51 protein-coding genes (1 of these 51 running past the window's edge) are annotated in these 57,671 nt (G+C 38.6%); 20 read left to right on the top strand and 31 right to left on the bottom strand.

Annotated features, from left to right (window positions below):
• The 7 genes from J8L71_RS16135 to J8L71_RS16105 all read right to left on the bottom strand — a co-directional run.
• Positions 1 to 1,431 carry the 5' portion of a glycogen/starch synthase gene (locus J8L71_RS16135; protein WP_211001429.1) on the bottom strand. Its footprint begins 105 nt before the window's first position, so the window shows 1,431 of its 1,536 coding nt (coding positions 1-1,431); its start codon is at positions 1,429 to 1,431; its stop codon lies beyond the left edge, outside the window.
• A 78-nt stretch (positions 1,432 to 1,509) separates the two neighbouring features.
• Positions 1,510 to 2,811, bottom strand: a complete 1,302-nt coding sequence (glgC, locus tag J8L71_RS16130) for a glucose-1-phosphate adenylyltransferase (protein WP_211001428.1) — start codon at positions 2,809 to 2,811, stop codon at positions 1,510 to 1,512.
• A gap of 14 nt (positions 2,812 to 2,825) precedes the next feature.
• Positions 2,826 to 5,363 carry a glycogen/starch/alpha-glucan phosphorylase gene (locus tag J8L71_RS16125; RefSeq protein WP_211001427.1) on the bottom strand — a complete coding sequence of 846 codons (2,538 nt, stop codon included), beginning with the start codon at positions 5,361 to 5,363 and terminating at the stop codon, positions 2,826 to 2,828.
• Positions 5,356 to 7,419 carry a glycogen debranching protein GlgX gene (gene glgX, locus J8L71_RS16120; protein ID WP_211001426.1) on the bottom strand — a complete coding sequence of 688 codons (2,064 nt, stop codon included), beginning with the start codon at positions 7,417 to 7,419 and terminating at the stop codon, positions 5,356 to 5,358. Before glgX ends, J8L71_RS16125 begins: the two co-directional genes overlap by 8 nt.
• Entirely contained in the window at positions 7,412 to 9,637 is a 2,226-nt protein-coding gene (glgB, locus tag J8L71_RS16115) for a 1,4-alpha-glucan branching protein GlgB (RefSeq protein WP_211001425.1), read from the bottom strand. The genes glgX and glgB overlap by 8 nt, the downstream gene beginning before the upstream one ends.
• Positions 9,638 to 11,632, bottom strand: a complete 1,995-nt coding sequence (gene malQ, locus J8L71_RS16110) for a 4-alpha-glucanotransferase (RefSeq protein ID WP_211001424.1) — start codon at positions 11,630 to 11,632, stop codon at positions 9,638 to 9,640. It lies immediately after the preceding gene.
• 9 nt (positions 11,633 to 11,641) lie between these two features.
• On the bottom strand, positions 11,642 to 11,944 hold the full coding sequence (locus tag J8L71_RS16105) for an isoamylase early set domain-containing protein (RefSeq protein WP_211001423.1): 303 nt from the start codon (positions 11,942 to 11,944) through the stop codon (positions 11,642 to 11,644).
• Positions 11,945 to 12,315: 371 nt separating this feature from the next.
• On the opposite strand from J8L71_RS16105, the gene J8L71_RS16100 reads away from it, so the two are divergent.
• Entirely contained in the window at positions 12,316 to 13,248 is a 933-nt protein-coding gene (locus J8L71_RS16100; RefSeq protein ID WP_211001422.1) for a hypothetical protein, read from the top strand.
• A 25-nt stretch (positions 13,249 to 13,273) separates the two neighbouring features.
• Here the strand turns inward: J8L71_RS16100 and J8L71_RS16095 are convergent, their stop codons facing one another.
• The 3 genes from J8L71_RS16095 to J8L71_RS16085 all read right to left on the bottom strand — a co-directional run bounded on the left by J8L71_RS16095 (position 13,274) and on the right by J8L71_RS16085 (position 15,630).
• Positions 13,274 to 14,443: a cellulose-binding family II protein gene (locus J8L71_RS16095; protein ID WP_211001421.1), complete on the bottom strand. Its 1,170-nt coding sequence runs from the start codon at positions 14,441 to 14,443 to the stop codon at positions 13,274 to 13,276.
• A gap of 89 nt (positions 14,444 to 14,532) precedes the next feature.
• Positions 14,533 to 14,901 carry a hypothetical protein gene (locus J8L71_RS16090; RefSeq protein ID WP_211001420.1) on the bottom strand — a complete coding sequence of 123 codons (369 nt, stop codon included), beginning with the start codon at positions 14,899 to 14,901 and terminating at the stop codon, positions 14,533 to 14,535.
• Positions 14,902 to 15,201: 300 nt separating this feature from the next.
• Entirely contained in the window at positions 15,202 to 15,630 is a 429-nt protein-coding gene (locus J8L71_RS16085; RefSeq protein ID WP_058550238.1) for an Lrp/AsnC family transcriptional regulator, read from the bottom strand.
• A gap of 182 nt (positions 15,631 to 15,812) precedes the next feature.
• Here J8L71_RS16085 and J8L71_RS16080 point away from each other — a divergent pair, with 182 nt between their 5' ends.
• The 13 genes from J8L71_RS16080 to J8L71_RS16020 all read left to right on the top strand — a co-directional run bounded on the left by J8L71_RS16080 (position 15,813) and on the right by J8L71_RS16020 (position 29,846).
• Positions 15,813 to 17,018 carry an aspartate aminotransferase family protein gene (locus J8L71_RS16080; RefSeq protein ID WP_211001419.1) on the top strand — a complete coding sequence of 402 codons (1,206 nt, stop codon included), beginning with the start codon at positions 15,813 to 15,815 and terminating at the stop codon, positions 17,016 to 17,018.
• Between the two features lie 45 nt (positions 17,019 to 17,063).
• Entirely contained in the window at positions 17,064 to 18,098 is a 1,035-nt protein-coding gene (gene astA, locus J8L71_RS16075) for an arginine N-succinyltransferase (RefSeq protein ID WP_211001418.1), read from the top strand.
• A gap of 6 nt (positions 18,099 to 18,104) precedes the next feature.
• Positions 18,105 to 19,571 carry a succinylglutamate-semialdehyde dehydrogenase gene (astD, locus tag J8L71_RS16070; protein ID WP_211001417.1) on the top strand — a complete coding sequence of 489 codons (1,467 nt, stop codon included), beginning with the start codon at positions 18,105 to 18,107 and terminating at the stop codon, positions 19,569 to 19,571.
• Positions 19,572 to 19,593: 22 nt separating this feature from the next.
• Complete coding sequence (locus J8L71_RS16065; protein WP_211001416.1) at positions 19,594 to 20,397, top strand: DUF1338 domain-containing protein; 804 nt, start codon at positions 19,594 to 19,596, stop codon at positions 20,395 to 20,397.
• A gap of 55 nt (positions 20,398 to 20,452) precedes the next feature.
• Entirely contained in the window at positions 20,453 to 21,304 is an 852-nt protein-coding gene (locus J8L71_RS16060) for a transporter substrate-binding domain-containing protein (RefSeq protein ID WP_211001415.1), read from the top strand.
• Positions 21,305 to 21,601: 297 nt separating this feature from the next.
• Positions 21,602 to 22,825 (top strand): type III PLP-dependent enzyme, encoded by a 1,224-nt coding sequence (locus tag J8L71_RS16055; RefSeq protein WP_211001414.1) that lies wholly within the window; start codon positions 21,602 to 21,604, stop codon positions 22,823 to 22,825.
• A gap of 248 nt (positions 22,826 to 23,073) precedes the next feature.
• The gene (locus J8L71_RS16050; protein WP_211001413.1) at positions 23,074 to 23,331 is read left to right on the top strand and encodes a DUF3081 domain-containing protein; all 258 of its coding nucleotides are present in this window, start codon (positions 23,074 to 23,076) and stop codon (positions 23,329 to 23,331) included.
• Positions 23,331 to 23,636 (top strand): hypothetical protein, encoded by a 306-nt coding sequence (locus tag J8L71_RS16045; RefSeq protein ID WP_211001412.1) that lies wholly within the window; start codon positions 23,331 to 23,333, stop codon positions 23,634 to 23,636. Before J8L71_RS16050 ends, J8L71_RS16045 begins: the two co-directional genes overlap by 1 nt.
• Before the next feature lie 413 nt (positions 23,637 to 24,049).
• Positions 24,050 to 24,625 (top strand): transcriptional regulator BetI, encoded by a 576-nt coding sequence (gene betI / locus J8L71_RS16040; RefSeq protein WP_211001465.1) that lies wholly within the window; start codon positions 24,050 to 24,052, stop codon positions 24,623 to 24,625.
• A 1-nt stretch (position 24,626) separates the two neighbouring features.
• Positions 24,627 to 26,090: a betaine-aldehyde dehydrogenase gene (gene betB / locus J8L71_RS16035; RefSeq protein WP_211001411.1), complete on the top strand. Its 1,464-nt coding sequence runs from the start codon at positions 24,627 to 24,629 to the stop codon at positions 26,088 to 26,090.
• Between the two features lie 11 nt (positions 26,091 to 26,101).
• Positions 26,102 to 27,769, top strand: a complete 1,668-nt coding sequence (betA, locus tag J8L71_RS16030) for a choline dehydrogenase (RefSeq protein ID WP_211001410.1) — start codon at positions 26,102 to 26,104, stop codon at positions 27,767 to 27,769.
• Positions 27,770 to 27,915: 146 nt separating this feature from the next.
• Complete coding sequence (locus tag J8L71_RS16025) at positions 27,916 to 29,133, top strand: BCCT family transporter (RefSeq protein ID WP_211001409.1); 1,218 nt, start codon at positions 27,916 to 27,918, stop codon at positions 29,131 to 29,133.
• An 11-nt stretch (positions 29,134 to 29,144) separates the two neighbouring features.
• A complete protein-coding gene (locus J8L71_RS16020) occupies positions 29,145 to 29,846 on the top strand; it encodes a TorF family putative porin (RefSeq protein WP_211001408.1) in 702 nt (233 codons plus the stop codon).
• Between the two features lie 253 nt (positions 29,847 to 30,099).
• Here the strand turns inward: J8L71_RS16020 and J8L71_RS18650 are convergent, their stop codons facing one another.
• The 3 genes from J8L71_RS18650 to fdxA all read right to left on the bottom strand — a co-directional run bounded on the left by J8L71_RS18650 (position 30,100) and on the right by fdxA (position 33,671).
• Complete coding sequence (locus J8L71_RS18650; protein WP_348771818.1) at positions 30,100 to 30,246, bottom strand: hypothetical protein; 147 nt, start codon at positions 30,244 to 30,246, stop codon at positions 30,100 to 30,102.
• A 713-nt stretch (positions 30,247 to 30,959) separates the two neighbouring features.
• Complete coding sequence (locus J8L71_RS16010; RefSeq protein ID WP_211001407.1) at positions 30,960 to 33,206, bottom strand: carbohydrate binding family 9 domain-containing protein; 2,247 nt, start codon at positions 33,204 to 33,206, stop codon at positions 30,960 to 30,962.
• Between the two features lie 141 nt (positions 33,207 to 33,347).
• On the bottom strand, positions 33,348 to 33,671 hold the full coding sequence (gene fdxA, locus J8L71_RS16005; protein WP_211001406.1) for a ferredoxin FdxA: 324 nt from the start codon (positions 33,669 to 33,671) through the stop codon (positions 33,348 to 33,350).
• A gap of 192 nt (positions 33,672 to 33,863) precedes the next feature.
• Between fdxA and J8L71_RS16000 the strand changes: the two genes are divergently transcribed.
• Both J8L71_RS16000 and J8L71_RS15995 read left to right on the top strand, forming a co-directional pair.
• Positions 33,864 to 35,471 (top strand): NAD(P)/FAD-dependent oxidoreductase, encoded by a 1,608-nt coding sequence (locus J8L71_RS16000; RefSeq protein ID WP_211001405.1) that lies wholly within the window; start codon positions 33,864 to 33,866, stop codon positions 35,469 to 35,471.
• 95 nt (positions 35,472 to 35,566) lie between these two features.
• Positions 35,567 to 37,066: an amidase family protein gene (locus tag J8L71_RS15995; RefSeq protein ID WP_211001404.1), complete on the top strand. Its 1,500-nt coding sequence runs from the start codon at positions 35,567 to 35,569 to the stop codon at positions 37,064 to 37,066.
• 35 nt (positions 37,067 to 37,101) lie between these two features.
• Here the strand turns inward: J8L71_RS15995 and J8L71_RS15990 are convergent, their stop codons facing one another.
• Entirely contained in the window at positions 37,102 to 38,403 is a 1,302-nt protein-coding gene (locus tag J8L71_RS15990) for a DEAD/DEAH box helicase (protein WP_211001403.1), read from the bottom strand.
• A 92-nt stretch (positions 38,404 to 38,495) separates the two neighbouring features.
• On the bottom strand, positions 38,496 to 39,413 hold the full coding sequence (dapA, locus tag J8L71_RS15985; RefSeq protein ID WP_211001402.1) for a 4-hydroxy-tetrahydrodipicolinate synthase: 918 nt from the start codon (positions 39,411 to 39,413) through the stop codon (positions 38,496 to 38,498).
• Between the two features lie 172 nt (positions 39,414 to 39,585).
• On the opposite strand from dapA, the gene J8L71_RS15980 reads away from it, so the two are divergent.
• Positions 39,586 to 40,239, top strand: a complete 654-nt coding sequence (locus tag J8L71_RS15980) for a DUF6058 family natural product biosynthesis protein (protein ID WP_211001401.1) — start codon at positions 39,586 to 39,588, stop codon at positions 40,237 to 40,239.
• A 100-nt stretch (positions 40,240 to 40,339) separates the two neighbouring features.
• Here the strand turns inward: J8L71_RS15980 and J8L71_RS15975 are convergent, their stop codons facing one another.
• From J8L71_RS15975 to J8L71_RS15965, 3 genes are all read right to left on the bottom strand, one after another.
• Positions 40,340 to 40,627, bottom strand: a complete 288-nt coding sequence (locus J8L71_RS15975; protein WP_211001400.1) for a putative quinol monooxygenase — start codon at positions 40,625 to 40,627, stop codon at positions 40,340 to 40,342.
• 65 nt (positions 40,628 to 40,692) lie between these two features.
• A complete protein-coding gene (gene dkgB, locus J8L71_RS15970; protein ID WP_211001399.1) occupies positions 40,693 to 41,508 on the bottom strand; it encodes a 2,5-didehydrogluconate reductase DkgB in 816 nt (271 codons plus the stop codon).
• Positions 41,509 to 41,665: 157 nt separating this feature from the next.
• On the bottom strand, positions 41,666 to 42,838 hold the full coding sequence (locus tag J8L71_RS15965; protein ID WP_211001398.1) for an MFS transporter: 1,173 nt from the start codon (positions 42,836 to 42,838) through the stop codon (positions 41,666 to 41,668).
• 114 nt (positions 42,839 to 42,952) lie between these two features.
• Here J8L71_RS15965 and J8L71_RS15960 point away from each other — a divergent pair, with 114 nt between their 5' ends.
• Together J8L71_RS15960 and J8L71_RS15955 are read left to right on the top strand one after the other, a co-directional pair.
• Positions 42,953 to 43,840, top strand: a complete 888-nt coding sequence (locus J8L71_RS15960) for a LysR family transcriptional regulator (protein ID WP_211001397.1) — start codon at positions 42,953 to 42,955, stop codon at positions 43,838 to 43,840.
• Between the two features lie 57 nt (positions 43,841 to 43,897).
• Positions 43,898 to 44,932 carry a metal-dependent hydrolase gene (locus J8L71_RS15955; RefSeq protein ID WP_211001396.1) on the top strand — a complete coding sequence of 345 codons (1,035 nt, stop codon included), beginning with the start codon at positions 43,898 to 43,900 and terminating at the stop codon, positions 44,930 to 44,932.
• A gap of 51 nt (positions 44,933 to 44,983) precedes the next feature.
• On the opposite strand, the gene J8L71_RS15950 is transcribed toward J8L71_RS15955, so the two are convergent.
• A complete protein-coding gene (locus J8L71_RS15950) occupies positions 44,984 to 45,943 on the bottom strand; it encodes a sensor domain-containing diguanylate cyclase (RefSeq protein WP_211001395.1) in 960 nt (319 codons plus the stop codon).
• Between the two features lie 124 nt (positions 45,944 to 46,067).
• Positions 46,068 to 46,334 (bottom strand): hypothetical protein, encoded by a 267-nt coding sequence (locus J8L71_RS15945; RefSeq protein ID WP_211001394.1) that lies wholly within the window; start codon positions 46,332 to 46,334, stop codon positions 46,068 to 46,070.
• A 226-nt stretch (positions 46,335 to 46,560) separates the two neighbouring features.
• Between J8L71_RS15945 and J8L71_RS15940 the strand changes: the two genes are divergently transcribed.
• The gene (locus J8L71_RS15940; protein WP_211001393.1) at positions 46,561 to 46,824 is read left to right on the top strand and encodes a type B 50S ribosomal protein L31; all 264 of its coding nucleotides are present in this window, start codon (positions 46,561 to 46,563) and stop codon (positions 46,822 to 46,824) included.
• A 173-nt stretch (positions 46,825 to 46,997) separates the two neighbouring features.
• Here the strand turns inward: J8L71_RS15940 and J8L71_RS15935 are convergent, their stop codons facing one another.
• From J8L71_RS15935 to J8L71_RS15885, 11 genes are all read right to left on the bottom strand, one after another.
• A complete protein-coding gene (locus J8L71_RS15935; protein ID WP_211001392.1) occupies positions 46,998 to 47,384 on the bottom strand; it encodes an OsmC family protein in 387 nt (128 codons plus the stop codon).
• A 28-nt stretch (positions 47,385 to 47,412) separates the two neighbouring features.
• Positions 47,413 to 47,802 (bottom strand): cytochrome b562, encoded by a 390-nt coding sequence (locus J8L71_RS15930; protein WP_211001391.1) that lies wholly within the window; start codon positions 47,800 to 47,802, stop codon positions 47,413 to 47,415.
• Positions 47,803 to 47,976: 174 nt separating this feature from the next.
• The gene (locus J8L71_RS15925) at positions 47,977 to 49,755 is read right to left on the bottom strand and encodes a sugar phosphorylase (protein WP_211001390.1); all 1,779 of its coding nucleotides are present in this window, start codon (positions 49,753 to 49,755) and stop codon (positions 47,977 to 47,979) included.
• Positions 49,756 to 49,861: 106 nt separating this feature from the next.
• The gene (locus tag J8L71_RS15920) at positions 49,862 to 51,082 is read right to left on the bottom strand and encodes a glycosyl transferase (RefSeq protein ID WP_211001389.1); all 1,221 of its coding nucleotides are present in this window, start codon (positions 51,080 to 51,082) and stop codon (positions 49,862 to 49,864) included.
• Positions 51,075 to 52,820, bottom strand: a complete 1,746-nt coding sequence (locus J8L71_RS15915) for an HAD-IIB family hydrolase (RefSeq protein WP_211001388.1) — start codon at positions 52,818 to 52,820, stop codon at positions 51,075 to 51,077. The genes J8L71_RS15920 and J8L71_RS15915 overlap by 8 nt, the downstream gene beginning before the upstream one ends.
• 142 nt (positions 52,821 to 52,962) lie before the next feature.
• Entirely contained in the window at positions 52,963 to 54,204 is a 1,242-nt protein-coding gene (locus J8L71_RS15910) for a uracil-xanthine permease family protein (protein ID WP_211001387.1), read from the bottom strand.
• Positions 54,205 to 54,213: 9 nt separating this feature from the next.
• Positions 54,214 to 54,843, bottom strand: coding sequence for a uracil phosphoribosyltransferase (upp, locus tag J8L71_RS15905; RefSeq protein ID WP_138681844.1), 630 nt, complete (start codon positions 54,841 to 54,843; stop codon positions 54,214 to 54,216).
• 146 nt (positions 54,844 to 54,989) lie between these two features.
• A complete protein-coding gene (locus J8L71_RS15900) occupies positions 54,990 to 55,946 on the bottom strand; it encodes a DUF1679 domain-containing protein (protein WP_211001386.1) in 957 nt (318 codons plus the stop codon).
• Positions 55,947 to 56,136: 190 nt separating this feature from the next.
• A complete protein-coding gene (locus J8L71_RS15895) occupies positions 56,137 to 56,394 on the bottom strand; it encodes a hypothetical protein (protein WP_211001385.1) in 258 nt (85 codons plus the stop codon).
• Between the two features lie 78 nt (positions 56,395 to 56,472).
• A complete protein-coding gene (locus tag J8L71_RS15890) occupies positions 56,473 to 57,168 on the bottom strand; it encodes an abortive infection system antitoxin AbiGi family protein (RefSeq protein WP_247655339.1) in 696 nt (231 codons plus the stop codon).
• An 86-nt stretch (positions 57,169 to 57,254) separates the two neighbouring features.
• On the bottom strand, positions 57,255 to 57,671 hold a 417-nt coding region (locus J8L71_RS15885; RefSeq protein ID WP_211001384.1), incomplete at its 5' end, for a hypothetical protein.

The raw sequence follows: 57,671 nt of genomic DNA, 5'->3' as shown, positions 1-57,671 counted from the left end.
ATGTAGCGTTAGTGTCTCATTCAAACATTCTAACAGTGAATCTGTTTGTTTACTAAGCGTACCAGCATTAAAACTAAAGCCATTTTCGTAATGCTGAACAGTATCTTTTAGCCCGCCAACACTATGAACTAAGCATGGTTGCCCTGCTCGCATTGCTAACATTTGGCTAATACCACATGGTTCGAATGAGCTGGGCATTAAAAATAAGTCACCTAACTTATACATTAAATCCCCAACCCCTTGGCCGTAGCCTTTTAAAAATAACAGGTTTGAATTACGTGCCATTGCTTTAGTAAATAGCTCTTCGAGTACCTCGTCACCTGATCCTAAAATAATAATCCGGCCATTAGATTCACTAACCATTTTACACACTTTATCTATTACTAATTCGCCATCAATAGATTGGCATAAAAGTAATACTTTTTGCTCTGTAAGCCTACCAACACTCGTAATTAATGGCCCTTTAACAGGTAATAACATAAATTGCTGTAACCGTTGATGCGCAATATAGTAGCTACTTTGAAGTTGCGGCGTTTTTGCCATCCAACTAAATAAGGTGCTTTGTGCTTGGCTATATAGATCATCCAGTGTGACTTTGTTATCAGTACTATTAGGGTATTCGCAGCCATTTAAAATACCTACGAGCTTTCCTTCAGTTGCTGCATTTTTTAAGTCTTGCTCTAGCCCTTCGCCACCAAAAAAACCATGTTCGTAATTGCTTGGCTTAAGTACTTCCTGGCTATAAGTAGGCGATACTAAATGAACCTTATCAGCTAGGTTAATTGCACTACGCATCGGGTTAAAGCAATGTGGATAACGGGGATCGCATAGTTGTTGCCCATCGTAACTTAGTGAAGGAAACCAAGCCTCTAAGCTTGAGTCATCGTGCTTAAAAGGTCTAATTCCTTGCAAGGCAATGTTATGAACTGTGTAGGCAATTTTTAAGTTATTTAATTCCCGATAGCGTAGCTCAAATTTAAGCAACACGGCCACACATGCACTATGCCAATCATGTAAATGAAGCGCTGTTGGGCGCTTTAAAATACCTTGTAGCAACGCTTCACAAACCGCTGCGTTAAACAAAGCAAACTTTGTTGCATCAGTTGCGAAAGGCCTTCCTGGTGCATCATTACAGTACACACTACCCGAATTTCTAAACAATGGATGACTAATAACAATTTGCGCTACATTACTTTGCGATTGCTCTATTTTAAAAAGCGTTAATACATGTGGGTGAGCATTAAATGCAACAGTGACATCACCAATATGAGTGCGGTTAAGTTCATCAAATCCATAATCAGGAATCACTACGTCAACACTCACCCCTTGCTCAGCAAGCGCTTTTGGTGCATCACGAACTACATCCGCTACTCCACCGACTTTAGCGCCTGGTAACGCGTCATTTTCTGCTGCAACCATTAATACATGCATTAATTTACTACTTCCTATAAACCTATATTAGCTTGCTCAATTTTGAGCAAGCCTGTGTTGTCGTGCTTATTTAGCTAATTACGCTAGCTTTTTATTCTCTTGAGATTGGCGCTCTAACTTTTTAGCAAGCTCAGTGAGCATATCACGAGTCACTAAAACTATACCTTTTTTAGAAACTCTAAAACCATTCTGCTCATCCGTTTTGCGGTCAATACCAATTTCAAGGCCTGCCGGTATTTCACAGCTTCTATCTATTATTGCTCGTTTGATTTTACAGCCGCGATTAATTACTGCACCCGGTAAAATAACTGATTGCTCAATCTCACAAAATGAGCGCACATGCACGTTTGAAAACAACAGTGATTTTCTGACAGCTGATCCTGAAATGATACACCCACCCGAAACAGTCGAATCTAGGGCCATTCCGCGCCTGTCGTCATCATCAAAAATAAACTTAGCGGGCGGTAATTGCTCTTGATATGTCCATATTGGCCAAGTTGGATCATACAAATCCAATTGTGGCTCTGGCATTACAAGCTCCATATTGGCTTCCCAAAACGAATCGAGCGTACCTACATCGCGCCAATATGGCTGACCTTCTTGAAGTGGATCCCTAAACGGAAAAGCAAACACATTATGCTCTTCAATAATAGCTGGGATGATATCGTGGCCAAAATCGCGTCCTGAACCTTCGTTTTCAGAATCTTTTTTAAGCTGTTCAAATAAAAACTCTGTATTAAACACATAATTACCCATAGAGGCTAAACATGTGCCTGGTTTACCAGGTACTGAACTTGGCATAGCTGGTTTTTCATCAAAACGACATACACGGTTTTGCTCATCCACAGTCATTACACCAAAGGTATCTGCAGCCTCTTCAACAGGCACTTCTAAGCAGCATACAGTCATATCTGCGCCCTTTTGAACGTGCTCTGCAAGTAACGCACCGTAGTCCATACGATAAACATGATCACCTGACAAAATCATTACATATTTTGGTAGCTCATGACGAATAATATCTATATTTTGAAACACGGCATCGGCGGTACCACAGTACCAATCGTCACCTTGACGTTGAGAGGCTGGTAAAATTTCTACAGACTCTCCAAGCTCCTTTTTAAAATGTCCCCATGCACGATTAACGTGTCTTATTAGTGAGTGCGACTTATATTGTGTAGCAATACCTACTCGCCTTACACCAGAGTTAATACAGTTTGATAAAGGAAAATCGATAATCCGATGCTTGCCGCCAAAATAGACCGCAGGTTTCGCTCGCCAATCAGTTAGCTCATGCAAGCGAGAGCCACGCCCACCAGCCAGTATTAACGCGTAGGTTTCTCTGGTTAGGCTACTGATGTAGCGATTTGCATAATTAGGCATAATACTCTCTCCATTTAGTCTAGGCTTTTAGTGGCATGGCTTGATGTTGTCGTTAAGTCCGCTTCACTAATATTGAGGGGGTCTAAATGCCAAATATCTTCACTATATTGGCTAATGGTTCTATCACTTGAAAACATACCACTGGCTGCAGTATTTAAAATACTCATTTGTGTCCAGTAGGTTTGATCTGCATAGGCTTTATCGACTTCTTTTTGCGCTGCTACATAACTTTCAAAATCATGTGCTGTTAGCCATGGATCGTGAGGGCTTTTTATCGAATTTGTAATGTCTTCAAATAAGCATGGTTCAAATAAATTAAAATGCCCACTTTGAAGAAGTTGCATTACATTATTTAAATCACTATTTTGTGCAATTAAAAGCTCGGGGTTGTAACGCGATTTAATATCGTCAATTTCGTGCGCTTGAGCACCAAATAAAAAGAAATTATCTGCACCAACGGCATCTCTAATTTCGATGTTAGCGCCATCCAATGTGCCGATAGTCAGCGCACCATTCATCATAAACTTCATGTTACCCGTGCCTGATGCTTCTTTTCCTGCGGTAGATACTTGCTCTGATAAATCCGTTGCAGGACAAATAGTTTCCATAGCCGTTACATTGTAGTTTGGTAAAAATGCGACTCGCAGGTATGGAGCTGCTTGAGGGTCTTTATTAATAACCTCTGCTACGTTATTAATCAGCTTGATTATTTTTTTGGCCATATAATAACCAGGCGCAGCTTTACCGCCCAATAATACACAGCGAGGCACAATACCTTGAGTGTCGCCACGGCGAATACGGTCGTATAAATGAATAACATGTAATATATTTAAAAGCTGACGTTTGTACTCATGAATACGTTTTACCTGTACGTCAAACATCATTGATACATCAAATTCAACGCCACAACGCGCTTTAACTAAATCGACCAAACGTTGCTTGTTTTCGCGTTTTGCATTTTGCCACTGTTCATGAAATTTTTTGTCATCATAATAACGACGTAAGTCGCTAATTTTAGAAAACTCTTTAACCCAATCGTGGCCAATTTTTTCGCTAATTAGCTTACTTAAGCTCACATTACAATGCGCAAGCCAACGTCTTGGTGTAACACCATTGGTTTTATTGTTAAATTTGTTTGGCCAAAGCGCATAAAACTCTTTAAATAAACCTGCTTTTAATAATTCAGTATGAAGTGCTGCAACACCGTTTACTGAGTAACTCCCTACAATAGCTAGATAAGCCATGCGAATTTGTGGCTCATCTCCCTCTTCAATCAGTGACAATGCGCGCTGTTTTTCAACGTCCCCAGGCCATTGCTGAGCAACTTGTGCTAAAAAGCGTGCGTTTATTTCAAATACTATTTCTAAAATGCGCGGTAAAAGTTTTGCAAATAACGATACAGACCATTTTTCTAGCGCTTCTGGAAGTAACGTATGATTTGTGTAAGCCATAGTTTTGGTCGTTATTTGCCATGCATCATCCCAATCAAGCTCGTAGTCATCAATTAAAATACGCATAAGCTCTGCCACTGCAATGCTTGGGTGGGTATCGTTTAATTGAAATACATGATAATCGGCAAAGTCTGCAAAATTTTCGCCGTGCTCACTTACCCACTGATCAACAATGTCTTGAATACTCGCCGATGATAAAAAATACTGTTGACGTAATCTAAGTTCTTTACCATTTTCGCTGCTATCGTTTGGATACAGCACCATAGTAATTTGCTCTGCTAAGTTTTTTTGCGCAACGGCTTCTGAGTAACTGCCGGCATTAAACTCGGTTAAATTAAACTCATCGGTTGCTTCTGATTTCCACAAGCGAAGTGTATTTACAATGTTGTTTTTATAACCAGGTACTGGTACATCATAAGGTACGGCTAAAACATCTTGTGAGCTTATCCATTGACGATGATCACGTGCGTATTTATCTGTATAGCTTTGCACATAACCACCAAATTTCACGCGTTTAGCATGCTCAGGTGCACTAAGCTCCCAAGGATGGCCCTCTCTTAGCCAATTATCTGGTTGCTCTATTTGGTTGCCATCTTTAATTGACTGATTAAACATACCGTATTCATAACGCAGGCCATAACCAACAACAGGTAATGCTAAGCTTGCGCAGCTATCTAAAAAACAAGCAGCGAGTCGCCCTAGGCCACCATTGCCAAGTCCTGCATCGTGCTCAGCATCTTCAATGGTTTCTATTGTTGTGCAATATTCTTGAAGCGCAGCGGTTACTTGCTCATCTAAATCTAAATTTAATACTGCGTTACCCAGCGCTCGCCCCATCAAAAATTCAAGCGATAAATAAGCTGTTTTGCGGCGTTTATTTTGCTTAATTTGTTGGTTTGTTTCTCTACAGCGCGCAACGAGTCTATCGCGAATTGTAAGTGCTAATGCGTGATACAAGTAATGCTGCGACTCGCCTACTTTATCTCGTCCGAGGGTATAATAAAAATGCCGTGTTAGGTCATCTTTAAGCGTACTTTCATCGATAACAGGGCCTTCTTGCCACCCCTTTACTACACACACTTGTTCACCTTGTTTAGCCATGACCTTCGTCCTCTAAATTGGCACTAAAAACCCAACTACTTTGTGCTGAAATTTCAACAGTTGCATCTTCATTACTTCCCGCAGATGCATTATTGACACTCGATAGAACCATTTGCCATTTCGCCTTAATTGGAGAAGATGGCAATTGGCATAAAACTGTTTTTTCACTGGCATTAAATATAATGAGCAAAGCATGTTTGTTTTGCTTATCAAGTAAGCTGTACATTAAAAACTGCCTGGACTGCTCATGCCAATGTGCATCAGTCATAGTTTTACCTTCTTCGGTAAACCATTTAACCGTAAAACGCTCATCTATATCGTCTAAAAATACACTGTGTTTAAACGCACTATGTGCACGTCTAATTTTAAGGGCGTCGTCTATAAAGCGCGTTAAAGAATGATTTAGCTGCGAGTCTTTCCATGCAAGCCAACTCGTACGATTGTTTTGACAATAAGCGTTATTATTACCCCCTTGAGAATGTGCCATTTCACTGCCTGCAGCGATCATTGGCACTCCTTTTGAAAGTATTAAGGTAAGCAAAAAATTCTTTTGTTGCTGTAATCTTAGCGTTGTTATTTTTACGTCACTGGTAAACCCTTCTACGCCACAGTTAAATGAGTGATTTGCGCTGTGACCATCTCTGTTTTGCTCACCATTCGCTTCGTTGTGTTTGTGCTCATAACTCACTAAATCAGCTAGGGTAAAACCATCATGGCTGGTTATAAAGTTTATACTATTGAGTGGGCCGCGTTGGCTGTGTTCAAAAATATCAAACGAGCCATGTAATCGTTTAGCAACGTTTGCAATAATGCCGGTTTCACTTTGCCAAAAGCGTCTAATAACGTCACGATATTGATCGTTCCATTCTCGCCACGGTGGCGGAAAGGCGCCTAATTGATAGCCGCCAGGACCTATATCCCACGGTTCACTAATAAGCTTTACTTTGTTTAGTATGGGGTCTTGTGCAATAGCTTGTAAAAATGTATGCCTAGAGCTAAAACCTGATTTAGAGCGCGCCAAAATAGTCGCTAAATCAAATCTAAACCCATCTACTCCCATTATTTCCACCCAATACCTCAAGCTATCGAGTACTAGTTGCAGTGTTTTTGGGTGATCGATATTAATAGTATTGCCGCAGCCGGTATCGTTTATATATACATTGGGCTGATCGTTCGCAGTACGATAATAAGCTAAGTTATCGAGTCCTCGCAGTGACAATATTGGGCCATCGTTGCCTGCCTCAGCTGTGTGGTTGTAAACAACGTCGAGGATTACTTCTATATCGGCATCGTGAAACTGCCTAACCATTTGCTTAAATTCGTTTATGTCGTCATTTACTAAGTAGTCTTTGTGGGGAGTAAAAAAGTTTAAGGTGTTGTAACCCCAATAGTTTTGCAGCCCTTTTGCCGTTAAAAACTGCTCACTAATAAATGCATGAACAGGTAATAACTCTACTGCTGTAACCCCTAAATTATGTAAATGCTCAATAAAATTTGGATGGCTCAACCCTAAAAACTTACCTTGTAAAGATTTAGGGATTTTAGGGTGACGACACGTAGTCCCTTTTACATGGCATTCATAAATAACAGTGTTAGACCAGCGGTGCTGTGGTTTTTTATGCTCATAATAAGTTTGAGATGCAACTTTTGACTTAGGGATATCAATTGCATTGTTTACACAGCTTTTTGTGCCTATTGGCATCTGCCCGTAGTGACGTTCACTCCATGTGAACTCGCCAAAAATGTCTTTAGCGTAGGGGTCAATTAGTAACTTGTTTTCATTAAACAGCAAACCATGTGATGGGTTATATTCTCCCTCAACCCTAAAACCATAAAGTGCCCCCGCGCTTAGTGGTGATATATGAATACTCCACACACCGCCTTCGTTGATGTTCATTGCCATTTTTAGAATTTCTGAATGGCCACTTTTATCAAAAAAACAGACATAAGCTTGACTTGCATTAGGTGCATACAATGAAAAGTTAACGCCGTTATCGCTAACACTCGACCCAAGCGGCTCTACACTGCCATGAGTTGCTTCAAATCGATTACTCATCATCAACCTTTTGTAAGTAAATAGTAGTTAAACCACCAATTGCAATTGAAATACTGTGCTTAAAGCTATGATTTTCTTTATTAATTGTATTTACAATTTGCGATGCGTTTTGAGTTACTTCAATGCCAGAGCCAAAAAACTGTGTTTCATCTGTATTTAAAATAACTTTATATTGGCCTTCGCTGGGTACACCAATTAAATAGTTTTCATATGAGGCTGGCGTAAAGTTAGCAATGACAACAACAAAGTTTTTAGCATTTTTTGCAAAGCGCACAAAGCTCAAGATACTTTGTTGATTATTGTTGTTATCAATCCAGGTAAAGCCAGCAGCACTAGAGTCAAGTTCATACAATGCTGGCTGTTTTTTATAAACTGTGTTTAGAGTTCTTATAGTTTGTTTTACGCCACTATGACTTTGGTGTTCTAACAAATGCCAATCAATAGAATGATCATGCCCCCACTCTTTACGCTGAGCTATTTCACTGCCCATAAACAATAGCTTTTTACCCGGATGAGCCCACATAAATGCATAATATGCGCGTAAATTTGCAAATTTTTGCCAGTCATCTCCAGGCATTTTTTCGATTAATGAGCCTTTACCATGAACCACTTCATCGTGACTAAGCGGTAATATGTAGTTTTCGCTAAAAGCGTAAACCATAGAAAAGGTCATTTCATGATGATGATGCTGCCGATACAAAGGGTCATGCTGCATATAATGAAGGCTGTCATTCATCCAACCCATATTCCATTTATAGCCAAACCCCAACCCATTATGTTCAACACTTTGAGTAACACCAGGCCAAGCTGTTGACTCTTCAGCCACCATCATGATCCCAGGGTTATTTTTGTAGCTGCGCATGTTAACTTGCTTTAAACACTCTATTGCGCCTAAGTTTTCACGCCCGCCATAACAATTAGCAACCCACTCACCTTCTTTTCGGCTGTAATCTAAATAAAGCATGGAAGCCACAGCGTCTACACGCAGGCCATCTAAACCAAATTGATGTAGCCAATACATAGCATTAGAAATTAAAAAGCTTTTAACCTCTGGGCGGTCGTAGTTATATATGTAGGTATTCCAATCAGGATGAAAGCCTTGGCGCATATCAGCGTGTTCGTATAAATGAGTACCATCAAATCGATGTAAGCCATGCGGATCACTTGGAAAGTGCCCAGGCACCCAATCAAGTAATATACCTATGTTGGATTTATGACATTGCTCTACAAAATATTTAAAGCTGTTGTAGTCGCCAAAACGGCTAGTAGGTGCAAATAAACCCACGGGTTGATAACCCCACGAGCCATCAAACGGGTATTCACTTATTGGCATAAGTTGTAAGTGGGTAAATTCCATCTCTAGCGCATAGCTAACTAGTTTGTCGGCAAGCTCTGTGTAACTTAAATAGCGGTTATTCTCTTCTCGTTGCCATGAGCCTAAATGTACTTCGTATATGCTTATTGGTGCATCTATATGATTACGCTTTTGTCTATTGGTTAATGCATTTTCACTTAGTGTAATTGGCTCAGGTTTATATTGCAGAACACTTGCTGTACCCGGTGCCTGTTGCATTTTAAAAGCAAATGGATCTGCTTTTTCTAGTACTTCACCACTTTGGGCGGTAATAGCAAACTTGTAACACATATCCGCTTTAAGATTGGGAACAAACAACTCCCACACACCACTTGCTGGGTGAAAACGCATAAAATGACGATTTATTTGCCAAAAATTAAACTCACCAATGACAGATACACTCGCTGCGTTAGGTGCCCAGACACAAAACCGTACTCCTTCTACGTCTTGTTGTTCGCAAAAATGTGCGCCAAAATGAGAGTAAGCATGCTCTAAACTGCCTTCATTAAATAAGTACATGGCGTCTTTATCAAGTGCGCTTTCAAAACTATATTCGTCATAAAAGGTAGTTTGGTCATTTGCGTACTGAACACTGCATTGATAGGGCTTTGTGGGTAGTTCGTTCACTTTGGCTATAAATAAATCAGTTTGTTTATACCTTTTAGCTTCAACACTATTATTATTTAAGGTAACGCTTGCTGTAATTGCTGAGGGTAAATAAAGACGAATTTCTATATCTGAACTTGTTTTATGTGCTCCTAAAAAACTAAAGGGGTCTTTAAATCGTCCTACATTTAATGCGCTAACCTGCTCATCGTATTCTGTATTAGGTAGTAACAGTTCTGTATTAATTGTACTGCTCATTTAACCTTTCCTTATTGAATCTATAGCAGCTAATAGCGGAGCATTTTTTTTAAATATATCTTTACTTGTATGTGTTAATACACGGCGCCAATTAGGGTACTCTTTATCTGTACCGGGAATATTTACAGGGTACTTTTGCTCATCTAAATCATCTATTTGTAATGCAAACAATCTTGATTGCGAACCTGCCAAGCAAAGCGCCAACTCGCTATACACATCCATTGCGTTGCTCTCTAATACTAGTTCAGGTTTATGGCTAAGGTTGTTTATAAAACATAAGAGCTTGTGCTGCTCTTGTATTCTTTGCTGTTTTTGTTGTTCATACTCGTTTTTACTGATCAACTCATAGTGTTGTTTAATATTTAAATCATCATGCTGCCACCAGCCTAAGAATGGCGGTACATCGTGATTTGCTATCATTAACAAGCAGTGAGGTGCTAAGTCATCTACTGATAGAAACTCTCCATCGTGTTGTTTTTCAAAATAAAATAAACTATTTGAAAAAATACCACTGCTAGACAACGCATGTTTTACTTCAGGTGGAACTATCCCCAAATCTTCGCCAATAACGATGCTTTGATTAATGTGTGATTCGATTTTTAAAATTGCGAGTAAATGTTCAAATGGATAATATACATAGCAACCGTCTTGGTGTCCGTTAGTGTCAAAGCACCACCATAAACGCCGAATTGCCATAACATGGTCTATTCGTAAACCGCCTACACTTTGCATATTGGCGCGTATTAAAGAGCGGTAATATTGATAATTGTTATGTTGCAGGCTTTGAGGATTAAGTGCAGGTAATCCCCAGTTTTGTCCGGCTTCAGCCCATGGGTCTGGCGGTGCACCTACATTTGCCCCTTTAGAAAACAATGCCTGTTGATTATAAAATTCAGCGCCATCACCTGCGCAGCCAACGGCGAGGTCGTTGATTAAGCCAATTTCCATTCCTTGATCTATGCAGCTTTGTTGGCAAAGCGCAAGTTGAAGACTCGCTTGCCACTGCAGATAATAGTCAAACTTGGGCTGTGCTGGATTAAGCGTAGAAAGCGTGCTTATATTTTCGTTACAAAATTTATCAAACGCTTCACGCCTTTCAGTACTACCTGTTAATTCAAAATGATCATAAAGCGCTTTAAACAAGGCATATTTTACCTGGCTAACATTATGGTAATTAATAAACTGATCGGTTGCGTTTAACAAAGCAATGACATCATCACTTTCCATAAGAGAATTTAATTGCTCATTATTTTTTGCATCTGTACTTAGTGCGACCGAAATATACAGAGGGTTTAATAAAGCGCGGCTATTAGGGCTATATGGACTTGCCCGCTCTGGTATATCAGCAAACAGCAAATGCAGTGGATTAAGTAATATATAATCCATATTTTGTTTAGCGCAAAGGGTTGTAAGTTCCAGTAAATCGTTAAAGTCACCAATACCTAAGCAAGCTTTATTTTTTAACGTATATAACTGAATAGATAGCCCAGTGCGCTTTAAATTATCAATTTGAAAAACTTGTTCTGGTACACTCCAAATTTGCGTATTCGCAAGTTGCTCTCCAACTTTAACCGTCGCTTGGTGGTAACCAATAGGTAACGCTTTTATTGGTAATTCAAGTTCGATATAACGCACTTCATGTAAGTAGTACTCTCCAGTAATAGCTAAATTATAAAGGTTGGCGAGCGTTATATGTATATCAAGCGAAGGGACTGTAATATTTGCTGGGCAGTGCAGTTGTCGCTCATCTATTTTGATTTTTAAAAACGGGGTTTGTTGTTCAACTAAACTTACACTTGGTACTAAACTGCGCCAAGTAGAGGCATCTAATTTGAAGTTTAATTGCGCTATTTGTGCATCATTATTGGTATCCACACCACAACATTGCAAAGCACGTTTACGCGTGTCTTCGTTAAAAAACACCTGCTCACCTGTGTATTTGGTAAACTCATAGCCTATGCCATGCAGGTAAAATAACTGCGAAAGTGCGTCCATTTACCCGCCTTAATTAATGCGTTGAGTATTAACTATGCTGTTTTCTGTACCAAAATTATTTGCCATGTAGCCATCGGCTTCATGGTCGTTATCCCATATGTCTCCGTTAATTAAATAACGAAAATGAAATTGCTGATCAATAGGCAAGCGTTGTTTAAACTTAAAAACGCCTTGTTTTTTATTAAGCTTCATCGGAACAGGTTGCCAATCAGTAAATTCACCTAATAAGCTAACTTGTTCTGCTTCAGGGTGAGAAAATTCGAAGGTTACTTCAGCTTCATCTTTTGTTTTAAAAAAACGCTTATTCAACATAACAGGCTCCAACTAAACAATTAAGGGTATTTAATCTTTGCCACAGGGCCGATTTAACATCAAAGGGCGATGTGGGATCCATCTAAATCATTAAACGTTATGTTAGTTAAACAAAACTTTATTTACGCTTTATTACAGTGCAAAAATAATTTTTACCGCACCAGTAACGTGCATACAACTAAAATACATTACGTTTAGAGTGATACTAATATATAGAGCAATAATTAAACCAACTAAACAAAATGTGGAACAGACTTAATATTTAAACCAATTAAATCTAAATTAAATAAAAAAGTATTAAATTCTTTTTTTATATATTTGCATCATGGATAATACCCAGCATTCTAATACTCTGAAATATAATTAATTTCATGTTAAAAAAAAGCATTTTAATAACTATAGCAATCATTGTTTTGGCTGCAGTTGCATTTATTGGTACATCCATTTACACCTTGTATAGTAAAAAAGAAATTTCTGTTGACCCTAAATTGAAAGAAATTTCAGGCATAGAGTTTGATAAAAAACAACGCTTGTGGGCCATAAATGACGGTGGCGATAAGCCCAAGCTATATAGATTAAATAAAGACGGTTCCATAGCAAAAGAAATTTTAGTAACTAATGCTAAAAATATTGATTGGGAAGATATGACCCAAAATAAGTTTGGTCACTTTTTTTTAGGTGACTTTGGCAATAATAAAAATGATCGTAAATGGCTAACCATTTATAAAATAGAAAATCCAATCGATATTAAAAGCAATACAACCGAAGCCGAAATAATAAAATTTACTTATCCTGAGCTTGATGGTAGCCCAGTAACACCGGACCAACGTAACTACGACCTAGAAGCATTTGTTGCACTTGGACGCCATTTATACTTATTTACTAAAAACCGTACAGAGCCATTTGATGGCATCACAAAAGTTTATAAAGTAGGTGATCATGCCGCGAATTTTAGTGCTCAACTAATCGATTCATTTAAAACGTGTACCACCATGGAAAAACTGTGCTGGATAACATCTGCAGCCTTAAGCCCTGATCGTAAAAAATTAGTACTTTTAGATTCAACAAGTATTTGGTTATTCGAAAACTATAAAGGTGATAAGTTTTTCTCTGGTGATGTATCGCGTATCGATTTAGGCATAGTTACTCAAAAAGAGGCTATTACTTTTTATGATGACAATACAATTGTATTCACCGATGAAGAGTTTAAAGGCATTGGCGGGAATGCCTATTTTATAAAGTTAGATGAAGTCACTAAAAATGTAATACGTAAAGTCTCTACTGTTAAAAGTGCTGAAAAGTAAGTACTTAATCGTCAATTTTGAGTGGTTATTGCAAATAGCTAGAATTCAAATGCAATGCCTTTTCCACATCAATGCCTATTATTAGTACGCCTATGTGGTTGTAGTGCTTATTAAATACCGGAATGCTTAATTGAACTTGAAAGTGATGAGTAGATATATCGTATTCCACATTATCAAAATAGTAATCGTCGATTAGTGTAAATACGTTGCTAAACTTATTTTCATCCCCTTGCCAGTAATCAGTAGTAAGTTTACTAATTGCTACATTCTTACCTTGGTTGTCGGTAAGTATGATTTCGGTCACACTGCCATTAAACTGAGACTGCCATGCTATTAATTTTTTAGATAGTGCTTTATTGAGCATTGCTTTACCTAGCTTAGCGTGCTCTTTTTTTACCTCTGTTTGCCATTGTGTATCTAATTCTAAAAGCTCATTTTCGTCTAATCGCGAGCTATTACTTATAAGGGTTTCCTCTATCAAATTAGGCATAGCAGCCAGTACTTTGGCTTGTTTGTATATTAATCTTAAAATATGTTTTTTTTCGCTCGTCGATAATGCAAAAGGTGCTTGAGAGCATGCGCCTAGGTTGTCGTCAAACTGACTCATAAATTGTGGGTGACGCTTTGTTAAAGAATTAGAAGCAAATAAACCTAGCGGTACATAGCGAAAAAACTCTTTATTATAAAGGGATTGATCTATTCCTAAGCCCGATGCAACGTGTTCAAAATCATCTAGGTCGAGTAATATCCTATCTACTCTTTGATGATGTAAAATCTTAATAATTTCTTCTAGCGAGTTAACTTCAACTTGCACTTGTATGTTTTGAGATTTTAACCAGTTAGCCTGATAACTTCCTCTCACCGCACCATAGTGGATTTTATCTTCCGGTTTGTTAATACTATCTGGGTGAGTAAACCAATACCACTTTTCTAAAAATATAGGCGAAGTTATTTTTCCATAGGTTTTCATTTCTGGCGTTAAATGAGTAGTAAAGTACCCGTCTAAACGGCCTAACTTAACCTCTCGTCTGGCACGAAGCCATGGCAGTGTTTGCAACTGAAAAGACGTGCCCATCTCATATAAAATGCATTGTACTTGGTTTACTGCGTTATCGGGTGTGGTGGTCGGTAAGTTAGAACCAAACTTAAGTGGCTCGGATAATCCAAGAAGCGTTAAAAGAAATAAGACAGACATAATCAATTACTAATATTTGCAGAAATTGAACAAAGTATAGTCAAACAAATGAAAAGTTTTAAAAACTTATGGTAAAGGTTTGTATGATACTAACTTACACAATTAATAAACTTCTCTGTTAATGCAGTTACTTTTGTTTTATCTCTATAGAGTGGTTGTGAACTTTTTATCAAATAACCCGCGCATATATCTTTTGATTTTTGAAAGTTAGCATGACAACTTTGGACACTATTACCTAGAACCTCTTGGTAAGCTCTATCTGCACACATTGTTAGAGCAAACTCCGTCGCGCCAATTATAATTTCATTAACACTTACAGCGGACGTTTCTAGTTTATAAAATATATCGCTGAACGTTTTAACCTCAGTTCCTTTATTTAATGAGCCCTGACTCGCTTTTGCATTTAAATAATACCCAACAAAAATAACAGATACAGATAGTATGATTAATTTTTTCATCATTTTCCTTAATGCAGTAGCAAACTACTTCCATTTTTAAACAAAGCAAAAGTCTTGCTTCTAATAAAGTTTACTGAGGTTGTTTATATGGGTACATGGCAGGTACATTCAAACATCCGTGTAAAGAGTGGTTAATTCCTTGTTATTCATCCATTAAAATGTCTGAAAACACTCCGAATTCTAACATCCAATTCTAAAAATACAATAATTTAAACGTTGTTTGGGGTATAAATTTAGCTATATTTGGATTTACTCAACAAAAATAAACAAAATATGTTTTTGTACATGATTAAAACCATATTAACGCTTAAATTTAGTTTCCAAAATTACCGAAGAAGTTGTCCGTTCGACTCCATCTAGATTACCAATATCATCAAGTAGATGACTCAATTTTTCTAAGTTTTGCGCTTGTACAACAGCAATTAAGTCAAACTCACCGCTTATTGCATAAAGCTGAGAAATAGCATCAATCTGTTTAAGCTCTAAATTGGTTTTAGTGGTGAGTTTTTGCATCACTTTAATAGATACATGAGCCGATACCATACTGCTTAAGTAATCTTCACCGTAGTCAACGCTATAGCCTTTTATAACACCGGTTTCTTCAAGCTTTAACATTCGGCTTTGCACAGTAGAACGCGATAAATTAAGCATGCGCGCTAAGTCAGAAATACTTGCACGCGCATTAGTTTTTAAAATTGAAAGTAACTTTTCGTCTTGTGGAGTTATCATATTGCTTATTAACTTCGTTATTTTGACTTTTATTGTAATCAATTTTCACAAAATAGCACTGCAAATTTAATGTATAACCTTCGATAATAACCACCAATAACAAAAATTACTTAGCTGAGAAAACGCCAACGTTTTTATTTTGCTAATCTTTATTCAATATTCACAATTTTTAGGTGTACAAAATGCAAGTATCAAGAGACTTATTTAACGATGTAATGGTGCCAAACTATAACCCGTCGGCTGTTATTCCAGTGCGCGGCGAAGGCTCACGTGTATGGGATCAAAATAACAACGAGTTTATTGATTTTGCAGGTGGTATTGCTGTTAATTGTTTAGGGCACTGCCACCCTGCGCTTGTATCTGCATTAAAAGAGCAAGGCGAGAAAATTTGGCACTTATCAAATGTGATGACTAACGAGCCTGCCCTACGTTTAGCACAAAAAATGGTAGATGCTACATTTGCGGACAAAGTGTATTTTGCAAACTCAGGCGCAGAAGCTAACGAAGCCGCACTTAAACTTGCGCGTCGTTTTGCTTTAGATAAACACGGCGAAGAAAAGTCACAAATCATTGCGTTTAACAAAGGTTTCCATGGCCGTACATTTTTTACCGTAACAGTGGGCGGCCAAGCGGCTTACTCAGATGGCTTCGGTCCTAAGCCTGGCGACATTATGCATTGTGATTACAACGACATTGCAGCATTTGAAGCACTTATTAGCGATAAAACGTGTGCAGTAATGATGGAGCCACTGCAAGGTGAAGGCGGTATTATTTCACCAACAGATGAATTTGCTAAAAAAGTACGCGAGTTATGTACTAAGCATAATGCACTGCTTATTTTTGATGAAGTACAAACCGGTGTTGGCCGCACTGGCGATTTATACGCATACGAAGGCTTAGGCGTAGTGCCTGATATTTTAACGACCGCCAAAGCACTTGGTGGCGGTTTTCCTATTGGCGCTATGATCACACGTACTCATATTGCAGATCATTTAAAAGTAGGTACGCACGGCTCTACTTATGGTGGTAACCCACTAGCATGTGCTGTAGCAGAAGCCGCCTTTGATACAGTAAACACACCTGATGTATTAAATGGCGTAAAAGAGCGCGAGCAGTTATTCCGCGATGGCTTAAACGCTATTAACGAAAAGTACAACGTATTTAGTGAAGTACGTGGTAAAGGTTTACTTATTGGCGCTGTATTAAACGAAAAATTTGAAGGCCGCGCACGCGACTTTTTAGTTGCCAGTGCTAACAATGGCTTAATGAACTTAGTGGCGGGCATGAACGTGATTCGTTTTACCCCTTCTTTAGTTATTCCATTTAAAGATATTAAAGAAGGCCTAGCACGCTTTGAAAAAGCAGTAAGCGACGTAGTAAACGGATAATTTAAGTAGGCGCGCCTCAGGGCGCGCTGTTGGAGCAAGTAATAAATGCAAGTATTACGTCCTATTACCACTGCAGATTTTGCTGCACTTAAGCAAATTGCAATCGAGTCAGGCCATGGCTTTACCTCTCTGCCTGTAGATGATGAGCAATTAAAAGAAAAAATAGATCGCGCCGAAAAAAGCTTTGCTAAAAATATCAATCAGCCACTCGATGAAAGTTACCTATTTGTTTTAGAAGATAGCGAAACAGGTGAAGTCATTGGGACTACCGCCATAGAAGCCGCTGTTGGTTTATCCGTACCGCTGTACCATTACCATTTAGGTAAAACAGTACATCACTCGCCTACACTTAATGTTTATAACACCGTTGATATTTTAAGCATGTGTAACGATTACACCGGATGCTCCGAAATATGTACTTTGTTTTTGCGCGAAAACAGCCGCAAAGGTTTAACCGGTCGCTTTTTGTCACGCTCACGCTTTTTATTTATGGCGCAGCACAGCGAACGTTTTGCCGATACCGTGATTGCTGAAATGCGCGGCGTAAGCAACGAAGATGGTCATTCACCATTTTGGCAGTGGTTGCAAGAGCACTTTTTTAGTATTGAGTTTCCTCAGGCTGATCACTTAGTGGGGCTTGGCGATAAAGTGTTTATTAGTGAGCTAATGCCTAAATACCCTATTTACGTAAACTTACTAAGTAAAAAAGCCCAAGCAGTTATTGGCCATGTGCATGACAAAACAAAACCGGCGCTCAAATTACTTGAAAAAGAAGGTTTTGAGCATCGTGGCTACGTTGATTTGTTTGATGCAGGTCCAACGGTAGAAGCAAAGCTTGGTAATATTCGTAGTATTCGTGAGTCTCAAGTATGCCCTATTACAATTGGCGAGCTGGAACATATTAGCCAGCACAGCTCAGATACACTTGCCGTTTGCAACCAAGGTGTAAGTGGGTTTAGAGCTACCTTTACCCAGCATGCCCACTATAACCACGCTAAACACACCTTAGTAATAAGCCAAGAAGTGGCTGATGCCCTTAATTTATCCCAAGGAGATGCAGCGCGTTTTTTCCGCCTGTAAAAAAATATGAACACACACCTTATAAATAACCAATGGCAAACAGGCCAAGGCCCTGCTTTTAGCTCTATTAACCCAAGTAACGGCGAAGTTGTATGGCAAGGTAATGGCGCAACTGCTGAGCAAGTAGATTCTGCAATTAATGCCGCTAGAGCCGCACAAGTACAATGGGCAGATACGCCAATTGAGTCGCGTATTACCATACTTGAAAACTTTGTAGCGCAATTAAAAGAGCACAGCGAAGAATTTGCAGCCATAATAGCGCGTGAAACTGGCAAGCCTCTTTGGGAAACACGCACAGAAGTAGGCGCTATGACAGGTAAAGTGGCCATTTCTATTAAAGCTTATAACGAGCGCACCGGCAGTATAGAAAACCCAATGCCAGGTGCTAAAGCGTTTATACGCCATAAACCACACGGCGTTGTAGCTATATTTGGCCCTTACAACTTCCCAGGGCATTTACCAAACGGCCACATAGTACCTGCCATTTTAGCGGGCAATACCGTGGTATTTAAACCCTCTGAGCTTACACCCCATGTTGCTGAGTTTACTTTATCACTTTGGTTAAAAGCGGGCTTACCATCGGGGGTTATTAACCTAGTACAAGGTGAAGTTGAAACAGGTAAAGCACTTGCTTCACATCAAGACATAGACGGCTTATTTTTTACCGGCAGCTCAAACACGGGTCATTTACTACATAAACAATTTGCCGGCCACCCAGGTAAAATATTAGCGCTTGAAATGGGCGGTAATAACCCATTAATAGTTAAAGATGTAGCCGATGTAAGCGCTGCAGTACACGATATTATTCAATCTGGCTTTATTACTTCTGGTCAGCGTTGTACTTGTGCACGCCGCGTGTTTATTGAGAATTCAACCAATGGCGATGCCATTTTAGAAAAACTTATTAACGCGACTAAAAATATTATTGTTGAAGACAGTTTTGCAACTGACCAACCATTTATGGGTGCAATGATAAGCGAAAAAGCAGCCCTTGGTATGGTTGCTGCGCAAAATGAATTAGTTGAAAGCGGCGGCAAAATACTCGTTGAGCTTAAGCAGCTAAAAGCAGGCACAGGCTTTGTAAGCCCAGGTATTATTGATGTTACACATATCGCTAACATGGCCGATGAAGAACACTTTGGCCCGCTTATAAAAGTTTACCGCTACAACAACTTTGACAGCGCAATAGCAGAGGCTAACAGCACCAGCTTTGGTTTATCAGCAGGCTTACTTGGCGATAACGAAGATGATTACAGCCACTTTTTAAAGCGCATTCGGGCAGGCATTGTAAATTGGAACCGACCTATTACAGGTGCCTCCAGTGCTGCGCCGTTTGGTGGTATTGGTGCAAGTGGTAATCACCGTGCTAGCGCATATTATGCGGCCGATTACTGCGCTTACCCTGTTGCGTCGGTTGAATCAGACAAAGTGAATTTACCGCAAACTTTAGCACCTGGCTTAGTAATAGAATAATACCCATTTTTAAGGATTTAACATGCATACCAACGTAAATACATTATTTGAAAACCTATGGGATAACTATTTAGCCGTTACGCCATCGGCAGATAAAATTCATGACCTTTTAGGTTCAACCCAAAAAGACGACATAATTAACGATCATATTGCGCTACGTACGTTCAATATAGAAAAAGTAGGCCTTGAAAAACTAGCAGCACACTTTTTAGCGCTAGGTTACACAGAGTGTGGTGAATACCACTTTGAAGCTAAAAAGCTATACGCTAAACACTACGAGCACAGCGATCCAAATCAACCAAAAGTATTTATTTCTGAGTTATTAGTAGAAAAGTGCTCACCAGAGTTACAAGCTATTGTTACCGATATGGTAAATCAAATTGATGAAAGCACTGTAACCGCTGAGAACTTTTTATATTCAGGTACACATTGGCAAGTAAGCGGTGAAACCTACAAGCAGTTATTAGCAGAAAGCGAATATGCCGCGTGGATGTCAGCGTGGGGCTATCGTGCCAATCACTTTACTGTAAATATTAATATGCTTGCCAAGTTTGATAACATTCATGATGTTAACCAGGCGCTTAAAGATGCAGGCTTTGCGCTTAATACATCAGGCGGCGAAGTAAAAGGCTCACCTGAGGTGTTACTAGAGCAATCATCAACACTTGCTGATGATTACGCCGTTACCTTTAGTGATGGCGAACTGCGCATTCCTAGTTGTTTTTATGAGTTTGCTATTAGATACCCTAAAGCCGATGGCGAGCTTTACACAGGTTTTGTCGCAGCGTCTGCTGATAAGATATTTGAAAGTACAAATGCTCGTTAAATACTCTTGGTCATAACGCTTCTGGTAATTTAAAAAGCCCTTTTGGGCTTTTTTTATGACAATTTATTCTAGAACAATTACACTTAGGATTATGACTATTATATATAAAATCTTTTTTATTCTTTTTGCTGTGCTTACATCAAAGGTAGGTATTGCAAACGAGCCTATTACATTGCTTTCTAGAGCTAATGCTTCTACTGATGGATTTTTAAAATCAGATGAAACGTTTAAGCGCCTTTTAAGCCATGCTTTTGACGCTAAGTTACAGTGGACAAATCAAGCTCGTCTCATTGTACGTCTTGAAACTAGTGAGCCCGTGTGTAGTTATGACCTAATTAAAACATCAGAACGTGAAAAAAATATTGTTTTTTCAGAGCTACCAACCACTGTCTATGAGCAAAGGAAGATTTACGCATTTAAGGACTTTTTGGCCGGCCTACCTGAGCAGGTTTCTATTGCAGACTTACTTGATAAAAACCACACCTTAGGTGTCGACTCTGGCACTAGCTACAAAGAGCTTGAGCCTATATTAAAAAAATACAAAAACCAAATCGCATCAATCAGTAGTGAAGATACGAGCTCCCAGCTACCAAACTTACTTATACATAATAGAATAGATATGATTGTTGATTATGAAGTAAATATTCAAGAAACTTTTAGCAAAGAGCAGCTTAAAAAAATAGGTAGTCGAGCAATAACTGAATACCCTGAATATATAAATGGCTACTTCGCATGCAGTAAAACACCTCAGGGGATAAAAGTAATTCAAGCTATAAATCACTTAATGAAAACCCCAACAATTTACAACTACCTACGCAAGCAACCTGGTCACTCTTATAGCGCTGATACTTCGAGTGAAATCATGCTTGCAAACAAAAATATGTTTGTAGCATCTCACAAAGATTAATAATATAAATCGTTAAGATAAGTAATTCATATCGATGTAATCACATGATAATTATAAACAATTAAATATTTTTATTATTTATAAAATTTATATTGCGCTGAAGAAAAACTCGTTTTATTATCTCGCCGCTTCTTGATGATAGCCAATCCGAGTACATTACAAACCCTGTTTGTAGCAAGGCGATAGAGCAACTATCCAAGAGTGAATTTGACTGTGCGTAAGCACGATTGATCTCACTCAACCGACTCGTGGATAAACCATAACCCGAGCGGTTGCTTAACGTACTCGGAAAATATAATGGCTTTATCGACTCAACTAAAAGACACCGTAACTAAAGTACCTGCAGCAGCGGTTGCTGCAAATCAAGCATTTGATTATGTGCAACCGATTAACACGCACATTGAACAACTTGCAGCACAATTTGGTGCACCACTTATGGTCCTTGACTGCGAAGCTATTCGTCGGCAATACCACGCGCTTAAAAATGCACTACCTGGCGTTGTTTTGCACTTTGCATTAAAACCACTGCCTTTAGTCGCTGTGGTACGCACTTTACTTGAAGAAGGCGCAAGCTTTGATTTAGCAACAAGCGGTGAAGTTGACTTAGTGGCAAGCCAAGGCGTGCCAAGTGAGCGTACTATTCACACTCACCCAATTAAGCGCGACAGTGATATTCGCGATGCGCTAGCGTATGGATGCACTGTGTTTGTTGTTGATAACATAAACGAGCTTGAAAAGTTTATTACCTACAAAGACCAAGCTGAAATTTTAGTGCGCTTAAGCTTTCGTAATAAAGATGCATTTGCAGATTTATCTAAAAAGTTTGGCTGCAGCCCTGACGCTGCAATTGACATTATTAGCTACGCACAGCAACTAGGTATTCGTATAAAAGGGTTATCGTTTCATGTGGGCTCGCAATCACCAAACCCAACTAAATACGTTGAAGCAATTAATGCGTGTGCAAAAGTAATTACCAAAGTCAGTGAGCTTGGCTTACCAGCACTTAGTACACTCGATATTGGTGGTGGTTTTCCTGTGCCATACAGCGCAGATGTACTACCAATTGACGTTTTTTGTGCACCAATAAACGTAGCTTTAGCGCAATTACCTGAAACAATGCAAATTATTGCAGAGCCGGGTCGTTTTATTGTAGCAAGCAGTGTAACTAGCGTAGCCTCAGTGATGGGCCAAGCGCAGCGCGAAGGTAAAACGTGGTATTACTTGGATGACGGTATTTATGGCTCTTTCAGCGGCTTAATGTTTGACGAAGCGGCATACCCTATCGACAGTGCTAAACAAAATGGTGAGCGTTTTGAGTCTGTACTTGCAGGCCCTACTTGCGACAGTATAGACGTAGTGAGTGATTCTATTATGTTGCCCAAACTAAATAACGGCGATTTAATTATCAGCCGTATGATGGGCGCATACACACTGGCTACAGCAACCGACTTTAACTTTTTCAAACGAGCTGAAGTTGTAGTATTAAACGAGCAAGTACACACCCAAGAGTTAACTGGCTAATTGGCTCCATTTCCTCAACTATAGTTACGTTGGCTTGTAACTATATACTTAAACGCAGTTGCTCATTCCAACTGCGTTTTTTTATACAAATATAATCTCGTAATTAGAGTTAACTGACCTACAGTTTCTGTAAATACAGCTCATAGCATATGTAAGTCCATATAATAAAATTATATCACCGCATTGTTTTTATGATGATCGACCCACATATATAAAGCGTATCAGGCTTAAATAGTTAAGGGTGAATTATGAAAAACGAACTCGACAACAAACAAATTTTATCAGTGTATGAACGCATTCAACAACGCGGTAAACCTAACGATATTGGTAAGCACTACGAAGGAGTTACTGCATACTCCGACATAGACGGTTACACCATTTATTTAGAAGGGAGTGGTGTATTGTTAAGGTTTGGCTTTCACAACGCATACCATCTCAATTACGAGCACGATAAACACAAAGACGACTTTTTAAAAAAATTATACAACATAGCAAACGAGGAATAATGCAGCCACGACGACTTCGCAAGCGCACCACTAACAAACAAACCACTTCGTTTATAAATTTAGTTATTAATGAGCTGATGTCTCATCCTGAAAAGCTTGAGATTGTACGTAAAAATCTTGACGAATACCGTCAGCAAACCCATTTAAAACGTGGGTTTTTACTTGCCATAGAACGTTTTGACTGGGTGTTTGAGGCGAGTAACGACGTAGATTTTATTTGCCAGCAAATTCTAGCCGATGACTATATTGGTAACCGTTTAAGGCGCTACCCTTTGTTGTTTAAAGGTGTTATATCTCCCCTTTAAGCACATCGGTTTTTCTAAAACCTCACCACTTCCTAAATGTAACTTCATTTAAAAAACTTTTAATTAGTACACTAATTAAACTCGCAATCACAAAACTTCTGTCTATTTAAAATACCATTAGTACTCTAACTATTACCCTTCTAACGATTATTTATCTTTTTTATTACTCCAATGCTGTAAACAAATACTTACTAATTTTAATATTACAAAATTAATACGTAAGCATTTGAAATTTAGCAGTATTATTTATCATTGAATTGTCATTCACCCCCTAAAAACCTTCTCACTTTTGTTAATATTCCATCTACATCTTGGTATCTGATGGTTTACTTACGCCTTGAATTGTTAGAGCTATTACATTAAGCTTATCTTTATTGAACGTTCAATTAATAAAAAATATGCCTAAAGTTGGAATGGAACCTGTCAGGCGTCAGCAGCTAATTGACGCAACCATAGAGTCGGTTGCACTACGTGGATTACAAGGCACGACAATTAATACGATTAGTAAAAATGCTGGGCTATCCTCAGGCATTATCAGTCACTATTTTGGCGGCAAGCAGGGATTAATAGAGGCAACGGTTAGGTATTTATTATCTAATCTAAAAAATGAATTAATTGAAAAAGTTGTACCATCTACCAGCGCTATTGAGCGCTTAATGTTTATTGTTGAGGCCAACTTTGCACTTGTTCAACAGCGCAACGATACAACCCGTACATGGTTAAGTTTTTGGGCGCAGTCAATGCACGATAAAGAACTGCATCGACTACAAAACGTAAACAGTAACCGCTTGCAAAGTAATTTAGCATTTTCTTTTAAGCAACTAATGCCAGTAAAGCAAGCAAAACAAGCTGCGGAACTTAGCGCCGCCATGATTGATGGCCTATGGTTAAGAGCAGTATTGAGTAAATCAAACGAAGACAAATTTAAACACAGTGAAACGTTAGCTAAAAACTACGTGCATTCACTCATTAAGCAATATGGAGCCTAGCGTGACTACACCTGTCTATCAAAACTTTATTAATGGCCACTTCCTTGCAAACCAAAGCGGCGAAACTTTTGATGTAAAAAATCCAGCAACAGATGAAGTTATATACTCGGTAGAAGTTGCCGATGAATTTGTGCAAAACGCAGCCATTGAAAGTGCAAAACAAGGTTTTGCACAGTGGTCAAAAATGACACCCATTGAACGTAGCCGCATTTTACTCAAAGCGGTCGCACTTTTACGCGAGCGTAACGACGAGCTTGCACTAGTAGAAGTGCTTGATACCGGCAAACCAATGCAAGAAGCAAATTGTGTTGATATTGAAACCGGCGCAGATGTAATTGAATACTTTGCAGGTCTAGCCCCTGCACAAGTTGGCCAACAACAAATGGTAGGTGATGACTTTTATTACACGCGCAAAGAGCCATTAGGTATTTGTGCAGGTATTGGTGCATGGAACTACCCATTACAAATCGCATGTTGGAAATCAGGCCCTGCCCTTGCCGCTGGTAATGCATTTATATTTAAACCATCTGAAGAAACACCATTAGGTGCTATTAAACTAGCTGAGATATTTGTAGAAGCAGGCGTACCTGCTGGCGTATTTAACGTAGTACAAGGTGCTGGCGACGTAGGTCAATGGTTAACGTCGCACAGCGAAATTGACAAAGTGTCGTTTACGGGTGAAGTGGGTACAGGTAAAAAAGTAGTTGCAAGCGCTGCAGGTACGTTAAAAGACGTAACAATGGAGCTTGGTGGTAAATCACCACTTGTTGTATTTGATGATGCCAATATTGAGCAAGCAGTTAGTGCAGCAATGTTAGGTAACTTTTATACGCAAGGCGAAATTTGCACTAACTGTACACGTATTTATGTACATAAGAATATATATCAGCAATTTATTGATGAGCTTAAAACGCGCACTGAGCAAAATATTATTGCCGGCGACCCACAAGATTTAAATACTAACTTTGGTGCATTAATTTCTAAAAATCACCAAGATTTAGTAATGAGCTATGTAAATAAAGGCATAGAAGAAGGCGCTACGCTACTTACTGGTGGTTCAACGCTTTCACCTAAATCTGCACCTAATGGTTACTTTGTTGCACCTACTGTATTTATCGATTGCAACGATGATATGACCATTGTTAAAGAAGAAATATTTGGCCCGGTAATGAGTGTGCTTGTTTTTGAAGACGAAGACGATGTAATAGCACGCGCCAATGGTACTCATCTAGGCTTAGCTGCGGGTGTATTTACAAGCGACATAAAACGCGCTCATCGTGTAATTCATCAGTTAGAAGCCGGCATTTGTTGGATTAATGCCTACGGTAACTCACCGGCCGAAATGCCTGTTGGTGGCTACAAGCAATCTGGTATTGGCCGTGAAAATGGCATAGAAACACTTGATCATTACACGCAAACTAAGTCTATTTATGTTGGTATGGCCGACATAGAAAGCCCATTTTAAGGCGCCCTACTATGAGTAATCATTACGACTATATTATTGTTGGCGCAGGATCTGCGGGTTGTGTTTTAGCTAACCGATTGTCTGAAGATGCTAGTAATCGTGTGTTACTGCTTGAAACAGGCGGCAGCGATAAAAGTATTTTTATAAAAATGCCAACTGCGCTGTCTATTCCTATGAATACCGATAAGTATGCGTGGCAATTTCATACTCAACCTGAGCCACATTTAGATAACCGTGAAATGCACTGCCCTCGCGGAAAAGTCCTTGGTGGTTCGTCGTCAATTAACGGCATGGTGTATGTTCGTGGCCATGCTAAAGATTTTGATGAATGGCAACAGCACGGCGCTAATGGTTGGGACTATCAATCGTGTTTACCGTATTTTCAAAAGGCTGAAAGCTTTTACCTAGGTGAAAATACATACCGAGGTGGTAAAGGCCCACTTGGCGTTAATAACGGTAACGAAATGCAAAACCCGTTGTACACCACGTTTATAAAAGCCGGTGTACAAGCAGGTTATGCCAGTACAGACGATTATAATAGCGCCCAACAAGAAGGCTTTGGCCCAATGCACATGACTGTGAAAGACGGTGTTCGCAGCTCGGCTTCTCGTGAGTATTTAGACCCAGTTAAATCACGCGCTAATTTAACGGTGATCACTGGTGCACTTGCTCAAAAAGTAATACTAGATGGTAAAAAAGCTACAGGCATTGAGTACAAAGTAAATGGGAATGTTCAAACTGCACATGCTGCCAAAGATGTTGTTTTAAGCGCAGGCCCTATTGGCTCTCCGCATATTTTACAGCTCTCTGGTATTGGCGATAAAGACATATTAGAAAAAGCAGGCATCGAAGTTAAACACCACTTACCGGGTGTAGGTCAAAACTTACAAGATCATCTTGAATTTTACTTTCAGTACAAGTGTAAGCAGCCAATTACTTTAAATGGCAAGTTAGGGCTTATTTCTAAAGGCTTAATTGGCGCTAAATGGCTACTTACTCGTAAAGGTTTGGGTGCAACTAATCACTTTGAGTCGTGTGCGTTTATTCGCTCAAAGCCTGAAGTTGAATGGCCAGATATTCAATATCACTTTTTACCAGCCGCTATGCGATACGATGGTCGTAGTGCGTTTGCAGGTCATGGTTTTCAAGTTCACGTTGGTCATAACAAACCAAAAAGTCGCGGCAGTGTTACGATTCAATCAGCTAACCCTGAGCAACCGCCACAAATAGTGTTTAATTACTTACAGCATAAAGACGACATTGAAGGCTTTAGAGCCTGTGTGCGTTTAACCCGCGACATCATTGAACAAAGTGCGTTTGATGATTACCGTGATGAAGAAATTCAACCAGGTAAACATATCCAAACCGACGAAGAAATTGACGCCTTTGTACGCCAAGCTGTAGAAAGTGCTTATCACCCTTCTTGCTCATGCAAAATGGGTGAAGACGATATGGCTGTGGTTAATTCAAGTACTCAAGTACATGGTATCGAAGGTTTGCGTGTTGTTGACTCGTCTATATTCCCAACAGTACCTAACGGAAATTTAAATGCTCCTACGATTATGGTAGCTGAAAAAGCAGCTGATTTAATTTTGGGAAAAACGCCCCTGCCTCAAGCCTCAGTTAATGTAGCCATGAGTGACAATTGGCAAACAACACAGCGTAATAGTGAGATTTAATTAAGCCATAAGTGCTCTGTATTACGCAGAGCACGTATATCTTGTAGTGGCTCACGGCATAAATTGGTTATGCGGTGTTTATGCAAGAAATAAAACAAAAAACGGAGAACTTATGAGTTATTTTTATTCATTTTGGGAGGGCGATAATGACTATATGGCTTAGCGCTGGCATTATCTTTACACTACTTGCAGTTATTACTATTTTATTAAAATGGGGTAATGTTCGCGTAGTAGGTGTAACACCAGTAAGAACCTTTACCTTTATTGCAATATTATTTACCTCAGGCCTTGATGTTGGCCTAATCATGTTTCCATTAACCGAATTTGCAGGTTATGCAGACATAAAAGCAAGCCCAGAATACGCGTTTGCAAACCCTCTTGCCATTGAGTTTGGCTATTGGGGATTCTTGATCTGGGGATTTTACTTTCTTACGTGCTTTTATTTCTGTGTAATAGAACCTAAAGTTAAATTTTTCGAAATTCCTTGGGTTAAATTCATCAACAACGTGGTAATTATTGGTACATGTGCATTTACCGCTTATTTGTTACTCACTAATTTACCTTGGTATTTACCAGAGCTTGGTGATGGGTCGAGCGTTATTCCAACATTTTACCTTATTGTATTTGCGGCTATTTGCTTTGCTGTTTACTCAAGTACAGACATTAAATACGTACGTTTTTTAAGTATTTCGACAACGTGGTTATTTATCGCATTAATTGGCTTTATGTGGGCAGGTGCATTTGTTGTCGGTGATAGTGAGATGTCTGCTTTTACTGATAATTTAGCTTCTATTGGTACTTACTTTGCCAACATTAATGAATTTGTTCTACCACTTAACGATTACCATGAGTTTTACCTATTTTGGTGGTTTGCGTGGAGCATAATGATTGGTCAATTTACGTCTCGTTTTGTAGGTGGTCTTAAAACATACCAAGTGCTAGGTGCAATGCTTATATTCCCATCTATTCCAATCGCAATTTGGTTTAGCGTACTTTATCACTACCACGAAATGGGTATATCAACGGCTGGTATTAAAAACTTTGCTATGGTGTTTGTAGGTATCGTGTTTGTTATTAATTCACTTGATTCATTAATACGTTTGTACACTGATAATCTAAACCTAACAGTAAAACGTTTAGGCAAGCTAAACTACATGCTACTAAATATCGTTGCGCTGTCGTTATTAACGCTATTATTTAAACTTGAGTTTTTACAAATACAATGGGTAGGTGCATTAGTTATTGGCTTGTTCTTTGGCTGCGCCGCATTTATCGGCTACAGCAAGTTTAAAACAGTAAACAATATTGATAGCTCACCAAAAGCTAACAAAATCGACTATACAAAAATAGAAACAGTACATTAGGGATCAACACAATGAATAATAAACTAAAACAACTTGCAGTCGCTTTACCATTTGCACTTTTGTCAACAACTGCTGCTGCAGATTGGTCTACAACAATCACTGCAGCGTCTGACTACACTTTTAATGGTGTCACACAAACAGATAACGACCCTGCAATTCAAGGCAGCCTAGATTATGCTTTTGATAACGGTGTTTATGCAGGTGTTTGGGCTTCAAATGTGGATTTTGGTGACGATACTGATTTTGAGCTTGATGCTTACGTAGGTAAATATGTACAACTTGATGAGCAATTTAGCGTTGATTACGGTATTGCTTATTACACTTATCAAGGTAATAACAGCGATTTTAATTACGCAGAAGCATATACTAAATTTGGCTACGCAAGTGAGTACGGTCAAACTGAGCTTAACTTTTGGTACAGCTGGGATTACTTTGGTACAGGCGCTGGGCATGTAATTTCTATGATTGCACATACCTTTGAAATTGCCCCTAACCACGCAATCCGCGCAAGCTTTGATATTTCAAACTCGCTAGATGGTGACAAATGGGAATGGGATGTAAACCAAAAGAAATCATATAAACATTACCGCTTAGCTTATCAAACAAGCTACGAAGGGTTTGGCATTGAAATAGCGGCTGAAGATACTAGTTTAGACTACGATTACGCAGATGAGCGTATTGTACTTGCTATTTCACGCACATTTGATCTTTAATACATTGATTACTGATTAAACAAAAAATGCCACTCTATCTAGGGTGGCATTTTTACTTGTAAACTAACTCGTAAAACCCCATGCACTTGTACCCGAGGCTGAAAGGATAATAGAATTGTTACGCAATACCTTATTACTTAAATTAAACGATAACTTAGGGCGGCTAACTAAATCCCGCTGAACAGAGCTCACACCCATTTTTTAACCAGCTCAAACAGCCCTATTTTCAACGCATTCATCCCCTGCTTTTGGCCTAGTGCGTTGTATCTAAAATATCATTATATTTTTGGCTTTTATTAGCTTGAACAATAAATGAGTGATCTATTTTTATTACGTCAATAGGTAAACTTGCAAGCGTACTTAAACTTAACGAGCCAAATTCAGCACCTAAATAATTAATAGCAATGGTGATATTTTTAGCACGTAATTATCCGAGTTCTTTATTCTAGGCTAACTTTGAAGGTGGACTCCGTTAGTTCAAGTATTAACTATATTGCAGGCAAGCCGGTATTTTTGGTTTTTATATTGGCGTTTTCTTCGCTCTCTTCGCAGGTAAATCCCACAGCAAAATAGCAAAATAGCAAAATAAATATTATTAATGATGCTAATGTCATCAAAATTAGCTTTTGGGAATATGCCGCTAAAAGGTCTGTGTCGCTTGTCTTATCAGGAGATAATTTACCGACTAGCCATCTATTATATAATGTCCATAGATAAGGAATTATACTAAGGTGCCGTATTCTAAGTGATGCACGCAATTTCAAAACTGTGGATATCGATACCTGAATAAAATAAATTAGAAGTAAAACTCATGTTATAAATCCAACAATTTTCAATTTATTCACCAATAGAATCCATTTTAACTATTTCTCCTAAAAGCCATCAGTAGAAAGCGACTATATCGTCTATTTTTAGTACTAAGCAAGTAATGATACTAATTCAAATAGGCAAGAGCTGTAATAAAAAGAAACTGATAATCCGCTGTACAATAGGCTAACTAAATACCCATATGAATAAGAATAAGAATAAACCAACATATAAATTTTTAACTGTCTCGTAATCAATTATTATCTATTAAATTACGAGATAGTTATTAATCAACACACTTAAAAGTCAAAGTTGCCACGCATAGCTCACTTTCGTAAAGAAAGTGCGCTGTTCTCTCTCAACGCTTTTAAGCAAATCATCTTGATAACTTTTATCTGAGTATCCTAAGTAGAATAGGGTTTGCGCATTAATTTTATACGAGTAAACAAGTTGGCTGCCATAATCTTTATTTATATGACTTACTTGGTAAAAATAAGCGTCTTTGTTTCTATCAATGTCTTCAAATTGTAAAATTAGCTTAAGCATTGAACGCATACTAAATTTATAGTAAAGCCTAAAATCTAGTAAGTTTGCAGTATAAACTCGCTCGCCTTCAGGGCTATCTAAAACACTATAGTTATGTTTAACATCTACTTGCCAATGATCGTTTATATCCCATTGAGCTTGTGTTTGCGTAGCGTACGAATCGCCAATTTGCTCGTTTGCGTAATCTATACGGCTACCATATTCACCATAAAACGAAAGCAATATATTATTTTTAGGTTTAAAGCCCGTATAAATAAAGCCAATATTTTGGTTATAAAAAGTATCGTTATAATTCTCATAACGATGAAGTAAGCCAATTTCAAAAATAGACTGTTTTTGCCCTTTTAATGTTATAAACCCTTGGTATTCGTCCTCAAGTAAGTCGCCATTTTGAGCCCAGGTTTTATTCCAATCGGCTTCATAAGACCATGACGTTAGTAACCCTGACTCGTCGCTATACCAGGTTTGTCCGCCTACAAATCCTACCTTTTCATAGTCTACTTTTTCTTGGTAGCCAAGGTCTGTGCGGTAATCTTCACCGATATTTTCGTAGCTCGCAGACAGATTGTAGTCACGTTTATCTCTTGTAAATTCAATAGCGTATGCCTCATCGGACTGGGTTTTAGCTAAATTATAGTTATTGGTTAAAAATGCTGAATTTTTAGAATCAGCCGTTGTCACTTGATAAGCAAGCGTATCTGATTGATTAAACCAATAACTTCCATCAATAGAGAATACCGTATTGTAGTAATCATCACTTTCTCGATGAGTTGTACTAAGCCCTATTGTACCTTGCTCACCAATATCATATTGATAACGAGCAGCTGCTGCGTGGGTTTTATCCTCTAAAATAGCAAAGCCAGAGCCTTGGTTTGTAGGCAATAAAATATTACTGTTATTGTCATCGGCATACATAAATGCGTAGCTATGCTGAGCCGTTTTACCTGTAAGTTTTACACCAACCTCAGGCTCTGCAATAGTGCGGGTATAAAGTAGTTCAAGTAAACTGCTTTGAAAATAGGATGCTCCATCTAAAAAAAACGGTCGCTTTTCGTTATAATATATTGAGTAAGTCGTGTTTACATCAAGCTCTAGGGCATCACTTTCTATTTGCGAAAAATCAGGGTTAATTGTCGCATTAATTACCGCATCTTGAGTCACACCCCAACGTAAATCAAGGCCTGCTTCGGCATTAATATCACCGTTATCCCAGTTACCGGGTAGGGCTGGCTTTGAATCATTTCTAAGCGCTGTAAGCGTAGGTGTTAATTGTAAATTTTTACTGGCTTTTACGTTTTTAAAACCGTGGAGTTTATCAAACTGACATAGGCTGCATTTTATATCTCGATCAAAACCCATATTTGAAAGTTGATAAAGCACGTCGCGCTGATAATTTCGTAATACCGCAAACCCCCACGTTAGGTCGGGCTTATTTTCAGGAAATCGAAGAGCTTTAAAAGGTATACGCATTTCAACCACAAAGCCTTGCTCAGTAATTTTACCTGCGCTATCCCATATTGCGTCCCAAGAGGTGTCTGACTGCCAACCATCGGTGTCACTCATACGTGTATCACCTTGCGCGCCTAATGGGTTTACATAAAATTCGTAAGCTGAACGCTCATCGTTAAAGGTATCAATAATTAAAATAACCGTGTCGTCTTGCCAAAGCGTATCTCTATCACGAAGTGGCGCCGTAATTTGGCTAGGCTGTGGGTCTTCGGCTACAAATGCAACGTATAAGTTGCTGCCATCTTCATACATGTAAGCATCGGTTTTAACCGGAGGAGTGCCCTTTTCGTTAGGCTCATCTTGAAACGCAATAGGTACTAATGTGGCATTTTGCCAATGAGGCTCGTCGAGCACGCCATCAACGGTAATATCAGTATTGATATGTGACAGCGAATACTGTGTTTTTTCAGCGGCTAATATTGAAGTTGTAAATGAAAGTGCAAAAATCAGTGCAAACAAAGCACTGAAGTATTTTTTTATAGTTATCAAGTACTGCATAAACGTCCATTCAGAGATATTCACCCTATAAAGGTAAACTTATTTACAGAGTGTAATTTAAGTCAGTACATTTGTTAATAGTTTGATACTAAAAATAATAAGTTTTTTAACTAATTAATATTAAAGAATTAATTTAAAAAGCTAGGTTTCTATCAATTTAAGCTTATTAGCCACACCATTCCATTGGTCTGCATCATCAGGGGCTGGTTTTACATCAATAATACGCGGCCAAACTAAAGCAAGCTCAGCGTTAAGTTCAGTAAATTCTTTTTGATCTTCTGGGAGTTCATCTTCTTGATAAATAGCCTCGGCTGGGCACTCAGGTACACACAAACCGCAATCAATACAATCTATTGGGCTTATTGCTAAAAAGTTAGGGCCTTCGTAAAAGGCATCTGCAGGGCACACTGCCACACAATCTGTGTATTTGCATTTAATACAGTTTTCGGTGACCACAAACGCCATAACAGTTAAAACCCAATAATTAAATCATCTAAGGCGCGGATCATACCCAACCACACTAAAAACACAATAAATAAGTGCCATAATTGGCCAATTTAACGTAGTATATGCGCCCTCAATGTAAAGCCATTACGTGCCCTACACTTCTTATTGTGAGCGGAAATAAACCCGCTAAGACACCTAAAAGAGATACTAATGATACGTTTAACCGAAATAAAGCTGCCGCTTGATCATGACGAAGATGCTATAGGCCAAGCCATAGTAGATAAACTAAAAATAAAACCTGAGCAACTGCACAGCTACAATGTGTTTAAACGAGGCTACGACGCACGAAAAAAAACAGCAATATTACTTATTTACACCCTTGATATTGAAGTAGATAACGAAGAAGCGCTCCTTAATACATTCTCCAAAGATCAGCACGTAAAACCGGCGCCCGACACTTCATACAAATTTGTAGCGCAAGCACCTGCTAATATTACCGAGCGACCTGTGGTAATTGGTTTTGGCCCATGTGGTTTATTTGCGGGTTTAGTCCTTGCTCAAATGGGCTTTAACCCGATTATTTTAGAGCGTGGTAAAGAAGTACGCGAACGCACAAAAGACACCTTTGGCTTTTGGCGTAAACGCACACTTAATACTGAGTCTAATGTGCAGTTTGGTGAAGGTGGTGCAGGTACATTTTCAGACGGTAAACTATACAGCCAAGTAAAAGATCCAAAACATTATGGTCGTAAAGTTATAACCGAATTTGTAGAAGCCGGTGCACCGGATGAAATTTTATATGTAAGTAAGCCGCACATTGGTACGTTTAAACTTGTTACTATGATTGAAAAAATGCGCGCGCGTATTATAGAGCTTGGCGGCGAAATACGCTTTAGCACACGCGTAGACGACATTCATATTGATGATGGACAAGTAACAGGTTTAACCCTTTCAAACGGTGAAAATCTCGATACTCGTCACGTCGTACTTGCAGTAGGTCACAGCGCTCGCGATACCTTTAAAATGATCCACGATAAAGGTATTTATGTAGAAGCTAAACCCTTCTCTGTGGGCTTTAGAATCGAGCATAAACAATCAATGATTGACGAGTGCCGTTTTGGAGATAATGCAGGCAACCCTATTTTAGGCTCAGCCGATTACAAACTCGTTCACCATTGTGATAATGGCCGCACGGTTTACAGCTTTTGTATGTGCCCGGGTGGCACTGTAGTAGCCGCAACCTCTGAAGAAGGCCGCGTTGTTACAAATGGTATGAGCCAATATTCACGTAGTGAGCGTAACGCAAATAGTGCCATTGTTGTGGGTATCAACCCAGAAAAAGACTTCCCTGGTCACCCGCTTGCAGGTATTGATTTACAACGTAAATTAGAAGAGCAGGCTTATGCATTAGGCGGCAGTAATTATGATGCCCCTGCTCAGCTTATCGGTGATTTTTTAAAAGGCAAACCATCAGGTAACCTTCGCGGTGTTGAGCCTTCATATACACCAGGGATTAAATTAACCGATTTAGGTAAAGTACTCCCGCAGTTTGCTATTGATGCTATACGCGAAGCTATACCCGCATTTAATAAACAAATTCGTGGTTTTTCAACTAACGACGGGTTATTAACCGGTGTAGAAACGCGTACATCATCACCTATTAGTATCAAACGCGATAAAAGCTTTCAAAGTATAAATACAAAAGGCTTATACCCAGCAGGTGAAGGCGCGGGTTACGCAGGTGGTATTTTATCTGCAGGTATTGATGGTATTAAAGCGGCTGAAGCGGTCGCACTTTCAATGCTAGAAAACGCTTAAACCAGTTTTTTAAGTTATTTATCGAAAAGCCTCACTTTGTGGGGCTTTTTTGTGCTAAATATATACAAAATAATAACAGCACAAGCACATCAATCATGATCAAAACATTTACCTTTTCATTGCTTAGTGTATTAGCAATTTTTAACGCTAAAGCACAAGAACTAAAAACCATCGATGAAATCCACAGTGCATATAAAAATAATTTAGTTAATTCACAACAACTCACCCAGCGTTATATAGACCGAATTAATAAAATTAATCCACAATATAATGCGGTTATTAGTGTCGATCCTACAGCAATAGCTCAAGCTAAAACGTTAGATGGACTTGCCACCAAAGGCACATGGGCAGGTCCATTACATGGAATACCCGTACTTCTTAAAGATAATATAGAAGCTAAAGGCCCCCTTCCCACAACTGCGGGCTCTTTAGCACTTAAAAATAATGTTACCAATAGTGATGCGTTTGTTGTTAAACAACTGCGTAATGCGGGCGCTATAATTTTAGGTAAAGCAAACCTGAGTGAATGGGCCAATTTTCGCTCTTCTTATTCTTCTTCTGGGTGGAGCGCTGTAGGTGGGCAAACACATAATGCTCACGATATAACTCGAAACCCGTGCGGTTCTAGTGCTGGTTCTGCAGTGGCCGTAGCACTTAATTTTGCGCCAATTGCTCTGGGTACCGAAACCGATGGCTCAATTACCTGCCCCGCATCAGTTAACGGTGTATATGCTATAAAACCAAGCATGGGCCAAGTATCACGCAACGGGGTTATTCCCCTTTCAAGCAGCCAAGACACTGTTGGGCCTATGGCTCATACCCTAAAAGATGCGCTACTTGTGATGGCAGTTTTACAAGGCGAAGATAAAAATGATGTATCAACACATGAGTTTGTTTTAAATTCAAAAGAGTTAACGGCTAAAATAACACTCAAAATTGGTGCCCTACCAAGTGATAAATTTACCATTCAAACTCAGCAGCTTTATACAAAACAAATAAATGCACTCAAGCAAGCTGGGCATACAGTCACTGAAATAGAAGTAACCGACAATCTAGATACTTTATTTGCTGATGAATACTACATTTTACTTTACGATTTTAAAGCTGAAATAAATCATTACTTATCTAACACACCAAAAAAAGTAAAAACTAAAAGCTTAGAGGCACTCATTAACTTTAATAATCAAAATAATGAAACAGAAATGCCCTACTTCGGACAGGATATACTTACTCAATCGCTGGCAATTGATTTAACAAATAAAGATAAATACCAGCGTATTAAAACACGCTACCGTGCATTGGCTAAATCAGCAATTACTAATTTATATAAAAATAATGATATAGATATCGTTATTGCCCCAACAGTATCGCCAGCGTGGAAAACCGACCTCATTAACGGTGATAATTTTAAAGGCAGCAGCAGCTCTTTGCCTGCAATAGCAGGAAGCACACATATAACACTCCCTGTGGGCAAGGTAAGTAACTTACCGGTTGGGTTATCTATTATTGCTAATATAAACCAAGAGCAAGCTGCGTACACTTATGCGGATATAATTGATAAAACACTTTCAGTAGATACAAAAAAACCTGAGTAAACTCAGGTTTTTTTAATTAAAATTCGCGTTTTAACTTACTTTTTAAGGGTAAGCTTGGCGCCTTTTAAGCTTTTACGTACATTTGAAATGCGCGAGCGATTTACTGCACGTGCTTCGCCTGTTGCTTGCCCTGTAGGCTTATTAGTACGGCTACGGCGTAAATGCGCTGGTTTTTTACCAATTTTATCAATAAGTACTTCACGGTTACTTACTTCGTAACCATCTAAATATACGCGCTTAATTTTTTGACCAATTAACGCTTCGATTTCAAATAATGTATTTTCTTCTTCACGGCTTACAAATGAAATTGCTTGGCCCTGATTACCAGCACGACCTGTACGGCCAATACGGTGTACGTAATCTTCAGCAAGCCACGGTAAATCAATATTAATTACACGTGGTAGGCCATCAATATCAATACCACGCGCAGCAACTTCGGTTGCCACTAAAACACGTACCTTGCCTTCTTTAAATTCACGAAGTGCACGTCGGCGGTTACCTTGCGACTTATCGCCGTGGCATACAGTGGCAGGAATACCGTCAAGGTTAAGCTCTTTCACAAGCTCATCAGCCGTTTCTTTCATGTTTACAAACACAAGTACTTGCTGCCAGTTCTTTTTACCAATCAGCTCTGAAAGAAGCTCTTGCTTACGGCGCTCTTCTACTGGGTACACAACGTGCTGAACGGTACTTGCTGTGCTGTTAGTTTGATCAACACGTACAATCTCAGGCTGTTTTAATACTTTAGAAGCAAACTGTTTAATCGCTGCTGGAAACGTAGCCGAGAAAAGTAATATTTGACGCTGTTCGTCACAGCTTTTAATAACACTTTGCATATCTTCAATAAAGCCCATATCAAGCATACGGTCGGCTTCATCAAGTACTAAATGTTTAACGCTTGCAAGGCTTAAATTACCTAAACGGATATGATCAAGTAAGCGCCCAGGTGTTGCAACAACAACATCTACACCGTCTTTTAGTGAATTAGCTTGGCCTGCGGTATTAACACCACCAAACAAGCTCACTACTTTTAAAGGAGTGTTTTTTGCGTAAGCTTTAAAGTTATTAGCTATTTGCTCTGCAAGCTCACGAGTTGGCGCAAGTACTAATGCACTGGGTGCATTCGTTGTGCTGTGCTCTGATTCAAATAATTTTTGGATGATAGGTAAAGCAAACGCTGCCGTTTTACCAGTACCAGTTTGGGCACTTGCTAAAACGTCTTTACCTTTACGAACAGCCGGAATAGCTGAACGCTGAATGGGCGTAAGGGTGTGGTAATTAAGTTCGTCTAACGCCTGAATAAGTTCAGGGGCAAAACTAAAAGATTTAAAATTCATGCTGTATAACCTGCGGCCACATTATCAAGGGTCGCAAATTATACAGTAAAAATGAGTCAACAGTTAGTGATTACTGCCTATATTTAAAAAACTTAAGATAAAATTAATACATTGTCGTTATTTAATACTGCGGCCTTCGTGCCAACGATATCATCAACGTTGAGTTCGTTAATTAACACTTCGCCTTGAGCTTGCTGCTCATCACTCAGTGGCAAGTAAGGTAATCTAAATACCGGGTTTACTGCGCCAGTCATCATCATTGCGGTGTTAATAGCAATCGGGTTTGGCTCGCAAAACAACCAGTTCATTAAAGGTTGTAATGAGGTATTTAACGCATCATTTTTAGTATCCATTAATTGGCGGAACAACCCAGGAATAAGATTAGAGGTGACCGAAATAACACCGTGTGCTTTGTGCACATGGCGAGCGTCGTGTGCTTCGTCATCGTTACCCGACCAACACGCAATGCCTTGCTGCTCGTAGTGTGCAATACGTTCATTACCACCACACTCTTTTATACCAATTAGGTTAGGATGCTGTGCTAATGGCTCAATAATATCTGGCGTTAGGTCTTGCCCTGTACGCCCTGCTACGTTGTAAATAAACGCAGGGCCTATATCAAGTACTCGTTTAAAGTGCTCGTTTACACCGGCAATAGATGTACGGCCATAATACGGGTTAATTTGCAGCGCTGCATGCATGCCACTGGCAAAGCCGTATTTAGTGGCTTTTATTGCTTCACGGGTATTATTACTGCCTGTATTACCTACAATCAGTAGCTTATTGCCATACTTGTTTGCACTGTGCGCAATAAGCATTAAATGCTCTTCCCAGTTCATTAACTGGCCTTCGCCGGTTGTACCACCAACTACAATGCCATCTACTCCCGCTGCAATCTGTATTTCAACGAGTTCATCGTATTTTGGTAAATCTATTTCACCATTGGCCAAATACGGGGTTTTAAGAGCGGTAATTAAGCTTGCTTGTTTAATTTGTTCTAGGGTGCGCATAAAAATTCATTATTTATAAAACTTGCGCTATTTGTAACATACTTGCGCACATTTTTGCAGGCCTAAGCGAATAATAAACGTAAAATGGCTTGTGTTATTTAGTTTGATAATACAAAATACAAACACTGTACATTTAAACAGTGTTTGTATTTTTAACTTTAAGCGAGCCTTTATGCGTTTATCTAACTACTTAGCCACTCATTTTTATAATACCGATGAGCTTTGCCATGCTTTAAATATTGATGCCGAGCAGCTAGATACATGGCAACAGCACAGCGTATTTCCTAAACCAAATTATTGTATAAAAAGTCAATTAAGTTGCAGCTCGTACTCTGGATTGTATGAATGTGAGGAATACGATGATTATTACTCGCGCGGCTGCGTAAATTGGGGCCAAGGGCTTATAAAACAAAAGATTGAATCATCGAGTAATGCCTTTAATTATTTTGCACAGCAATACACGGCAAGCCTTAGTAAGCTTGCCCAGCAAGGCTTTACCTTTAACGAAGAATTGTTTGGTTGTGAGATAGAAGAACACCTACAACAAGTATGGCAACAGTTTTTATGTAGTAAATATGGTGTGCTAACACAAAACGGGTTAATTGACGAAATAGTATGTGTTGATATTGGCAGGTTATTAGTTGACGACATCACTGAGCTGCGCACTAAAGCATCCTTAAATCAACAGGAGCGGACGCAACTACACCCCGCAATGAAGCTATTAAACAAGGCGCTAGGCCACGGGGCAGATCACGAAAAACAACAGACCCTACGCGCTCGATACATAGATGCGCTTATTTTAAAATACGATTTATCTATAAAATAAACAGATAGTAAAAGCTATAACTTAGCAAGGTGTTATAAAACTTTAAAAGGCGATATATAATTACATCGCCGTTTAAAATAACTGAGTCAATTAGCTATATTTAGCCAATTGATTTATACACTTCAATATTACTACTGGTCACTAAGCCCGTTACTTGCGTACCGAAGGCTTTAAAATGCGGCTCATTTTTATGCGCTTCAAAATGTTCATCAGATGCCCATTGCTCACTCACTAAATAAGTCGTTTGCTGAGCATCACTTTTAACCGATAGCTCATAACGTAGGCAGCCTACTTCTTGGCGCGAGTACTTTTGTAGATTTTCGAGTGCGGTTAATACAACGTCTGCATCAATATTTTTACCCGAAATAGTGGCGATTACCGTTAACATGCTCAGTCCTTTTTAAAAAATAAAGGTGCAGACTTTCTGCACCTAATATCGTGTTGCGTATTTTATTACTGATCCCACTGCGGCGCAAAATCTGGCGTTGCTTGGCGGTCGCCACAATCAAGGGCATCAATACGGGCAATGTCCTCATCATCTAACTTAACATGGTCGTTAAAGTTATCTTCTAAGTTTTTACGCTTAGTTGATGATGGAATGGTGCTCATGCCATTAGCGTTTACCCATGCAATAACCACCTGCGCTGGCGATGCATCATGCTTATTGGCAATATCAATAATTGTTTGGTCTTTAAGTACTTTACCGACTACAAATGGCATATACGCTGTTACGTGTATATCGTGCTGGGCACAAAATGCGCGTAATTTAGTATTAGTTAAGTATGGGTGAACCTCAACCTGATTGGTAAATATTTCACGCGAGTCAAGCGTTTGCATTGCTTCGTTTAAGTTTGCAATGGTGAAATTTGATACACCAATGTGTTTAGTTAAACCAAGCTGTTTAGCTTTTAATAACTCAGTGAGGTATTCGCTCATTGGCTCATCATTTGAAGGCGATGGCCAGTGTATAAGCAGTAAATCAACCGACTCTACTTGTAACTTTTCAAGTGATTTTTTTACACTGGCAATAAAATCAGTTTTATTGAGTTTATTGTTCCACACTTTAGTGGTTAAAAATATTTCACTACGCGGGATGTTGCTGTCTTTAATGGCTTGGCCTACTTGCTCTTCATTACCATAAATTTGCGCAGTATCTATATGGCGAAATCCTACTTCTAACGCCATTTTTACTGAATTGTAGGCGGTATCGCCTTCTAAACGGAATGTTCCCATGCCTAAATCTGGCATTTCAATTACACGTTGTGTCATGGCTCTGTCCTTATAAAATAATCGGTTAAAAATACAAACTTTTTAAAGTTTTACAAAATACACCTTTTACTTATTTTGTGTTGTCACTTAAAAATTAATGACCTCAATACAGGTAATGAGGCCATTAATTTAAGTTTCAACCTTAACAGAAGATAGTTTACGCTTGCTGAACTTCTCGCTTATCAAGCATGCCACTGTAACGGGTGGCAATTAATGCTAAAGCAGAAATTGCTGCGCCTATCCATGCAGTGTCTTGCAAGGTCATGCTCTCTACAATACTGCCACCAATCATTGAGCCCAGTGCTATACCAATATTAAATGCCGCGATGTTTAAGCCCGATGCGACATCTACGGCATTAGGCGTGTGCTTTTTAGCTTGTTTGACTACATAAAGCTGCAAGCCTGGTACGTTACCAAATGCAAATGCCCCCCATATTAAAATAGTCAGTACTGCGGCTACTTTTGATTCCATGGTAAGGGTAAAAGCCAATAAAATAACTGTTAACGCGCTAAATATAATACTAAGTGCGCTAATTGGGCCGCGTTTGTCGGCCAATTTCCCGCCCCATATATTACCAACCGCTACCGACACACCATAAACCAGCATTATTAAACCAATAGCTGAGGGAGCAAAGCCAGTTTGCTGCTCTAATATAGGTGCTAAATAAGTAAACGCGGTAAACGTGCCGCAGTAGCCTAATATAGTCATTAAATATACGAGCAATAAGCGCGGTTTAACAATAACCTGAAGCTGCTCTTTAAACGTCGCCGGAATAGACTGTTTTAAGTTTTTTGGAACTAAAATAGCGCTACCAATTAAAGAAATTAAGCCCAGTAACGACACCAATAAAAAGGTTGCACGCCAGCCAAAGTGTTGGCCAATCCATGTACCTAATGGCACACCCGTTACAAGTGCAACAGTAAGACCCGTAAACATAATCGCGATAGCGCTAGCTTCTTTGTCTTTACTTACTAAGCTTGTGGCAATCATAGAGCCAATTGAAAAAAACACCCCGTGAGCTAGGCCTGTTAGTATGCGCGCCAGTATGAGTGTTTCATAACTCGGTGCTTGCCATGCAAGTAAGTTACCTACTACAAATAAGCCCATTAAGCTTATTAATACAATTTTACGGTTCCATCGCCCGGTGAGTGCAGTTAGTACCGGCGCACCAATGGCTACACCTACCGCATACAAACTCACCAATAAACCCGCTGAAGGTAGGCTTACGCCTAAATCGTTTGCAATACTAGGTACTAAGCCTACTATTACAAACTCGGTTGTTCCTATTGCAAATGCGCTTAAGGTGAGCGCCCACAAAGCTAATGGCATAGTTAAATCCTCGTAATTAGTTTAGGCGTGCAGTTTGACCAAAAAAGCATTTGCAAAAAATAGCATTAGTGACAAAATACTTTTGTAATTAATGCAAAAGTAAGGTGCTCAAGTATGGCTCCGCATGCCAAAACAGAAGACTTAGAAATGTTTTTAACGGTAGTTGATAGCGGTAGTTTTTCTGCTGCGGCTAATTTGCTTGATCAACAAGTAGCTAAGGTGTCGCGTGCGGTGTCTCGCCTTGAAAACACACTGCAGTGCACTTTATTAAACAGAACAACACGCAGATTAGAGCTTACTGAAGAAGGCCATACCTTTATAAAATATGCGCGTGATGGCTTAAACACTCTGCAAACTGGCGAAGAAGCACTTAAGCTTTTAAAACAGGCACCAAGCGGAAAGTTAAGAATAGATGCAGCAAGCCCGTTTGTATTACACCAATTAGTGCCACACATTGATGAATTTACGAAGCAATACCCGCATATCACGCTTGATATAACCTCCCACGACAGCATTATTGATTTGCTAGAGCATAAAACCGACTTGGCCATTCGCATTGGCGATTTGAAAGATTCTAACCTGAATGCTAAAAAGCTCGGCGTCAGTAAATTATATTTAGTCGCAAGCCCAGCGTACTTAAAAACTACACCCGATATTTCAAAAGTCAGTGATTTAAGCCAACACAAACTTATTGGTTTTACAGACTCCCCAAAATTAAACAACTGGCCGTTAAAATCCACTAGTCATTTAAAATTTAAGCTAATGGCAAGTAGCGGTGAAACCATGCGTCAATTATGTTTAGCAAATCAAGGTATTGCACTGCTCTCGCATTTTATGATTGGTGATGATTTAAATACAGGTAAGTTAATTAAAGTACTACCCAATAGCATAACCACACCTAATAATCGCGAAGTTGTGCAGGCAGTTTATTACAAAAATAGCGCCGTATCGTCGCGCATTGTCGCGTTTTTAGATTTTATAAAGCCAAAGCTTTCATTATAAGTGACTCATTTGGGCGCTAAGTTAGTATAAACAATATTAAAATAAAAAAGGGACGCTATGGACTCATTAACGCAAATAGCATTAGGCAGTGCTGTAGGGCATGCAGTTTTAGGTAACAAAGTAGGCCGCAAAGCTGTTTTATGTGGAGCAGCCTTAGGTACTTTACCCGATTTAGACGTATTTATACCTTACGGTGGCCCTGTAGAAGCATTTACTTACCATCGTGGTTTTAGCCACTCTTTATTAATACATTTATTAATTAGCCCACTCATTGTTTGGCTTATTTTAAAAATACACACAGGCATGCAAGCTTATAAAACACGTTGGTTTTGGCTTGTATTTTTGTGTTTATCTACCCATTCCTTACTTGATAGTTTAACAGTGTATGGCACACAACTACTTTGGCCACTAACCGAGCACCCGTTTGCTATTTCAAGCATGTTTATAATCGATCCGCTTTATACGCTGCCCTTACTCGTTGGTGTAGGTTATGCATTATTGCCAAAAATAAATAGTACGCGTGCATATAACATAAATGCCACAATGCTTGTGCTTAGCAGTATGTATTTATGTAGTTCACTTATTTTAAAAGTAATTGTAGACGATAAGGTGACGGCTGCCCTTTCTGACAGGCAAATCAAAGTTAACAATTATATAAGTACCCCTGCGCCACTCACTACGTTGTTATGGCGTATTGTAGTTATGTCTGATGGGCAATACTACGTCGCATATGCGTCGGTATTTGATGAGCCAAATGAGGTTACATTAAATGCCTACAACACCACTCCCTCATTATTAAATGATATAAATAATGAGTGGGGCATCAAACGCTTGCAGTGGTTTACTAAAGGTTTTTACAACGTACATCAGCGGCAAAGTAATATAATACTTTCTGATTTACGAATGGGTATGGAGTGTAATTACGTGTTTAACTTTGTAGTTGGTGTAAAAACAAATACGGGAATTGACGAAGGCAACTACGAAAAAATCAGTCAACGTCCTCAATTAAGTAAAATGAGCAATATATGGGATAGAATTTGGGACTCTAAAGTATCGTTAGCACAAACAAATACAAAAAGTGGATGCCATTAAATCAAAGAATAAGCAGAGTTAATTACCCGACTAAACATAACGCAAAAGTTATTAGCGCTGCTGTTTTTTTTGCTGATACATTGCCCTATCAGCGTCTTCAATCATGCTCTCTACGGTTTGATGAGTGTCAGACGAGTAATTAACAATTCCTGCACTATAGCTAATATTGTATGGTTTATTTGAGTCTATATTTACTTGGTTAATTTCATCAGCAAGATACTTTAAAACAACCGCGTTATTACTTTCACCTGAGTCGCTTATCATTACAACAAACTCGTCGCCTCCTAAACGCCCTATTACATCAGCATCTTTAAATACGTTAAGTAAAGTTTTAGCAAACATGTTTAAAACCAAATCACCTTCGTGGTGGCCGTAAAAATCATTAATTTGTTTAAATTTATCTAGATCAAACAATATTATAGATATTGGAAGCGCATTTTTTTTGCACATATTAAAAGTGTGCTCAGCAAGGCTTAAGAAACCACGGCGATTAGAGATTTTGGTTAAATCATCAATTGTTGCAAGCTGAATAGATTGAATTTCTTGTTCTACAAGTGCACCCAAATCTTTAAGCAGTTGTTGATCTTCATAACTAAAGTGCCTTGGCTTGGTGTCAGCTATGCACAACGTACCAATGCTTAATGCCTCAGGCAATACAAGCGGGTAACCTGCATAAAATCGAATATTTGGATCATTTAAAACGAATGGATTGTCAAAAAAACGTTCGTCCGTTTGGGTATCATTAATTATAAGCAAATCGTTATTATTAATTGTATGCCCACAAAATGAGGTATCTCTGGGTAACACACGCGGCTCAATTCCCTGCTTAGATTTAAAAAACTGCCTATCCTCATCAATTAATGTAACCAATGAAATAGCTACATTAAACATACGCCTAGCAATACGAGTTACACGATCAAATCTTTCTTCCTGATCAGTGTCTAATATTTTTAGGTCTTTAAGAGCACGTAACCTGGCTTCTTCATTTACAGGGACGGTTGGTTTAATCATCTAAGCCTTAACGTTCTATATTTAAGTTTTTGGATTAATATATTAAAATTAGAACATTACAATTCAAAAGCAACACACCTTTAAAATTAAAAGCCAGTCTTAAATTAGTAATATATATACCTTGCTAATTTAAATGCTCGTATTGACCTCGATAAACTTCAAATACCTTCAAAACAGTTTGCTGCTCTTTGCTCAAGTTATCAAACCAATCATCAAACAACTCATCGTTATCTTGCTCACTCAATGCCATATATTTGGCCAACAACTCAATGATATCGTTGTGCGTGCAATCTATAGGGTTAATTTGTTCAGATAAGGCACTGTGATCGCGCTCTCTTAGGGTTTCCATCACCCCTTGATCTATTTGTTCTTGTTGTATTGCGTCACTCATACATAACCTCTGTAATAACTTTTTACCGTTTTCAACTTTTAAATATAGTTATAACAGCCTAAACAGCAATAGCCAGCATTTTTGATTCAAGTGCTTATTTTTTGATTTGTTTGCGCAATAAGCCAACAAAAACGGCCCTTTTAAGGAACATCGCCACTTGCAATGTAAAAATAAATACGTTAAATTTAAATGATACATTATCACATAGCATTTATTGAGGCGTATTATGAAACCAAATATTCATCCTGATTACCAAGTGGTTGCTTTTCACGATACCGCTGCCGATTCTTATTTTATTATTGGATCAACAATTAAAACAGATCGTACAGTAGAAATTGACGGTAACACTTATCCTTATGTTCCTATTGACGTATCAAGCGATTCGCACCCGTTTTATACTGGCAAGCAAAAAACAGTTGCAACTGATGGGCGTGTGGCGCAATTTAATCGTCGTTTCAAAAACCTATCTACCGCTAAAAAAGTTGATTAATAGGTTTTCTGATGTTTTATCGCGTTTTAATTCTTTTATAGTGAATTCGAAGGTTTTGCTGGAAATAAAAAGCTTTGCTTAACGCAATAGAGGTATGAAATTCTAGTAACAAATTTGTTGTAGCAATACCGCCGGGCTTTTATGTTACTCGGCGGTATTTTTATTTTTTATGATTATTTAACGACTACCGAAAATTCAGGAGATGCCTGAATCACTTTTTTAACAGTACATGTATTTACTGCAGCAATTAGTGCTTTTTTATACTTAATCGGAAATCCATCAGGTAAGTCAATTTCAATCGAAAATAATTTTTTACCATTATCGTCTACATTTTCATTATTTTGTTTAAGGGTCATACCTTCGGTAGAGATATCTCGTTGCTCACAAAATTTACGTGCATAAAAACCTGCACACAACACCATACTTACTAAAAAATAATCAAACGGTTCTGGGTGCTCTGCACCGCCACCAGCATTAATACTTTGATCGCTTATTACTTCTAAATCGCCAAATTTAGCGCTTTGCTTTTGACCTTCTAACAACGATACTGAAATTTCCATTGCTTTTCCTTTTTATTCTAAATTTAAACTATGAACCAAATAATAACTCAAAAAAACCCGGTGGTTCATGAAGCTCATGGTATTTTTTTCGTAAATTATCAATGTTTTTTAATGACTCTTTAGCAGCATTAAGCCCCTGCTCGTTAGCCGCTTTTTTAGCAAGCTTAGCTTGGGTAATTACCTTATTAAGACCTTGTATAGATTGTTCAGGCTCTTGGTAAAATTTCGCTGTTTTACTAACTTCCACAAGACTTATAAATTCCTCAATTGCGATATTAAACTCGTCTAATTCCTTTGCTTGAACAGCTTTTTTATAAGCAAGGCCAGTGTTTTTCATATTGACTTCAAGATCGACATTCTGCTGTGCAAAAGAGCTGGAACTAAACAGAATTGTTAAAATAATAACTAAAAACTTCATGATCAAACCTATTTATTAAAAACAGTCAAATTGTACCAAGTTTACGTATCAAAGTAACTTAAGGAACAATTAATGCCAGTAAACTGTAAAGGGGCTTTACAGTTTTACTAGCCTATATTCAGGTATTAAAAAACCTGCATAAGCAGGCTTTTATATATATATTAGAGTTCAGGCTTATTTTATATTGCTTAGCCATACACTTTGATAAGGTTCAAGCTCTATTATTAATTGATCTTCTTCAATTGTTTTACCCGCAACTAAATCAAACCATTGCTGAGTATTGATCAAGTTTAAATCAGCTAAAGTAAGTGTTTGTGGCTTATCAGTAATATTGTATACACAAAAAATACTTTGACGCCTATCTATGCTTTGTCTCCAAAAGCCAAACAGTCCACCCGCTAAATGGAGCGTAAATTGTGTCGCATTTGGATGAAAGGCACTTTGATTTTTACGTACAGCTAATAAACTTTTTATACCATTAAATACTTTATGGTGATGACTGTACTTCTCACCAATTGCAGCCAATAACTTTGACTCTTGCCAACGATGACGATTAATAGCACGATTATGCTGAGAGTTTTCAAAGCGTTCATAATCATTGGTAGTACCTAATAAACTATGAATATAAATCCCAGGTATTCCCTCTAGTGCAAACATAATGGCGTGAGCACACATAAATCGCTCTAAGCCAAATTTATCAGGGCCATTGTGCGTACCTTGCATTGCATCAAATAAAGCGATATTTAACTCATAAGGTGTATGCGTGCCATCGTTACTAGTACGCATAGATACCCTGCCACCAAATTGCATAGTGGTACTTACGAGTGAAGCCACTTCGCTGGGTTGTAACAAACCTTCTATTGGCCTAAGCCCTATCCCATCGTGCGATGCAATAAAGTTAAAATAAGCGGTACCATTTTGCGCCGGTGGCATGCTCATCATCCAGTGCTTAATAGCTGTGCTATCGCCACTTAATAATGTATGCAGCAACAATGGCGGTAAAGCGAAATTATAAATACTGTGCGCTTCGTTAGCATTACCAAAATAAGACAGGTTCTCTTGGTTTGGTATATTAGTTTCGGTAATAATCACTACACTTGGCTCAGTGTGCTCAATAAGAGTACGTATAAGCCTAACTGCTTCATGTGTTTGCGGTAAATTAATACAATTTGTATTAAGTTGTTTCCATAAAAAAGCCACTGCATCGAGTCTAAATAAACGCACGCCATTATCTAAATAGTGTCGAATAATTTTTATAAACTCTTTTAAAACTTCCGGGTTACCAAAATCAAAATCAACCTGGTCGTGGCTAAACGTACACCATACATGCTTGTCGCCACTGGGGGTTGTTACTGTATTGAGCAGTGGTGATGTACGAGGTCGCACCACTTGGCTCAAATCGTCCGTTAAGCTGGCTGTTTTAAAGTAATCTTTACCAGGGTCTAAGTCGTTTAAAAAGTTTTCAAACCACACACTTCTGCTCGAGCAATGGTTAATGACTAAATCTGCCATAAGCTTTACGTCTTTAGCTATATTTTGAATGTCATTCCAATCGCCCAGCGATTCGTTTACCTGTGCATAGTTCATAACCGCAAAACCTTCATCAGAGCTGTACGGATAAAATGGTAAAATATGCAGCGCATTAAGCTGCATATCACAGCGCTCTTTTATAAAACGATGAAGTGTTTTAAGCGGTGCTTCAATTGGGTCAGAGACAGCAAATTCACTATCGTCATGCTTTATAATAGAATCGCCGTAGGCAATTAATATTATATCTTGCTCATCCCATCGATTTGTATGAGGTGTGGGGTCGCGCAGTGGATTGCTGCCTAAAATAATTTTAATAAGCTGCTGAGCAAGCTCAGTAACCGATAATGGTAGCTCAACACCATCATAAATAATATGAAGATGCTGCTCTACCCGCTGTAAAAATAAATCGCTAACTGAAATCACATGCGCCCCTTTTATTATTAGTATAAATCTGAACTCTGTTTAAAAAATTAACCTGTAAATAAAACCATAGAGATGGTTAATTTTATTATCCAGAGTTTAGGTTCTCTTAACTATATTCTTCGTTATCTAGCTCTACAGCTTCTTTTAAGCGTTCTAGTACGTCTGGCATTGCTGATACAACACGGTTCCAACTTGGCACAAATGGCGCTTCCATTGGGTTTTCTAAAAAGTGCTGACCTGCTTCCATTATGTTTTGCGCAAACATCTCTACGGCTTTTTCTTCTTGGTGAACGTCAAGCGTTAAGCCGTTCATAAGTGCATCGTTATGGTAGGTTTCGATAAAATCTAAGCCAATACGGTAATACGTTGCTTTTAATGAGCGAATTGTCTCACTTGTAAAAGTAACGCCTTGAGTAGCTAGTTTTCTAAATAATGCTTTAGTGATATCTATAGACATTTTAGATAAACCTGCACTTTGATCGTCAAGTGAAAGCGCTTGATGTTTATGATCGTAATTATCGGCAATATCTACTTGGCATAAGCGGTTATGTGAATAGTTACGGTACATTTCGCTAAGTACGCCTATTTCAAGGCCCCAATCACTTGGAATGCGAATATCATTTAATACATCGCGTCTAAACGAAAACTCACCTGCTAATGGATACCTAAATGAATCCATATATTCAAGGTAGTCGGTATTACCCAAAATAGTTTTAAATGAGCGTAATAATGGCGTAACTAATAAACGCGATACACGGCCGTTAATTTTGCCGCTTGCAGTACGTGGATAAAACCCTTTGCAAAATTCATAGTTAAAACGAGGGTGTGCTACAGGGTAAATTAATCTTGCAAGTAAGCTTCTATCGTAGGTTAAAATATCGCAATCGTGCAGCGCTATTGACTCCACTTCGGCAGTGGCTAACTTATAACCCATGCAATACCATACGTTTCTGCCTTTACCTAGCTCCCTAGGGGCTACACCTAGCTCTTGCAGTTCTTTATCAAGCGCTTTTAAACGAGGCCCATCGTTCCATAGTACTTTATGGTTTTGATTCAACTCTTTAAAAAAACTAAGCGCATGACGATACTGCTCTTCATTTGCTCTATCTAAGCCAATCGTAATTTGCGATAAGTAAGGCACATCACGTAGTTCACTTACTATATTTTGCAGCGCAGGGCCTTCAAGTTCACTAAATAACGAAGGGAGTATTAACCCCATCGGGCGTTTTTTGCTAAAGCTAAGTAGCTCTTGTTCTAAATCTTCAATTGGTCTGTCGGCAATATTATGTAAAGTCGTGATAATGCCATTTTGATAAAAATCAGCCATGAGATGTTTGCTCCTCAGAAATACTTAAAATACTGCTAATGCACTGCAGCGACGTTATTTCTTCAATCCACCCTTGTGGCGCTGGCGATTGAGAATAACGTGCTTTGTTGTGCGATAATTTAACCGGCTTTTTACTGGCCGGATTGGCAATAATAATGGCGATATTTGCGTGCTCTAACATTTGCTTATCGTTATCGCTATCACCTAGTGCAATAACCGTGAGAGGCTTTCTAAAATGATGGGTAAACTGTTTAACTAACCACTGCTGTGCAGCGCTTTTGTCGGTGTTTTTAGCTATGTGAATAAATCGGCCACCAATTTTAATATCGTAGCCGAGTGCTTTTATATCTTGTACAAAGGCACTGAGTAACTCATCGTCACCGTACCAATAAAGGGGATCTGAATAATCGCGGGTTTGGGCACGCCTTGCTTGCGCATTATCGAGGCCTGTAAGTTCAGATATTTGCTCACTCGATAAATCGCTAAACAATTTATAATGCGCTTTATAATCGCTTCTTAAAGTATCTAAATCCTTTAATAAACTAGATAGTGGCTTAGCCAGTGCATAGCACCAATATGCGCCTACTTTTTTACAACCAATAGGCTTGAGTTCAAAATAATCTTCTGGAATGTAAACAGCAGCGCCATTTTCTACAATAAAGGGTTGTTGAATATTTAAATCGTTTTTAAGCTCAACTACTTCACAAAATGTTTTACTGGTATTAAACACAACAGGAATATGCGCGCTTTGTAGCTGCTGTAATAACTCACTAATATTATTTGTATTGTAATCAGCATGATCCAGCAATGTACCATCTAAATCTGTAAATATAATTGGTTGCAGCATTTCATCGCTTGTAAGGTGCATGCCGCTAATATCACGGTTGCTATCGAGTTCAATTAAAGCATTTGCCTTTGTGCTTAATGTATTTAAATTCTCTCGCGTAATTCGCTCAAAATGAGAAATAAAATACACCAGCTGCTCGTTATTCATCGTACCCGAGCCTTCACCTTTTTTAGCAATTAGTTTTTGTTCTTGTTCTTGTCGCCATGTAAAAACATCGCTAAAACTGGGCGCTTTAAGCATCACGGTGTAATCAATTAAGCTAAAAACAGATTTGTATTCGTTTGCCAAACAACTATTTACACAACGACGCCAAACACCTTCTTTATCGTATTGTTGCTCTAGTTCGTTAAGTGGCTCGCTTAGTGAAAATGGTGGCTGCGGCTCGCTGCCTACACACCAGCCTTCTAAAATAACAATATCGACGGGTTTGTCGTTTGTAACCCATTCGCTTTTAGGTACGCAGTCGTCTTCGTGTTTATTAAAACGAGGAAGTGGTACTTTTGTCTCGCCAGCGAGTAGATTAGTAATTGTGCTATTCATCAGTGTCACATCGTGGGTCCCAGGTACGCCACGTGTGGTAAATAGAGGGTGTACATCGCTTGCAAGTTCAGCGCGTGCTTGTTTTGCTAAATAAAAATCGTCAATAGACAACGCGACACTATTAAAAGGTGTGTTTTTAGAAAACCAAGTAACTAAAAAATCGGCGAGAGTTGTTTTACCTGAGCCTTGGCATCCATTTATAGCAACAAAAATAGGAGTATTTGTTTTTTTAGATTCTAGGATGTCATGCGCAAGTGGAACAAAATATTGTTCACTTAAATATTGATACTTTAAAGGCAGTTGGTGTTTTGTTAAAAACGGGGTTATATCCACAATATTGGCCTCTGACATAGTAACTCCTTTGCATACAATGCGTTCTAAGAATTAAATGCAGGTACTAGACCATTATTTTTTTTGTATATATTTTAGTTACTTAAAAAAATAGCGCATTTAAAATGCGCTATTATGGTGCAATATTTTCAACTTGCGTGCATTACTCATTTTCTTGAGGCTGAGCCTTGGGTAAAACTAAGTTTAGAACAATGCCTAAAATAGCACATAAACTTACACCCTCTAGGCTAAATTGGCTGCCACCAATATGCATACCGCCAATGCCACATACCAAAATAAGTGCAACAATACTTAAGTTACGCGGGGCGGTTAAATCATCACCCGACTTAACTAATGTATTTAAACCTACTACAGCAATAGAGCCAAACAGTAAAATCATAATGCCGCCCATTACCGGTATTGGTATGGTTTGTAAACCAGAGCCCATTTTGGCAACAAAGGCTAAAATAATGGCGATAACAGCTGTCCACATCATTACTTTTGGGTTGAAGTTTTTAGTAAGCATGACTGCGCCCGTAACCTCTGAATATGTAGTATTAGGCGGGCCACCAAATAACGATGCAGCAGAAGTAGCAAGGCCATCACCAAACAAAGTACGATGAAGTCCAGGCTTTTTCAAAAAGTCTTTATTGGTAACTTGGCTAATAGCCATCATGTCGCCAATATGCTCAATAGCAGGGGCAATTGCTACAGGCACCATAAACAAAATAGCTTGCCATTTAAACTCAGGCCATGTGAAGTTTGGAACAGCAAACCACTGTGCATTAGATACCGCATCAAATTGTACAACGCCCATACCAAGCGATAAGCAATAACCCGCTACAACGCCTGCTAATATAGGAATAAGCTTAAATACGCCTTTTCCCCACACAGCAAAAATAAGGGTAACCAATAACGAGAACAACGAAATATAAATAGCGCTATTGTAATCAATAATTTGAATACTACCATCACCACTTTTACCCATGGCCATATTTACTGCAACAGGTGCAAGTGCAAGGCCAATAACCATTATTACTGGGCCTACAACCACAGGGGGTAAAATTTTATGAAGCGTTGCGACTCCTTTAAACTTAACTAATAAGCTTAAAAGCATATAGGCAAAGCCTGCCGCCATTAATCCGCCCATAGTGGCAGGTACGCCCCACATTTGCACAGCAGCTATAATCGGTGCAATAAAGGCAAATGAAGAGGCTAAAAATATAGGTACTTGGCCTTTGGTCACTAATTGAAACAGTAACGTACCAATACCCGCAGTAAAAAGTGCCACATTAGGATCAAGGCCAGTTAAAAGTGGCACCAATACTAACGCACCAAATGCTACAAACAGCATTTGCGCGCCAGTTAAAATAGTTTTTATCGAAAAAGTGTCATTCTGCTGCACTGAATACTCCTAAACAGTACCAAAAATTTTGTCGCCCGCATCACCTAAACCAGGGATAATATAGCCCTTTTCGTTTAAGTGGCTATCGACTGATGCTGTAAATATTTCAATATCAGGATGAGCCGCTAATGTTTTTTCAACGCCTTCTGGCGCAGCAACAAGCACAATTACTTTAATCTCTTTGCAGCCCGCTTTTTTAAGCATATCGATTGTAGCAATCATAGAGCCGCCAGTGGCAAGCATAGGGTCAATCACTAAGCTTAAACGCTCATCAATATTACCCACTAGCTTTTCAAAATAGGGAACAGGTTCAAGTGTTTCTTCGTTACGTTCAAGGCCAACAACGCTCACCTTAGCTGCTGGTAAAAGCTGCATTACACCATCCATCATGCCAAGGCCTGCACGTAAAATAGGCACTACGGTAATTTTTTTACCTTTAATGTGTTCAACCTTTAGCTTGTTGCCATCCCAGCCTGTAATTTCGTTATCTTCTAATTGTAGGTTTTTAGTTGCTTCGTAGGTTAATAATGTACCCACCTCAGAACATAATTCACGAAAGCTTTTTGTACTAATACCATGCGCACGCATTAGGCCTAGTTTATGTTGAACAAGAGGGTGTGAAATAACGTGAATAGCCATGATATAAACCTATTGATACAAGAATTTGCGGTATTTTATATTAAAAAAGGTCATTTGACCTGTAGTTTTAGTAAAGATTTCATAGATCGTGCCAAAATTGGCTGATTTGATTGATATTTATGCAAACCACCAACCCGTTGTGTTTATTAAATGTTACTTGCTAACGTGATATTTACCTGCTTAAGCATGTAACTACTAATTTTAAAATGCTCAGGGCTCCAGCCTGCTAAAAAGCGAAAAAAATCAGCCCATGCTAGCGGCCATAATTCTTGCCACTGAGCAGTAACATCATCAGCATCAATAGTTGGCTGATAAATTTTAAGCGCACTTTTTAAATGCGTAAAATAATAAGCTAAATATTCATCTGCGTGATCATGTAGCTGCTTATCATTAAAGCAACTAGTCATAAAGTACATCACGTCTATAATCCCTACTCCAGTACCCACATATTGAAAGTCATACCCTAGTATTTCACTTTGCTCATCAGCCGCAAAATTGGCAAGTTTAGCATCGCCATGAATCAGCGTTTTATAGTGCGATGTTTGCAATATTTTATCTATTTTATGTGCTGCACTTTTAATATCGGACTTTTTATCGACGTGTTCATTTAATTTATTAAACTCATCAGGGCGTGTGCTTAAATGCCAGTAGTTACCTTGCTGCCATAACCTGTTAGCGGGTTTATTTAAGTTAAACGCATGAAAGTATGCCAGCCACTTTAATATAGCTTTAACATGTTGTAGCCCTGCTTGAGTAAACCCATGTTTGGTGAAATCCTTAAACACCAGCGCATATTCATCATCTTTATTAATTGCACCTATACATTCAATACTTTTTGCTATGCTAGGTAAAAACGAGCTGTAACGCTTATAAAAAGTGTATTCAACGCTATAAGAGTACTGTTTTCTTTTTAGTGCAAATTCGCTTTGCTTAATTTTAGGATGGTGTATGTGGCTTGGTATTTTAATTGCCTTGACGACACAAGGCTCATCATCAAGCTTGCACTGAACAATACTGCCACACCCACTCCAAAGCGATGTTAACGTATCGCCAATTTCAATGTGTTTAAAATGAGGCTGTAATAGAGGAATGTAAAATGCCATGGCTATATTAAGTAGTTAAGTTTTTTGTAGTTTAACATTAGAAGATATTTTTAATAAAAGTACATAATAAAAAACCGTACGGTTTAACAAAAATATACTTTCATTTTGAAGTGAAGCCAACTTAGCTTATCTAATCGATGTGTACTCGATTCTAATTGAAAGTGCAAAATTAGAATGGGTGTTTTACTTATTATTGTTTTTCTGTGTTACGAAATTTCATAGCAACAACAATTGAAACACCAAAAACAGCGCAATAAATAACGCCAAAATATATATTGAGAACAACAAAAGACATGATTGAAAAACAAAACGTTATTAAAGCTACTACAGCCCAAATAGTAGCGACATTGAAGAAATTCTTCTCATCATATCCATTTTTAAACCTACGTACTGAATAGATTGATAAAGCTAATATCCCCAAAACCTGAGGAATGTATTCAAATATCATTGTGAGACTCTCCTTGATCACATAACGCTTACCTAAGTGGAAAATTATAGCCGACTGTAATTTTCTTTTCATCACTTGTTATGTTTTTTCTACCCATAGCCTCAGCTTGACTTGAGATGCTAGCAAACCAGTTTGTGTAATTATTTCATTTCTCTCAATCTCCGATTTTACGTAAACAAAAGCTATGTCAGTAAGAGAAAATCGTAACGGGTACTTTTCTAACCGTTTATTATATTTCTGCTGGTTCTTGTCGTAGGTGGAAAAGTTCTCTGATATTTTATTGCGACCTATCTGCTTTAGGCTAGGAACAAACCTCCATTCATTTTCTGCTTTGAAATCGAAGCTAGGCTCGTTGAACTTGCTATTAAAGCCATAGACATGCTTGGTGAAACATTTCAATTGAATGATTGGTAAGCGAAGTGAGCTAGGTATTTTTTTATTTTGTCGTGCTTTCAATAAAGAGACTAATCCTTGTGCAACGGGTGAGTTTTTCTCAACGTAGTTGACTGGACTTAGCCCGTGCTCGACAGCCCAACTTTTTTTAATTGCGATACCATACCCACCGTACGTTACGATCTTTGTATGTAATTCTTCATCGTTATAGTCACTGAAAGATACCATTGGATGTGCGGCTCTAGAAATTACTTTGCCTGTATTATCACCAAAGTACTCACCACAATAGCTCAGCCTAAATGAACAAGAAGACAAAATAGATTTAAGGTAATCAAACTTTCTGGTGAAGTGAATTATCACACTGCCCCCTATTAAAAACATAACGCTTTGCTAAGCGGCTAAAAATGGCTGGCTATAATAGCGAGGAACGAGCACAGCCAGCTGTTTGTGTCCGTTTAAGCAACTTGTTATATATTCAATATCTCAATCACTGGAGGATTATCACTAACTACATTCATACAACCATTTGAAGTGGCTATGAAGTACTCTTTATTTCGGCAAGCGTCGGTAAAAACCATAACACCTTTATGTCTAGGCTCGCCATTCGACCAGCCACCGTTTAATATTCGATAAACATGGTAGCGTGAAGAAAATAATCTTGTTTCCCAGTAATATGAAAGATCAGCTTCATCAAGATATCTATAAGCCATAGACAACTCAAAACTAAGCTTAAGCCTCATATCCTTGCCTAATTCATTTTTTGATTCAATGATTATAAAAAGTCCATTAGCGGAATCATTTATTGATTCGATATCGCTTTCAAATCTCTCATCAAAATATAGAGGACCTAACTCTTCGACTTCCACAAAACTTTCCTGAATATA

The sequence above is a fragment of the Pseudoalteromonas sp. MMG007 genome (assembly GCF_018100985.1).
Classification (GTDB): Bacteria; Pseudomonadota; Gammaproteobacteria; order Enterobacterales; family Alteromonadaceae; genus Pseudoalteromonas.
The sequence above is the reverse complement of the archived record's forward strand: the minus strand, read 5'-3'. Positions and strand labels throughout refer to the sequence as shown.

What these genes read in the sequence shown, in the direction of transcription:
- J8L71_RS16010 (WP_211001407.1), bottom strand. Translation starts at nt 33,206, where the DNA reads ATGCAGTACTTGATAACTATAAAAAAATACTTCAGTGCTTTGTTTGCA.
- glgC (WP_211001428.1), bottom strand. Translation starts at nt 2,811, where the DNA reads ATGCCTAATTATGCAAATCGCTACATCAGTAGCCTAACCAGAGAAACC.
- J8L71_RS15920 (WP_211001389.1), bottom strand. Translation starts at nt 51,082, where the DNA reads ATGGCTGATTTTTATCAAAATGGCATTATCACGACTTTACATAATATT.
- astA (WP_211001418.1), top strand. Translation starts at nt 17,064, where the DNA reads ATGCAAGTATTACGTCCTATTACCACTGCAGATTTTGCTGCACTTAAG.
- dapA (WP_211001402.1), bottom strand. Translation starts at nt 39,413, where the DNA reads ATGCGCACCCTAGAACAAATTAAACAAGCAAGCTTAATTACCGCTCTT.
- J8L71_RS15915 (WP_211001388.1), bottom strand. Translation starts at nt 52,820, where the DNA reads ATGTCAGAGGCCAATATTGTGGATATAACCCCGTTTTTAACAAAACAC.
- J8L71_RS16060 (WP_211001415.1), top strand. Translation starts at nt 20,453, where the DNA reads ATGACAATTTATTCTAGAACAATTACACTTAGGATTATGACTATTATA.
- J8L71_RS15950 (WP_211001395.1), bottom strand. Translation starts at nt 45,943, where the DNA reads ATGATTAAACCAACCGTCCCTGTAAATGAAGAAGCCAGGTTACGTGCT.
- J8L71_RS16020 (WP_211001408.1), top strand. Translation starts at nt 29,145, where the DNA reads ATGAATAATAAACTAAAACAACTTGCAGTCGCTTTACCATTTGCACTT.
- J8L71_RS15990 (WP_211001403.1), bottom strand. Translation starts at nt 38,403, where the DNA reads ATGAATTTTAAATCTTTTAGTTTTGCCCCTGAACTTATTCAGGCGTTA.
- fdxA (WP_211001406.1), bottom strand. Translation starts at nt 33,671, where the DNA reads ATGGCGTTTGTGGTCACCGAAAACTGTATTAAATGCAAATACACAGAT.
- dkgB (WP_211001399.1), bottom strand. Translation starts at nt 41,508, where the DNA reads ATGACACAACGTGTAATTGAAATGCCAGATTTAGGCATGGGAACATTC.
- J8L71_RS15955 (WP_211001396.1), top strand. Translation starts at nt 43,898, where the DNA reads ATGGACTCATTAACGCAAATAGCATTAGGCAGTGCTGTAGGGCATGCA.
- betA (WP_211001410.1), top strand. Translation starts at nt 26,102, where the DNA reads ATGAGTAATCATTACGACTATATTATTGTTGGCGCAGGATCTGCGGGT.
- glgB (WP_211001425.1), bottom strand. Translation starts at nt 9,637, where the DNA reads ATGAGCAGTACAATTAATACAGAACTGTTACTACCTAATACAGAATAC.
- J8L71_RS16065 (WP_211001416.1), top strand. Translation starts at nt 19,594, where the DNA reads ATGCATACCAACGTAAATACATTATTTGAAAACCTATGGGATAACTAT.
- J8L71_RS16105 (WP_211001423.1), bottom strand. Translation starts at nt 11,944, where the DNA reads ATGTTGAATAAGCGTTTTTTTAAAACAAAAGATGAAGCTGAAGTAACC.
- J8L71_RS16055 (WP_211001414.1), top strand. Translation starts at nt 21,602, where the DNA reads ATGGCTTTATCGACTCAACTAAAAGACACCGTAACTAAAGTACCTGCA.
- J8L71_RS15945 (WP_211001394.1), bottom strand. Translation starts at nt 46,334, where the DNA reads ATGAGTGACGCAATACAACAAGAACAAATAGATCAAGGGGTGATGGAA.
- malQ (WP_211001424.1), bottom strand. Translation starts at nt 11,632, where the DNA reads ATGGACGCACTTTCGCAGTTATTTTACCTGCATGGCATAGGCTATGAG.
- J8L71_RS15960 (WP_211001397.1), top strand. Translation starts at nt 42,953, where the DNA reads ATGGCTCCGCATGCCAAAACAGAAGACTTAGAAATGTTTTTAACGGTA.
- J8L71_RS15940 (WP_211001393.1), top strand. Translation starts at nt 46,561, where the DNA reads ATGAAACCAAATATTCATCCTGATTACCAAGTGGTTGCTTTTCACGAT.
- J8L71_RS15935 (WP_211001392.1), bottom strand. Translation starts at nt 47,384, where the DNA reads ATGGAAATTTCAGTATCGTTGTTAGAAGGTCAAAAGCAAAGCGCTAAA.
- J8L71_RS16080 (WP_211001419.1), top strand. Translation starts at nt 15,813, where the DNA reads ATGCAAGTATCAAGAGACTTATTTAACGATGTAATGGTGCCAAACTAT.
- J8L71_RS16095 (WP_211001421.1), bottom strand. Translation starts at nt 14,443, where the DNA reads ATGTCTGTCTTATTTCTTTTAACGCTTCTTGGATTATCCGAGCCACTT.
- J8L71_RS16000 (WP_211001405.1), top strand. Translation starts at nt 33,864, where the DNA reads ATGATACGTTTAACCGAAATAAAGCTGCCGCTTGATCATGACGAAGAT.
- J8L71_RS16125 (WP_211001427.1), bottom strand. Translation starts at nt 5,363, where the DNA reads ATGGCTAAACAAGGTGAACAAGTGTGTGTAGTAAAGGGGTGGCAAGAA.
- J8L71_RS15980 (WP_211001401.1), top strand. Translation starts at nt 39,586, where the DNA reads ATGCGTTTATCTAACTACTTAGCCACTCATTTTTATAATACCGATGAG.
- J8L71_RS15890 (WP_247655339.1), bottom strand. Translation starts at nt 57,168, where the DNA reads ATGTTTTTAATAGGGGGCAGTGTGATAATTCACTTCACCAGAAAGTTT.
- J8L71_RS15975 (WP_211001400.1), bottom strand. Translation starts at nt 40,627, where the DNA reads ATGTTAACGGTAATCGCCACTATTTCGGGTAAAAATATTGATGCAGAC.
- J8L71_RS16050 (WP_211001413.1), top strand. Translation starts at nt 23,074, where the DNA reads ATGAAAAACGAACTCGACAACAAACAAATTTTATCAGTGTATGAACGC.
- J8L71_RS16085 (WP_058550238.1), bottom strand. Translation starts at nt 15,630, where the DNA reads ATGATAACTCCACAAGACGAAAAGTTACTTTCAATTTTAAAAACTAAT.
- astD (WP_211001417.1), top strand. Translation starts at nt 18,105, where the DNA reads ATGAACACACACCTTATAAATAACCAATGGCAAACAGGCCAAGGCCCT.
- J8L71_RS16100 (WP_211001422.1), top strand. Translation starts at nt 12,316, where the DNA reads ATGTTAAAAAAAAGCATTTTAATAACTATAGCAATCATTGTTTTGGCT.
- betI (WP_211001465.1), top strand. Translation starts at nt 24,050, where the DNA reads ATGGAACCTGTCAGGCGTCAGCAGCTAATTGACGCAACCATAGAGTCG.
- J8L71_RS16090 (WP_211001420.1), bottom strand. Translation starts at nt 14,901, where the DNA reads ATGAAAAAATTAATCATACTATCTGTATCTGTTATTTTTGTTGGGTAT.
- upp (WP_138681844.1), bottom strand. Translation starts at nt 54,843, where the DNA reads ATGGCTATTCACGTTATTTCACACCCTCTTGTTCAACATAAACTAGGC.
- J8L71_RS15930 (WP_211001391.1), bottom strand. Translation starts at nt 47,802, where the DNA reads ATGAAGTTTTTAGTTATTATTTTAACAATTCTGTTTAGTTCCAGCTCT.
- J8L71_RS16045 (WP_211001412.1), top strand. Translation starts at nt 23,331, where the DNA reads ATGCAGCCACGACGACTTCGCAAGCGCACCACTAACAAACAAACCACT.
- glgX (WP_211001426.1), bottom strand. Translation starts at nt 7,419, where the DNA reads ATGAGTAATCGATTTGAAGCAACTCATGGCAGTGTAGAGCCGCTTGGG.
- J8L71_RS16025 (WP_211001409.1), top strand. Translation starts at nt 27,916, where the DNA reads ATGACTATATGGCTTAGCGCTGGCATTATCTTTACACTACTTGCAGTT.
- J8L71_RS15900 (WP_211001386.1), bottom strand. Translation starts at nt 55,946, where the DNA reads ATGGCATTTTACATTCCTCTATTACAGCCTCATTTTAAACACATTGAA.
- J8L71_RS15965 (WP_211001398.1), bottom strand. Translation starts at nt 42,838, where the DNA reads ATGCCATTAGCTTTGTGGGCGCTCACCTTAAGCGCATTTGCAATAGGA.
- J8L71_RS15895 (WP_211001385.1), bottom strand. Translation starts at nt 56,394, where the DNA reads ATGATATTTGAATACATTCCTCAGGTTTTGGGGATATTAGCTTTATCA.
- J8L71_RS15995 (WP_211001404.1), top strand. Translation starts at nt 35,567, where the DNA reads ATGATCAAAACATTTACCTTTTCATTGCTTAGTGTATTAGCAATTTTT.